Source organism: Egibacteraceae bacterium, assembly GCA_035540635.1.
Taxonomy (GTDB): Bacteria; Actinomycetota; Nitriliruptoria; order Euzebyales; family Egibacteraceae; genus DATLGH01.
In genome coordinates this window covers 1-44,456 of the sequence record DATLGH010000052.1, presented here as the reverse complement: position 1 = coordinate 44,456, position 44,456 = coordinate 1, and the positions used below count along the sequence as shown (strand labels likewise).

At 72.2% G+C, this 44,456-nt stretch carries 39 protein-coding genes and 1 tRNA gene; 9 read left to right on the top strand and 31 right to left on the bottom strand.

All coding sequences use genetic code 11. The features are described from left to right. Both VM324_09215 and VM324_09210 read right to left on the bottom strand, forming a co-directional pair. Window positions 1-380, bottom strand: a 380-nt coding sequence (locus tag VM324_09215) for a hypothetical protein (GenBank protein HVL99454.1), incomplete at its 3' end; no start/stop codon positions are given. Between the two features lie 214 nt (window positions 381-594). Continuing rightward, the gene (locus tag VM324_09210) at window positions 595-1,386 is read right to left on the bottom strand and encodes a hypothetical protein (GenBank protein HVL99453.1); all 792 of its coding nucleotides are present in this window, start codon (window positions 1,384-1,386) and stop codon (window positions 595-597) included. Window positions 1,387-1,518: 132 nt separating this feature from the next. Between VM324_09210 and VM324_09205 the strand changes: the two genes are divergently transcribed. The 4 genes from VM324_09205 to VM324_09190 all read left to right on the top strand — a co-directional run bounded on the left by VM324_09205 (window position 1,519) and on the right by VM324_09190 (window position 6,209). Continuing rightward, window positions 1,519-3,246, top strand: coding sequence for a carbon starvation protein A (locus VM324_09205; protein ID HVL99452.1), 1,728 nt, complete (start codon window positions 1,519-1,521; stop codon window positions 3,244-3,246). A 2-nt stretch (window positions 3,247-3,248) separates the two neighbouring features. Then, on the top strand, window positions 3,249-3,656 hold the full coding sequence (locus VM324_09200; GenBank protein HVL99451.1) for a hypothetical protein: 408 nt from the start codon (window positions 3,249-3,251) through the stop codon (window positions 3,654-3,656). Window positions 3,657-3,875: 219 nt separating this feature from the next. After that, window positions 3,876-5,021, top strand: coding sequence for a response regulator (locus VM324_09195; protein ID HVL99450.1), 1,146 nt, complete (start codon window positions 3,876-3,878; stop codon window positions 5,019-5,021). A gap of 3 nt (window positions 5,022-5,024) precedes the next feature. Further along, window positions 5,025-6,209, top strand: a complete 1,185-nt coding sequence (locus VM324_09190; GenBank protein ID HVL99449.1) for an EAL domain-containing protein — start codon at window positions 5,025-5,027, stop codon at window positions 6,207-6,209. 61 nt (window positions 6,210-6,270) lie between these two features. On the opposite strand, the gene VM324_09185 is transcribed toward VM324_09190, so the two are convergent. The 11 genes from VM324_09185 to polA all read right to left on the bottom strand — a co-directional run bounded on the left by VM324_09185 (window position 6,271) and on the right by polA (window position 23,087). After that, entirely contained in the window at window positions 6,271-8,559 is a 2,289-nt protein-coding gene (locus tag VM324_09185) for an EAL domain-containing protein (GenBank protein HVL99448.1), read from the bottom strand. Continuing rightward, the gene (locus VM324_09180; GenBank protein HVL99447.1) at window positions 8,556-9,617 is read right to left on the bottom strand and encodes a chemotaxis protein CheB; all 1,062 of its coding nucleotides are present in this window, start codon (window positions 9,615-9,617) and stop codon (window positions 8,556-8,558) included. Before VM324_09180 ends, VM324_09185 begins: the two co-directional genes overlap by 4 nt. Continuing rightward, on the bottom strand, window positions 9,614-11,629 hold the full coding sequence (locus tag VM324_09175; protein ID HVL99446.1) for a response regulator: 2,016 nt from the start codon (window positions 11,627-11,629) through the stop codon (window positions 9,614-9,616). Before VM324_09175 ends, VM324_09180 begins: the two co-directional genes overlap by 4 nt. Then, entirely contained in the window at window positions 11,619-13,103 is a 1,485-nt protein-coding gene (locus VM324_09170) for a methyl-accepting chemotaxis protein (GenBank protein HVL99445.1), read from the bottom strand. The genes VM324_09175 and VM324_09170 overlap by 11 nt, the downstream gene beginning before the upstream one ends. A 14-nt stretch (window positions 13,104-13,117) precedes the next feature. Beyond that, window positions 13,118-13,639 carry a chemotaxis protein CheW gene (locus tag VM324_09165; protein ID HVL99444.1) on the bottom strand — a complete coding sequence of 174 codons (522 nt, stop codon included), beginning with the start codon at window positions 13,637-13,639 and terminating at the stop codon, window positions 13,118-13,120. Window positions 13,640-13,666: 27 nt separating this feature from the next. Then, window positions 13,667-14,809 carry a protein-glutamate O-methyltransferase CheR gene (locus VM324_09160; GenBank protein HVL99443.1) on the bottom strand — a complete coding sequence of 381 codons (1,143 nt, stop codon included), beginning with the start codon at window positions 14,807-14,809 and terminating at the stop codon, window positions 13,667-13,669. Then, window positions 14,806-15,270 (bottom strand): chemotaxis protein CheW, encoded by a 465-nt coding sequence (locus tag VM324_09155; GenBank protein ID HVL99442.1) that lies wholly within the window; start codon window positions 15,268-15,270, stop codon window positions 14,806-14,808. The genes VM324_09160 and VM324_09155 overlap by 4 nt, the downstream gene beginning before the upstream one ends. Window positions 15,271-15,804: 534 nt before the next feature. Beyond that, window positions 15,805-17,874 (bottom strand): excinuclease ABC subunit UvrB, encoded by a 2,070-nt coding sequence (uvrB, locus tag VM324_09150; GenBank protein HVL99441.1) that lies wholly within the window; start codon window positions 17,872-17,874, stop codon window positions 15,805-15,807. Window positions 17,875-17,913: 39 nt separating this feature from the next. After that, a complete protein-coding gene (gene coaE / locus VM324_09145; protein HVL99440.1) occupies window positions 17,914-18,552 on the bottom strand; it encodes a dephospho-CoA kinase in 639 nt (212 codons plus the stop codon). A 4-nt stretch (window positions 18,553-18,556) separates the two neighbouring features. Further along, entirely contained in the window at window positions 18,557-20,158 is a 1,602-nt protein-coding gene (rpsA, locus tag VM324_09140; GenBank protein HVL99439.1) for a 30S ribosomal protein S1, read from the bottom strand. 250 nt (window positions 20,159-20,408) lie between these two features. After that, on the bottom strand, window positions 20,409-23,087 hold the full coding sequence (gene polA, locus VM324_09135) for a DNA polymerase I (GenBank protein ID HVL99438.1): 2,679 nt from the start codon (window positions 23,085-23,087) through the stop codon (window positions 20,409-20,411). A gap of 113 nt (window positions 23,088-23,200) precedes the next feature. On the opposite strand from polA, the gene VM324_09130 reads away from it, so the two are divergent. Then, entirely contained in the window at window positions 23,201-24,493 is a 1,293-nt protein-coding gene (locus VM324_09130; GenBank protein HVL99437.1) for an ABC transporter substrate-binding protein, read from the top strand. A gap of 52 nt (window positions 24,494-24,545) precedes the next feature. Here VM324_09130 and VM324_09125 read toward each other — a convergent pair whose 3' ends face one another. The 10 genes from VM324_09125 to VM324_09080 all read right to left on the bottom strand — a co-directional run bounded on the left by VM324_09125 (window position 24,546) and on the right by VM324_09080 (window position 32,746). Further along, window positions 24,546-25,277, bottom strand: coding sequence for an ABC transporter ATP-binding protein (locus VM324_09125; GenBank protein HVL99436.1), 732 nt, complete (start codon window positions 25,275-25,277; stop codon window positions 24,546-24,548). 9 nt (window positions 25,278-25,286) lie between these two features. Next, on the bottom strand, window positions 25,287-26,150 hold the full coding sequence (locus VM324_09120) for an ABC transporter ATP-binding protein (protein ID HVL99435.1): 864 nt from the start codon (window positions 26,148-26,150) through the stop codon (window positions 25,287-25,289). Next, the gene (locus tag VM324_09115) at window positions 26,140-27,702 is read right to left on the bottom strand and encodes a branched-chain amino acid ABC transporter permease (protein ID HVL99434.1); all 1,563 of its coding nucleotides are present in this window, start codon (window positions 27,700-27,702) and stop codon (window positions 26,140-26,142) included. The genes VM324_09120 and VM324_09115 overlap by 11 nt, the downstream gene beginning before the upstream one ends. Window positions 27,703-27,727: 25 nt before the next feature. Continuing rightward, entirely contained in the window at window positions 27,728-28,996 is a 1,269-nt protein-coding gene (locus VM324_09110; protein HVL99433.1) for a branched-chain amino acid ABC transporter permease, read from the bottom strand. 71 nt (window positions 28,997-29,067) lie between these two features. Beyond that, complete coding sequence (locus VM324_09105) at window positions 29,068-29,802, bottom strand: amino acid ABC transporter ATP-binding protein (GenBank protein HVL99432.1); 735 nt, start codon at window positions 29,800-29,802, stop codon at window positions 29,068-29,070. Continuing rightward, complete coding sequence (locus tag VM324_09100; GenBank protein ID HVL99431.1) at window positions 29,803-30,555, bottom strand: amino acid ABC transporter permease; 753 nt, start codon at window positions 30,553-30,555, stop codon at window positions 29,803-29,805. 13 nt (window positions 30,556-30,568) lie between these two features. After that, a complete protein-coding gene (locus VM324_09095; GenBank protein HVL99430.1) occupies window positions 30,569-31,405 on the bottom strand; it encodes a basic amino acid ABC transporter substrate-binding protein in 837 nt (278 codons plus the stop codon). 151 nt (window positions 31,406-31,556) lie between these two features. Then, entirely contained in the window at window positions 31,557-32,189 is a 633-nt protein-coding gene (locus VM324_09090) for a response regulator (protein HVL99429.1), read from the bottom strand. A gap of 27 nt (window positions 32,190-32,216) precedes the next feature. Then, on the bottom strand, window positions 32,217-32,501 hold the full coding sequence (locus VM324_09085; protein ID HVL99428.1) for a hypothetical protein: 285 nt from the start codon (window positions 32,499-32,501) through the stop codon (window positions 32,217-32,219). A gap of 162 nt (window positions 32,502-32,663) precedes the next feature. Then, a tRNA-Leu gene (locus VM324_09080) sits at window positions 32,664-32,746 on the bottom strand. 112 nt (window positions 32,747-32,858) lie between these two features. Between VM324_09080 and VM324_09075 the strand changes: the two genes are divergently transcribed. Further along, window positions 32,859-33,776 carry a TIGR01777 family oxidoreductase gene (locus tag VM324_09075; GenBank protein ID HVL99427.1) on the top strand — a complete coding sequence of 306 codons (918 nt, stop codon included), beginning with the start codon at window positions 32,859-32,861 and terminating at the stop codon, window positions 33,774-33,776. A 17-nt stretch (window positions 33,777-33,793) separates the two neighbouring features. Next, a complete protein-coding gene (locus tag VM324_09070) occupies window positions 33,794-33,949 on the top strand; it encodes a hypothetical protein (protein HVL99426.1) in 156 nt (51 codons plus the stop codon). On the opposite strand, the gene trpA is transcribed toward VM324_09070, so the two are convergent. From trpA to hisI, 7 genes are all read right to left on the bottom strand, one after another. Beyond that, window positions 33,942-34,784 carry a tryptophan synthase subunit alpha gene (trpA, locus tag VM324_09065; protein ID HVL99425.1) on the bottom strand — a complete coding sequence of 281 codons (843 nt, stop codon included), beginning with the start codon at window positions 34,782-34,784 and terminating at the stop codon, window positions 33,942-33,944. The genes VM324_09070 and trpA overlap by 8 nt on opposite strands. Continuing rightward, complete coding sequence (gene trpB / locus VM324_09060) at window positions 34,781-35,980, bottom strand: tryptophan synthase subunit beta (protein ID HVL99424.1); 1,200 nt, start codon at window positions 35,978-35,980, stop codon at window positions 34,781-34,783. Before trpB ends, trpA begins: the two co-directional genes overlap by 4 nt. Further along, a complete protein-coding gene (locus VM324_09055; protein HVL99423.1) occupies window positions 35,977-36,813 on the bottom strand; it encodes an indole-3-glycerol phosphate synthase TrpC in 837 nt (278 codons plus the stop codon). Before VM324_09055 ends, trpB begins: the two co-directional genes overlap by 4 nt. Window positions 36,814-36,868: 55 nt before the next feature. Then, complete coding sequence (locus VM324_09050; protein ID HVL99422.1) at window positions 36,869-39,055, bottom strand: choice-of-anchor P family protein; 2,187 nt, start codon at window positions 39,053-39,055, stop codon at window positions 36,869-36,871. Between the two features lie 303 nt (window positions 39,056-39,358). Then, window positions 39,359-39,847 (bottom strand): Trp biosynthesis-associated membrane protein, encoded by a 489-nt coding sequence (locus VM324_09045; protein ID HVL99421.1) that lies wholly within the window; start codon window positions 39,845-39,847, stop codon window positions 39,359-39,361. Next, complete coding sequence (gene trpE / locus VM324_09040) at window positions 39,844-41,421, bottom strand: anthranilate synthase component I (GenBank protein HVL99420.1); 1,578 nt, start codon at window positions 41,419-41,421, stop codon at window positions 39,844-39,846. The genes VM324_09045 and trpE overlap by 4 nt, the downstream gene beginning before the upstream one ends. Then, the gene (gene hisI, locus VM324_09035; GenBank protein ID HVL99419.1) at window positions 41,418-41,750 is read right to left on the bottom strand and encodes a phosphoribosyl-AMP cyclohydrolase; all 333 of its coding nucleotides are present in this window, start codon (window positions 41,748-41,750) and stop codon (window positions 41,418-41,420) included. Before hisI ends, trpE begins: the two co-directional genes overlap by 4 nt. A gap of 86 nt (window positions 41,751-41,836) precedes the next feature. Here hisI and VM324_09030 point away from each other — a divergent pair, with 86 nt between their 5' ends. Together VM324_09030 and VM324_09025 are read left to right on the top strand one after the other, a co-directional pair. Further along, entirely contained in the window at window positions 41,837-42,757 is a 921-nt protein-coding gene (locus VM324_09030; protein ID HVL99418.1) for an ABC transporter ATP-binding protein, read from the top strand. Next, window positions 42,754-43,590, top strand: coding sequence for an ABC transporter permease subunit (locus tag VM324_09025; protein ID HVL99417.1), 837 nt, complete (start codon window positions 42,754-42,756; stop codon window positions 43,588-43,590). The genes VM324_09030 and VM324_09025 overlap by 4 nt, the downstream gene beginning before the upstream one ends. A gap of 63 nt (window positions 43,591-43,653) precedes the next feature. Here the strand turns inward: VM324_09025 and VM324_09020 are convergent. Then, the coding region (locus VM324_09020) for an S-layer homology domain-containing protein (protein ID HVL99416.1) at window positions 43,654-44,456 on the bottom strand (803 nt) is incomplete at its 5' end.

The following is a 44,456-nucleotide window of genomic DNA, read 5'->3' as shown; positions in this document are numbered from 1 at the left end:
GGGCTGGGTGACGGGGAGGGGCTGGGCGACGTCGCGGGGGTGTGGCACGACCCGGTCCCGCTGTCGGTGAACGACGGGTTGATGCCGCCGGGGTCGGTGAGGAACTCCCAGTCGTAGGCGTTGGGGCGCAGCAGCAGCTTGAGCACCCCGAAGCTGCGGCTGCGGGCCTCGGCACGCGGGTCGACGGTGTTGAAGTCGTACAGGTACGCCCCACCCGTCCCGACGATGAACTGGCGCACCCCCTTGGCGTCACCCGTCCCCGACGGGTCCAACGCCGGGAACCGCTGGTAGTTGTGGTCATGGGCGGTGACCGCCAGCTCGACCCCATGGTCGTAGAGCGCCTGAATGATCGCCTCGATCCGCGCGTCGTCGCCGTGCACGCTGTCCGTGGTCCACCGCGATGGTGGAAGTACGCCAACGCGCATCCATCTCGGGCGTCCTGCTGCTGTTCCGGCCAGGCCGACCGCGCCCCGGTGCTCATCCACGTCTCCCCGTGTCAGGCGATCCGCACCCTAGCCTCCTACCAGGCGGGCACCGCCGACGACGCCCGGTGTAGGTCGCCTGCTCGTCGGCAGGAGGCCCGTTGTGGAGGCCTCAGACGCGCTCGCGCAGGCCGCGGCGGCAGGCGCGCTCGAGGTCGCGCAGGCGGCGGAGGCGCCCGACGAGGGTCAAGGGCTTCGGCAGCGCCGTGCGCCCGTCCCGCTGCGTCACGTGGAGCACGCCCGCGCGGAGCTCCCCGGTGGCGGAGGCCTCGACCCAGCGGTCGAGGTCGGGCACCGCGAAGTCGTGGGTGAAGAGCACGGCCGAGCCGCGCAGACCTCGCAGGTCGTGCGCGGCCAGAGAGGTGACAACGACGCGGTCGGCGTCCCAGTCTTCGACGCGGACGGTGTCGACGGCGAGCTGGCGCGGCCCCGAGACGGTCACGAGCACGCCCTCCGCCGGGCTGGAGCGGCGCCCCACCGGCCACGCGCGCTGCGGCGCGACCCGCACGATCCAGCGCGGCACGTACCACCAGTGCTCCCGGCGCAGGACGGGCGTGTCGAGCAGCTCCCGTGACGGCGGGTGCTTGCGGAGCTCCTGGGCGAGCGGCCCCCCGAGGAAGCACCGGCCCTCCAGGTCCTCGACGACCTCCGCGGTGCCGCCCGCCGCGCACGGTGCCCAGCCCTTCGTCGCCATCCTCGAGTCGGACACCGACAGGACGACCGTCCCGGAGGCGGCCAGGGCGCGGGCGAGGTTACTGCGCGCATAGGGCAGCGCCACGGCCGGCCCGCCGTCGAGCACGAGGGGAGTCACGGCGGTCGCGCGGGGGCGCCCGTGGCCGTCGACGTAGGCGAGCTCGGCGACCGCGGCGCGGTCCCAGGCGCGGGTGAGGTCGTCGGCGTCCATGCCGCCTCGGACGCTATCGCGGGCGCGCCCCAGCCGTCCCGGGGGCCGTTGACACCGGCGTCACCGCTGATGCACTGTGTGCGGATCGGCTCGGAGGTGGACCCGCCGTCGGCGGAGGAAGCGAGGGGTCGGATGCCCGCCATCGTCGTCGTCGCGGTCGTGCTCAGCGCCTTCGCACTCGGCTACCGCTACTACTCCTCCTACGTCGCCGACAAGGTCTACGCACTCGACCCGGCGTTCGTGACCCCGGCGCACGAGTTCGAGGACGGGGTCGACTACGTGCCGACCAACCGGCACGTGCTGTTCGGTCACCACTTCACGTCGGTGGCGGGGGCGGCGCCGATCGTCGGACCGGCCATCGCGGTGTTCTGGGGCTGGGGTCCGGCGCTCGCGTGGATCACGGTCGGCACGATCTTCGCCGCAGGCGTGCACGACTTCGGTGCCCTCGTCGTCTCGGTGCGCAACAAGGGCCGCAACATCGGCACGCTCACCGCCGAGGTCATCAACCGCCGGGCCCGCGCGCTGTTCCTCGTCGTCATCTTCTTCCTGCTCACGCTCGTGAACGCGGTGTTCGCGGTCGTGATCTCCATCCTGTTCGTGAACAACCCGGCGGCGGTCATCCCCATCTTCGTGGAGATCCCGCTGGCCATCGCCGTGGGACAGCTCATCTACCGCCGCCAGATCGGCATCCTCGTCCCCTCCATCGTGGCCGTCGTCGTCATGTACCTGTTCATCCCCGTCGGCCAGCTCTACCCGGTGGACCTCGCACCGCTGTCCGAGGCGACGGGGGTGCCGGTGCGGGCCCTCTGGGTCGTGATCCTGTTCGTCTACGCCTTCATCGCCTGCCGGCTTCCCGTTTGGGTCCTGCTCCAGCCGAGGGACTTCATCAACGCCCACCAGCTGTTCATCGCGCTCTTCGTGATCTTCGGCGGGCTGGCGCTCGGCGGGTTCGTCATCGAGGCGCCCTTCTACAACGCCAACCTGCCCGCGGACGCCCCGTTCTGGTTCCCGTTCCTGTTCATCACGATCGCCTGCGGAGCCGTGTCGGGATTCCACAGCCTCGTGGCGAGCGGCACGACCGCGAAGCAGCTCGACAAGGAACCCGACGCCCGCTTCGTCGGGGTCATGGGCACGGTCGGGGAGGGTTCCCTCGCGCTCGGGTCGGTCATGGCCGTCAGCGCCGGCATCGGGGGCGCCGCCGTCTACGCGGAGCGCTACGCCGACTTCGGTGCCGCTTCGGCCGGCGGCCTCGGCTACTTCACAGAGGGCGTCGGCCGCTTCGTGACGAGCTTCGGCATCCCGGCCGAGATCGGCGCCATCTTCGCCGCCGTCGTCGTCGTGTCCTTCGCGGCGACGACGCTCGACACGGGCGTCCGCCTCCAGCGCTACGTCATCCAGGAGATGGCCGAGACGGCGGGCTTCCGCCCCCTCGCGCGGAACATCTGGGCAGCCACCGTCCTCGCGGTCCTCGTCCCCCTCGCCCTCGCGCTCGTGCCCGGCGAGGGCGACGCGGGCTTCACGTTCGGCCGCCTGTGGCGGCTTTTCGGCACGACCAACCAGCTCATGGCGGGGCTCGCCCTCGCGGTGGTCGCAACGTGGGTCGTGAAGCGGCGGCGCAACCCCGCGGCACCGCTCGTGCCGCTCATCTTCCTGCTCACCATGACGACGTGGGCGCTGTTCATCCAGCTCGGGGAGTTCTGGGCTGAGCGGGACTACCTGCTCGTCGTCCTCGACGCGGTGATCTTCTTCCTCGCGCTCTGGCTCATCGTCGAGGCGGCGATGGCCATCAACCAGGCCTTCAAGGACCGGCACGGTGCGCCGGCCGCGGAGTCGGACGTGGAGGCAACGGGTAGGCCTTGACGATGCGCCACCGTGTGCTGCTCGTCCGCGAATGGAACGCCGGGATGCCCGGCGGCTGCTGCGGTGGCGCCTCGGCCGGGATCGGCGCCGAGGGTGGCGCCCGGGAGGCGCCCGCCTCGGTGCGTGCCGAGGTGCACGCGATGGCGGCGGTGTACCTCGCGCTGCGCCGGCGCTGGTCCGGCGACGAGGTCGAGATCACCGTCGCCGACCCCCGCAACATGGTCTGGCTCCTGCCCACGGTGTGGCGCGACGGGCGCCGGCGTGGGCTCTCCCGGCGGCAGGCGTGGCACCAGACCCGCCGGGTGGCGAGGAACGCGGTCGTCGTCGACGGGGAGGTCGTCTTCACCGGCACGCCGCCCCATCCCGCCGAGGCGGTCGCCATCGTCGGAGCCGCCCTCGCGCGCGGGTAGCGACCGCTGTACCCCCCAACCTCGTGGCCGACGCGCATCTCGCCGCGCTGGCCACCGAGCACGGTGCCGGGTGGCCACGTTCGACCGCGACTTCGCCCGTTTCCGCGGCGTGACCTGCCTCACGCCCCCATAGCCGGCGACCGCCCCTTAAGTTCTGAACCGGACAAGCCGAAAGGGATCAGGACTGCGGGTACCGCATAGACAAGGGCTGGTCCAAAGATGGCCACTATCCTCGTTGTTGACGACAGCGCCGTGAGCCGCTTGCGGCTGTCCACGTCTCTGGTCGAGTGCGGGCACCAGGTGCTGGAGGCCACCAACGGCGCTGAAGGGCTCGGTGTCGCGCGGGTGGAGCACCCAGACGTCGTCATCACCGACCTGCTCATGCCCAAGGTGGACGGCTACGCGTTCGTGCGGGAGTTACGCGGTGACCCGGCGACCGCCCAGATCCCCGTGGTCATCTACACCGCCGCATACGCCGAGGATGAGGTGCGCAACGTCGCCGAGGCCTACGGCATCACCGAGGTGCTCACGAAGTCGGCCGAACCGACCGCCGTCTGCGGCACGGTGCGCAGGGCGCTGCGGCGACCCGCTGCCTCCCAGGAGCCGCCGCCGTCCGGAACTGCCTCCGAACGCGAGCACTTGGCGGTGCTCAACGGCAAGCTGCTGGAGAAGGTGCGTGAGCTCGAACTCGCCGACCGGGAGCGCCAGCGCCTCGTGGGACACCTCGCGCAAGCGCAGGAGGAGGAGCGGTGGCGTATCGCCACCGACATCCACGACGACTCCATGCAGGTCATGACGGCGGTGGCGATGCGCCTGGAGATGCTCGGCGAGTCAGTGTCCGACCCGGACCTTCGAGCCCAGCAGGCCAAGCTGGAGCAAGCCGTGCGGCTGGCGATCGCCCGCCTGCGCCAGCTGACGTTCGCGCTGTCGCCGGAGGGCCTGGAGGGCGACGGGCTCGCGGCCACCCTGGAAACGTACCTGGAGCGCTCCTCGTCCGAGGCGGGTTATGCGTTCGTGCTGGAGGACCGCACGGTGAGCCAGCCGGCCCCCGGCCTTCGCGCGCTGCTGTACCGCACCGCGCAGGAGGCGCTCGTCAACGTCGCCAAGCACGCCCGGGCCAGCAAGGTGAAGGTCGTCCTGGACGAGCTCGAAGGCGGGTACCTTGTCCGCGTCGAGGACGACGGGGTCGGGTTCTCCCTGGAGACGGTCGAAGATCTCAGACCCGGCCATCTCGGGCTGACGTCCATGCGCCAGCGCGCCCAGCTCGCCCACGGCTGGTGGCGCATCGACAGCGCGCCCGGCCATGGCACGGTGGTGGAGTCCTGGCTTCCGGCTACCCCGCCGGCCGCCGACCTGGGTGTGTGAGCGTTGGACCGCCTGCGCATCCTCGTGGCCGACTCCGACGCGTCGGTGCGCGACGTGCTCGCCGAGCTGCTCACCCCTCAGCGGGGATTCGAGCTCGTCGCGATGGTCGCCGACGGCTATGAGGCCGTCGACGAGGCTTGCAGGCACCGGCCCGACGTCGCCCTGCTGGCTACGAAGATGCCCGGCGGCGGCCAGCAGACAGCCCGGCGCATCCGCGCGGCCTCGCCGCCCACCCAGGTGGTGGCGTTTTCGACCTACGCCGACCGGGGTGCGGTCGTCGAGATGTTCAGGGCGGGCGCGGTGGGTTATCTCACGAAGGGCACAGCGACCAACCGCGAGATCGTCGAGACGCTCCGCAGATCCGCCGCCGGGGAGGTCGTGCTGCCGCCACCGGTCGCCGCCCATGTGCTCGACGAGTTGCGCGCGAAGCTGGAGCATCGCAACGTCACGAGCAGGGACCGCCAGGAGGTCGGCTCCCGTGTCCGAGCGGCGCTGGCGTCCCGGCGGATGGGACTGGTGTTCCAGCCGATCATCGACGTCCGCAACCGGGCGGTGATCGGTGTCGAAGCCCTGGCACGCTTCCCTCAGGAGCCCCGCCGGGGGCCCGACGTGTGGTTCGACGCCGCCCGATCGGCAGGCCTGCACGTGGAGCTGGAGCTGCTCGCCGTCGATCTCGCCCTCGCCGAGCTCCCCCGCGTGCCCACCCGGGCCCATGTTGCGCTCAACGTCTCCCCCGAGGTCGCCACCAACGGAGCGCTGCAGGCCGCGGTCTTGGCGGCGGCCCCGGCCCGCACGGTGCTGGAGATCACCGAGCACGCCCAGATCGACGACTACGACGCGTTCAACCGCGGCTTGGAGCCGCTGCGGGCGGCGGGCGTCCACCTCGCGGTGGACGACGCGGGCGCGGGCTTCGCGAGCTTGCGGCACATCCTGCTCCTGGCCCCTGACCTCATCAAGCTCGACGTCTCCCTGATCCGCGACATCCATGTGGACCGCGCGCGTCGGGCGATGGCCCGCGCGCTCATCACGTTTGCGAGCGAGACCGGAGCGGAGGTCGTGGCCGAAGGCATCGAGGACCCGGCAGAGCTGGCGGCGCTGCGTGACCTCGGCGTGGTCTACGGTCAGGGCTACCTGCTCGGGCGTCCGGGACCGCTCAGCGTCCTCGAGGGTTCGGCGGCTGACTTGTGAATCGCTGGAGCGGTGAGCGCCGGCGAGCGCCATGGGATGCTAACGCGGAAGCCGGGGACGGCTATGCGAGGCGCTGGACGGAGGCGGCTTCCGTTTTCCGGAGCCACCATCGCTCGAGGTCGGCGGGAGGAAGCGGGCGTGACCACAGGTAGCCCTGCGCGAGCTGGCATCCCAGCCCGCACAACTGTGCCAGCTGCTCCGGGGTCTCGACGCCCTCGGCGACGCTTTCCAGCCCCAGAGTGTGGGCGAGGCCGACGCTCGCCGCCACGATGGCGGCGTCCTCGGCATCGCTTGTCATGCCCGCGATGAATCCGCGGTCGATCTTCAGGCTGTGGAAGGGGAAGCGCCGCAGCTGCAGCAGCGACGCATAACCGGTGCCGAAGTCGTCGACGGCGATGCGCACACCGAGCGCGGACAGCGCCTCCAACCGCTCCGTGGCCGTGCGCGCGTCCGCGACCACACCGCTCTCCGTCACCTCGAGGGTGAGGGCCCCGGGAGGCAGGCCGGTCGCCTCGAGTACGCCGGCGACCCGCTGGGGCGCATCGGCGACGTCGAGCTGGGATGGGCTCAGGTTCACCGACACGTATAAAGTCCCGGCTCCCGGCAGCTCGCGGCGCCAGGCAGCCGCCTGGCGGCACGCCTCCCGCAGCACCCACCAGCCGAGGGGCACGACGAGCCCGGTCTCTTCCGCCAGCGGAATGAACTCTGTCGGGGGCACGAGCCCGTGCTCGGGGTGGTGCCACCGCACGAGCGCCTCCACGCCCACCGGTGTCTCGCGCCCGACGTCCACCTGCGGCTGGTAGTGCACCCGCAGGTCACCGGCGTCGATCGCCTCACGCAGCTCGGCCTCGCGGCGCAGCGTGTCGCCCGCGCGCACGCTCACGGCGGGGTCGACCACTTCCACGCCGCCGCCGCCGCTCTGGCTGGCCCGGCGTGCGGCGGTCACCGCTGCGGCGACGAGCTGGACGGGGTCGGGCGTTGCGGTGCGGCCGAACACCGCGGCGACCGTCGTGGTCACCTCGACCGGCACGCCGTCGGCGACCAGCGATCCGCTCAGCCGCTCGGCCACGAGGTGCGCGAGCCGCACGCCGTGGATCTCGTGCTCGAGATCCGGCAGCACCACTCCGAACATCTCATGGCCGAAGTAGGCCGCGGACGCAAGGATGGTGCGTCGTTGGACGTCCGGGCGTGCGAGCAGCCCGCGGAGGCGGGACGCCAGCTCGGCCAGGATGCGGTCGAGGCCCGCGGGTGACAGGCTCTCCCGCAGGCGGGCGAAGCGGTCGGCGGTCACCGCCAGGACGGCGTACGGCCGCCTCCTCTCGGCGGACAGGGTGGCGGCGCGGGCCACCCGGTCGACGAAGAGGCTCTGGTTGGGCAGCTTCGTGAGGGCGTCGTGGGCGGCAAGCGCACCGATCTCGTGCAGGGCCTCGACCGCGGCGACCGTGCGGCCGGACCGGTCGTGCACCGGCGCTGCCCGTGCGATCACCGGGACGGCCCCGTCGGGGGTATCCACGAGCAGGTCGAAGCTGGCGCCCATCTCGACGATCCCTTCGGTCAAGGTGCGGGGGATCGGCCGCTGCTCCTGGGGGATCTCCTGGCCTGACGAGTCGCGGAAGCGCACCTCCTCGAAGAGGGACCGGCCGACGAGCCGGTCCCGGGTGGTGCCGAGGAGGGTGACGAGCCGGTCGCTCGCGCCGGTGATGACGCCGTGCTCGTCGGTGATGACCATGGCGTCGGGGACCGCTTTGAGCACGGCGTCGAGGCGCCGCCGCTCCCCCTCGGTTGCCTCGAGCTGGCGGTGCAGGTCGTTGCGGGCCGCGCTCAGCGCCTCCCCGCGTCGGAGCAGCTCGCCGTTGGTGTGCACGAGGTCCTCGAAGCTGGAGACGAGCAGGTCGAGGATCTGCTGGCGCTCGGCGGTGACCGCGTAGCGCTGCTCGCCGAGGATGGCCTCCAGGCCCGCGGGGGCGTCTGCCGTGGACCGGCGCTCGCGACGCTGCAGGAGCGTGCGCAAGCGCGCGACGAGCTGGTCGGCGTCGTAGGGCTTGCGCAGGAAGTTGTCCGCGCCCGCCTCGAGACCCCGGACGATCTCGACGGGGTCGGTCAGGGAGGTCAGCAGCACGACCGGCAGCTGCGGGTCCGTTGCCTTGATCTGCCGGCACAGTTCGTACCCGTCCATCCGGGGCATGACGACGTCGCTGACGACGAGGTCGTATGGCCGGGAGTCCAGGCGCTGCAGCGCCTCACGCCCGTCTGCCGCGAGGTCCAGCGCGAAGCCGGCCGCGGACACGACCGTGCGCAACCGCTCCGCCTGCGCGGGGCTGTCCTCCACCCCCAGGATCCGGTGACTCATCGCTGCTCCTTCTGTCGTTGCTCGCGCTGGCACGCTGGTGCCAGCCACGCGGCGAGGTCCTCCACCGGGCCCACCACGTCGGCCAGGCCCGCGTCGGCGACCGCGCGGGGCATGCCGAACACCGTCGACGTCCCCTCGTCCTGCGCGAGCACCAGCCCGCCCCGGCCGCGCAGGGCCCGGGCGCCCTCCAGCCCGTCGCTGCCCATGCCGGTGAGGACGACCCCTGCCGCCGAGGACCCGTACGACGCCGCCAGCGACTCGAGCAGGACCGACCCGGAGGGCCGGAAGCCCCGGAAGGCGCTGCCGCCGTCGAGGAGCACCCGCCGCCCGTCGACGCGCAGATGCGCTCCGTCGGGCGCCACGTACACCGTCGCCGCGTCGAGGTCCTCGCCGTCCACGGCGACCTTCACCGCCATGAGGGAGGCGGCGTTCAGCCAACGCACGAGGCCGTGCACGAAGCCCTCGGCGATGTGCTGGACGACGAGGACGGGAATGCTGAGATCGTCCGGCAGGGCGGCGATGAACCGGTAGAGCGCGGCGGGCCCGCCCGTGGAGGCCGCCACGCCCACGACACGCAGCGGGCGTCCCCGCGGTGGTCGCGGCGGCATCGGCGGCTCGGCGAGCTGGCCCGGCCGGCGGCGCACGACCCTGACGTCGGCCAGCGCCTTCACCAGCGACACGAGGCGGTCGGCCTCACGGCGGAAGGCCGGGGTGCCGGGCGCGGGCGGCTTGGGCTGGACCGTCAGGGCGCCGAGCTGGGTGGCCTGCAGGCTCGTGGCCACATCGCCCGGGTTCCGGTTGGCGGTGACGATCACGATCGGCGTGGGCCTCTCGGCCATGATCCGCTTGGTCGCCTCGAAGCCGTCGAGGACCGGCATCTCGATGTCCATCACCACCACGGAGGGGCGCAGGGTCCGAACGGCCTCGAGTGCGTCCGCGCCGGTCGCGGCCTCGCCGACGATCTCGATGCCGGGATCGGCCCCGAGGATCGCGACGAGGAGGGTGCGGGCGGTCGTCGAGTCGTCGACGACGATGGCGCGGACGGGCTCACGGCTCACAGCAGGCGCTCCACCGTGGCGACCAGCAGATCGGCCGCGAACTCCGCCTTGACGATGTAGGCGTCGGCGCCTGCCTCGACCCCGCGGCGGCGGTCCTCCTCGCTGCCGAGCGAGGTGACGAGCACCACCGGGATGCCCGCCAGCTGCTCGGACCGGCGGATGGCCTGGCAGAGCTCGATGCCGTCCATGCGCGGCATGTTGACGTCGCTGACGACCACGTCCGCACCGTGGCGCTCCAGCAGCGCCCAGGCTTCCGCGCCGTCCTCGGCGGTCACCACCTCGTAGCCGGCGGACTCCAGGATGTGCTGCTGGAGGACCCGGGTGGTCACGGTGTCCTCCGCGATGAGCACCCGCCGACGTCCTTCGACCTCGGGGGCGCGGCCCGCGGCCTGGGCGAGCGGCGGGGTCATGCCCTCCCGGAGGCATGCGGCGGGGTTGAGCACGAGGGCGACACCCCCCTCGGCGAGGACGGTGACCCCGAGCAGCTCCGGGATGCCGGCGAGCCTTGCGGGCACCGGCCTGACGACGGCCTCGCGCTCGTCGAGGAGCGCGTCGGCGGCGAGAGCGGCTGCGCTCGGTCCCGCCTCGACCAGCGCGAGGGGCAGTCGGTGACCGCTGCGGACAGTCTCTCCGAACAGGCCCGGGAGCGACCGCACCGGCCAGATCCGGTCACCGGCCGACACGACCGCGCGCCCGCTGACCGATTGCATCTCGTCGGGGCTCACGGTGACGAGGCACTCGACCGCGGCCGTCGGCAGGGCGACCGTCTCGCCGGCGACCTCCAGCAGCAGCACGCGCATGAGCGCGAGGTTCACCGGCGACGTCAGCGTGACGGTGGTGCCCTCGCCGGGTGTGCTGTCCATTCTGACGGCGCCCCCCACCGCTTCGATCCGTGCCCGGACCGCGTCGAGCCCGACTCCACGCCCGGACACGTCGCTGACGGTCGCCCTGGTGCTCACGCCTGGAGCGAACGCCAAGGCCAGCTCGTCCGTGCCGGGCTCGGCACCCCGGCGGTCTTCGGCCGCCCGTCGCAGCCCGGCGCGGTCCACGCCCCGCCCGTCGTCGCGCACGACGACCTCCAGCCTGCCCTGTCGCAGGCTTGCCTCGATCGTCACCGTCCCGGTCTCCGGCTTCCCGGCGGTGCGGCGCTGACCGAGGGGTTCGATGCCGTGGTCGACGGCGTTGCGCACGAGGTGCAGCAGCGGTTCGCGCAGCATGGCCGCGACCGACCGGTCGACTTCGACGTCGGCCCCCTCCACCACCAGGCGCGCCTTCTTGCCCCCGGCATGCGCGAGGTCGCGCACCGTGCGGTCCAGGCCCGAGCAGGCGTCGGCGAAGGGTTGGAGGGTGAGACGCTCGACGCCCGCGGTGATGGCGGCGCTGACACGGGCGACGTCGCGGGCCAGCCCCGCGGCGGTGCGCCCGAGCGGTGCGCCTGCCGCCACGCGCCCGGAGGCCGTCGTATCGTGCCGCTCGCCGTCGGTGGCCAGGGCCCGGGCGAGGACATCGGCTCGGCTCGCCGCGGCGACCAGCTCGCCCGCCTGCCCGACGAGGGCGTCCACGGCGCTGGCTGCCACCCGCACCGTCCGCGGCGCGGTTCGCGGTGGTTGCTGTTCCGCGGGAACCGATGGCGGCGCGTCGTTGTGCGCGATCGGCTCGCGCACGCCGGAGTCCCCGCCGAGCTGCGTGGCGACGGCGGCCAGCGCGTCGACCTCCACGAGGAACGAGGGGACCATGTCCGGGCGGACCGCCTCGGGCTTGTCGCGCAGGCGGGCAAGGCCCCCCTCGAGCCGCCTGGCGGCGCCGACGGCGTCGTCCACGCCGGCCGACAGCGCCGCCCCCTTCACGCTGTGGGCTGTCCGGAACAATTCGGTCACCAGGTCGGCGGCGTCGGCGGCCGCGACCTCCTCCTCCAGGCGCATGAGCCCGGCGTTGAGCACCCCGACCGCCTCCTCGAGCTCGGCGTGGAACAGCCGGCGAAGGCGCTGCTGCAAGTCGTCGTCAGCGGCCAACGGAGTCCGCTCCCACGAGCGCCTTGAGGCGGTCGGCGATGCCGTCCAGCGCTCGGGCGGCCTGCTCCATCTGGCGCGCCGACGCCACGTTCTGCTCCATCACCTGGTCGATGTTGCGCATCCCCTCGTCGATCTGGCTGGTGGCCACCGCCTGCTGGCTCGAGGAAGCGGCGATCTGCTCGGCGGCGAGCGTGGCGGCGCGGACGGTCTCGGCGAGCTCGGCGATGGTCTGGCCGGCCTCCTCGACGCGCCGCACGCCCTCGGCCACGCTCTTCATGCCATCTTCGGTGGCCATCACCGCCGTGGTGGCGCCCTGCTGGATCTCACCGAGCAACGCCCCGACGCGGGCGGTGGCCTGCCGGCCCTCGTCGGCCAGGGCCCGCACCTCGCCGGCGACGACGCCGAAGCCGCGGCCCTGCTCGCCCGCGCGGGCCGCCTCGATGGAGGCGTTGAGCGCCAGCAGGTGCGTGCGCTCGGCGATGTCGTCGACCGCGTCGACGATGTCGGAGATCGCCTTCGTGTGTTCGGTCAGCCCGAGCACCGTGCACGCGATCGAGTCCACCTGGGCGCGGATCTCCTCCATCCCCCTCGCTGTGGCGTCAACCGACCGGGTGCCGGCTTCGGCGACCTCAGCCGAGCGCTGCGCCCTGGCCGCCACCGACCGCGCCCGCTCGGCGCTCTGGTCGGCGGTCTGCGTCAGCTCCTCCACCGTCGTGACCGTCTCCTGGACCGCGGCGGCCTGCTCGGCGGCCCCGGTCACCTGCTGCGACGTGCCGGCGAGGATCTCCGTGGCGGCGGCGTCGATGTCGAGCGCGACGGATTGCAGCCGCTTGTTCGTGCCCCGCGTGACCCAGCCGCCGACGGCGACGGCGATCGCGAGCGCGGCCATCCCCAGGCCGACGACCAGCGCGATCGCCAGGCGCGAACGGGAAGCCGCGGTGGCCTGCGCCTCGTCGATGAGCCGGTTCTGCCAGCTGATCACCTGGTGCAGCGCGTTCGCCAGGGCGTCCCGCGTCGGGAACAGCCGCTGTGCGGCGAGGGCTGCGACCTCTGCGGGTGCCAGCCCCTCCGCGCTTTCCAGCGCACTCGCCACCGCCGCGTCCCAGTCCGTCTTGGCCTCGCGGACGTCGGCCATCAGCTGCCGGCCGGTCTGGGTGCGCGCGCGCGCCTCCATGTCCTCGAGAACCTGCTCGAACCGGGCGTCATGGCCCGCCAGCCGGTCGAGATGGGCCCGATCGCCGGTGAGCAGGTAGGCGCGGTTGTCGGCGGCCTTCTGCGCGGCGACGTAGTCGAGCTGGTACGCGCCGATGACCTGCGGGACCTCGCGGCGGAGGACGGCGTCGTAGGTGGCCCTGAGCTGCAGGACGGCGGTGAGCGCGACGACGATGAGCGCGAGCAGCACGACCATGGTCGCCAGGTGACCCAGGAGGATCTGGCGGCCAATGGTCGCGCCCTGTGCGGTAGGGGAAGTCACGGCGTTCCTTGTCGTCAGGGCAGGGGTTCGCTGGCCAGCCGCGGGTCGGCCAGGACCGCATCCACGTCGAGTACGAGAGCACCGTCGGCGGTGATGCCCGCCAGCAGAGGGTCGTCGGGAGCCGGTCGTATACCCCCGAAGGTGATGAGCACTCCGTCGACGCGGTCGGTCAGGACGCCTACCGGTGCGACGGGGTGGTCGAGGACGACAGCGAAACGCTCGCCGGAGGGAGGTGCGTCGCCGCCCACCCCCAGCAGGATCGACGGGTCGGCGAGGACCACGACCGCGCCGCGCGCGGCGCGCAGCCCCACCAGCGCCTGCCCACTCGTCGGAAGACGGGCGGTGGCGCCGGGGGTGAGGATTTCCCGCACCCGATCGGCCGGCGCGGCGAGGCGGGCGTCGCCCACGGAGAAGACGAGCAGCTCGACGGCCTTCGCGCGGGTGTGGGGGGTGGGTTCGGCAAGCCGGCGGGCGCGAATCTTGAGCGCCTCCATCACCGCCTCAGGTGGCGGTTCAGGTGGCGGTTCAGCCGCCATAGAACCGTCCTCTCCGCAGGAGGTGCGTCACCGGGGTCCCGCCAGGGCGCGCCGGGCGTGGTGCAGGAGGGCCGCAGCGCCGCTGAGCCCCGGATGGAGGAAAAGGGCCGCGCGCGCCGCCGCGACCGCGTCGGCTGGGCGGCCGGCCTCGAGGTGGACCGCGGCGGTGACATACCACCCCAGGGCGTCGAGCGGGTCGTGCCCGTTCGCTCTTTCGGCGCCGGCCGGCGCTTCCTCGCCGCGCGCGCCCTCCTCCACTGACGGGATGCGAGCTGGAGATCGCGGTGGATGCGGCACGGGCATCGGGGCCCGCGCCCCCTCGGGGATCGCCCTGCGCGGGAGGGCAGTGGAGCGGTTGGCCCCCGCCTGCGCGACGGGTGGTCCGGCGGGGGCGTCGGCGGCCCGCCGGTAGGCGACGCCATGAGGGGTCGCGACACGGTCCAGACCGGGCACCGTCAGCAGGGGGTCCGACGCCCCGGTAAACAGCCAGCCGCCGGGGCGCAGCGCAGCATGCAGCACCGCGGCCGCGCGCTGCACGGCCTCCGCGGTGAAGTAGATCAGCATGTTGCGGCACAGCACGATCTCGAACCGGCCAGGGGGACCCGCAAGGAGGTTCATCACGCGGAACCGGACCTGGCCGCGGATGGATTCGCTGACCCGGTAGCGGGGACCGTCAGCCACGAACAAGCGGCGGCGATCCTCGTCGACCCCCCGCAGCGACCAGCGCCCGTACACCGCTCTTTCCGCTTTGGCGAGCGCCCGCGGCGACACGTCCGTGCCAAGGATCCGTACCTGGTCGCCGAGTTCGACTTCGCTTGCGGCCATGGCGACGGTGTAGGCCTCTTCCCCGCTGGCGCAGCCGACGCACCACACCCCGATCCCCCCGGCCGGCCGCCCCTGAGCGACCGCCGGCAGCGCAACCTCCTGCAGGAGCGCAACCGCGGACGCCTCCCGGAAGAAGTGCGTCTCGGGGACAGTGAGCGCATCCATGAGCTCGTCGAAGGCCGTCTCGTCCTGCTCGAGCACGGCCTGGTAGGCGGCGTCGGCTACCTGGCCCCTCCGCGCGGCGGACTCTTCCAGGGCCTCGGTCATTCGCGGCAGCTGGACGCCGGCAAACGCGAGCCCCGACCGCTCCTCCACGTAGCCGACGAGCGCTGCCCGGCCTTTCATTGCGCCTTGCTCAAGGGACGTCCCGACTCGGCCAGCGCGGCGTCGAGCGCCAGCCCCTCGTCGGCCCACAGGAACGCTCCCAAGTCGTGCACGAGGAGCAGGTCGTTGGCGAGCCGGGCCACCCCGGCGGCGTAGTCGACCTCCGGCAACGCCGCGGAGTCGATGTCCTCCGCCGGCACGGTCTCCAGGCCGACGGCGCGGTCGACGTGGAGTGCGAGCTTCCGGCCGGCGACCTTCACGACGACAAGGTGTTCGTTCAGCACCGGAGGAGAGGACGGCCGGCCAAAGCGCGCACGGAGATCGAGTACGGGCACGACCTTGCCCCGGAAGTCGATGACCCCCTCCACCACGGGGGGGGCTTTCGGCAACGGACTGACCCACACGATCGGCAGGACCTCAATGACTGCCTCGGCGACAAGCGCCACTCGCCGGCCAATGACCTCCAGGATCACAAGAGGCACGAGCCCTTCGCTGCCGTGAGTGTCGAGGGAACCGGGATGGGGGATCACCAAATCAGGATAATACGTCTAAAGGGCATTGTCCGCCAGCGCACTTCTGGTCGAGCCTCGTGCCGTACGGCCTGCGTGACGGCGACGTCTGCTGCCCAGAGGTGGCTCCTGTCTTCCCGCTCAGGTAGCGCGACAGCGACCTGCGGGCGTGCCCCGCGCAGCGTTACATCCACGTGGTTCTGGCGCGCGAAGCGACGCGGGACAGGCCGAACTGCAAGGGGGATCTCCTTGGCGATGTGAAACGGGTTGCAGCGAGGCGGTGCCGCGATTCGGTGTGGGGGCTGCCAGGCGATCCGTGGGGGCTGTTGCATCGCCAGCCCGGCAACCTGTTCCCCGACGAGCTCCTCGCTAACCTCTGTAGCCCCCGATGAGCTGTGGCAGGGTGCCGCCTCCGCAGCGCGGACACATTACCTTCAGAAGGCGCCGACACGCCCCCCTATGGGCTTTTGTGCCAGGCCAAAGTGCGGTCGAGTGTCGCGCTGCCGTTCAGAGCATGCCCTCACGCATGGCGCGGAGCTCGCGCTTCAGGTCCGCGATCTCGTCGCGGAGGCGGGCGGCGTACTCGAACCGCAGGTCGGCGGAGGCGTCGTGCATCTCGTCGGTGAGCGACTGGATGAGCTTGGCGAGATCCTCCTGCGGCAGCTCGCTGACGTCGGGCGTGTCCGCGCCGCCGCGCCGGCGACGGCGCTTGAGGTCGGGAACCGCGGCCTTGTAGGGCATGCCCGCCTCGGCGGCCCGGGCCATCTGGATGATGTCGCCGACCTTCTTGCGGATCGTCTGGGGGTCGATGCCGTTGGCGGCGTTGAAGTCCATCTGGAGCTTGCGGCGGCGGTTCGTCTCGTCGATCGCGCGGCGCATCGACTCGGTGACGTCGTCGGCGTACATGATGACCTGTCCGGCGACGTTGCGGGCGGCGCGGCCGATGGTCTGGATGAGCGACGTCTCGCTGCGCAGGAACCCCTCCTTGTCCGCGTCGAGGATCGCCACGAGCGACACCTCCGGCAGGTCGAGGCCCTCGCGCAGGAGGTTGATGCCGACGAGCGCGTCGAACTCGCCGAGGCGCAGCTCGCGGAGGATCTCGATGCGCTGCACGGTGTCGATCTCCGAGTGGAGGTAGCGCACCCGGACACCCGACTCGAGGAGGTAGTCGGTGAGGTCCTCGGCCATCTTCTTCGTGAGCGTCGTGACGAGCACCCGCTGGTCGACCTCCGCGCGCCCGCGGATCTCGGCGATGAGGTCGTCGATCTGGCCCTTCGTGGGGCGCACGACCACCTCCGGGTCGACGAGACCCGTCGGGCGGATGACCTGCTCGACGACGGTCGTCGCGACGCGCCGTTCGAACGGGCCGGGGGTCGCGGAGACGTGGAGCGTCCGGGGGACGCGCGCGCGGAACTCCTCGAAGCGCAGCGGCCGGTTGTCGAGCGCGCTCGGCAGCCGGAAGCCGTGCTCGACGAGCGTCTCCTTGCGTGAGCGGTCGCCTTCGTACATGCCACCGATCTGGGGGATCGTCACATGCGACTCGTCGACGATGAGCAGGAAGTCGTCGGGGAAGTAGTCGAGGAGGGTGTGCGGCGCCTCACCGCGCGCCCGCCCGTCGATGTGGCGCGAGTAGTTCTCGATACCCGAGCAGAACCCGATCTCCCGCATCATCTCGAGGTCGTAGTTCGTGCGCATGCGCAGCCGCTGAGCCTCGAGCAGCTTGTTCGCCCGCTCGAGCTCCGCGAGCCGCTCCCGCAGCTCCTCCTCGATGGTCGTGATGGCCCGCTGCATCCGCTCGGGGCTCGCGACGTAGTGGGAGTTCGGGAAGATCCACGCCTCGGGCACCTGGCTGACGATCTCGCCGGTCAGGGGGTCGAGCCGGGTGATGCGGTCGACGGTGTCGCCGAAGAACTCCACGCGGTAGGCGAGCTCGGAGTCGGCCGGCTGCACCTCGAGCGTGTCGCCGCGCACCCGGAACTTGCCCCGCACGAAGTTGAGCTCGTTACGTTCGTAGAGGAGGTCGACGAGCTTGCGCAGGACGCCGTCGAAGTCGCTGTCCTCCCCCTCGACGAGTCGCAGGACGTGCTTGCCGTACTCCTGGGGCGAGCCGAGGCCGTAGATGCACGACACGCTCGCGACGATGAGCACGTCGGAGCGCGTGAGCAGCGCCATGGTCGCGCGGTGGCGCAACCGCTCCACCTCGTCGTTGATGGAGCTGTCCTTCTCGATGTAGGTGTCGGTCGAGGGGATGTACGCCTCGGGCTGGTAGTAGTCGTAGTAGCTGACGAAGTACTCGACGGCGTTTCGGGGGAAGAACTCCCGGAACTCCCCGGCGAGCTGGGCCGCGAGCGTCTTGTTCGGGGCGATCACGAGGGTCGGCTTCTGGACGGCCTCGACGATCTTGCTCGCCGTGAACGTCTTGCCGGACCCGGTGACGCCCAGCAGGACGATGTCGGTCTCGCCGCGGGCGACCGCCTCTGCGACGCCCTCGACGGCCCGGGGCTGGTCGCCGGCGGGCGCGAACTCGCTCACGACGTCGAAGGGGCGGGCGCCCGTGCGGGCGGGTGCGGCGGCCATCCACCCATGATAGGGACGTCCGAGGCCAGCTCGGCCGCATCAGTCGTTCGGGACGCCCTTGCTCTCCGCGACCGCCTTCTCCCGCGCCTTGCCCGCCAGGTCGGCGGCGACCTCGTCGGCGCGCGCGTGGAGCTCGTCGAGGGTGCCGTCGTTCCAGATGACGTGCGTGGCGACGCTGAGCTTGGCCTCGAGGGGCGCCTGGGAGGCCAGCCGTGCCCGGGCCTCCCCCTCGCTCAGGCCCCGATGCTCGACGAGTCGCTGGATCTGGGTCTCCGGGTCGCAGGCGACCACGACGACGGCCTCGGACCCGCGCTCCATGCCGGTCTCGACGAGCAGCGGCACGTCGAGGACCACGACGCCGTCGTAGGCGGTCAGGACCTCGAGCGCGTCGGCGATGCGCGCGATGACGGGGGGGTGGGTCAGCTCGTTCAGGACGGCACGCTTCGACGGGTCGTGGAAGACGATGTCGCCGAGCGCCGCCCGGTCGATGAACCCCTCGTCGTCGAGGATGTCGGAGCCGAAGTGGTCGACGACCTTGCGGTAGGCCTCCTCGCCGGGCAGCAGAATCTCGCGCGCGATCGCGTCGGCGTCGACGAGCTCGGCGCCCGCCATCACGAACCGCTCGCTGACCTCGGTCTTGCCGGAGGCGATGCCGCCGGTCAACCCGACGAGGAACACGGCCCTAGCCCGGCTCGCCAGCCCCCGGCCGAGCGTCGGGCTCTGGCTCCGCCGGCTGGTCGGCACCTGCCTGCTCGGGCGACCCCGCCTGCGCGTCCTCGGCGGTCGCGTCCTCGGCGGTCGCGTCCTCGGCGGTCCCGTCCTCGGCTGTCGCGCCCTCGGCAGCGGGCTCGCCCTCGGCAGCGGGCTCGCCCTCGTCAGTCCCCGCGTCGCCGGTGGGGGCTCCCTCGACGTCACCACGGAGGTCCGCGACGACGTCCTCGAGCGTCAGCCCGGAGGCCGAGGACTGTTCGGCTTCGGCGTCGGAGCGCTGCTGCAGCGCCGCGGAGAGCGCCGCACCGACGGCGCCGCTCGGCGCGTCGCCGGAGGCGGGCTCCGCAGCGGCGGCGTAGGACGGCTCCTGCTCGATCTCGGGCTCCGTCCCGAAGCCGGCCTTCACCGCCTGCTTGAGCGACAGGGAGATGCGCCGGCGCGCGTCGTCGATGTCGATGATCTTCACGGTCACCGGGTCGTTGACCTTGGCGACCTGCTCGGGCAGCTCGACGTGCGCCTCGGCGAGCTCGGAGATGTGCACGAGCCCCTCGATGCCCTCCTCGACCTTGACGAACGCCCCGAACGGCACGAGCTTCGTGACCCGCCCCTCGATGAACTCCCCGACGTAGTGCTGGCGGGCGAACTGCCGCCAGGGGTCCTCCTGGGTGGCCTTGAGGCTGAGCGAGACCCGCTCCCGCGACAGGTCGACGTCAAGGACCTCGACCTCGACCTCCTGGCCGACCTCGACGACCTCGCCGGGGTGGTCGATGTGCTTCCAGGACAGCTCGGAGACGTGCACGAGGCCGTCGACGCCGCCGAGGTCCACGAACGCGCCGAAGTTCACGATCGACGACACGGTGCCCTTGCGCACCTCGCCCTTCTGCAACGTCTCGAGGAACTCCTTGCGGAACTCGCTCTGCGTCTCCTCGAGGAACTTGCGGCGGGACAGGACGACGTTGTTGCGGTTCTTGTCGAGCTCGATGACCTTGCACTCGAGCTCGCGGCCGACGAAGGGGTGGAGGTCGCGGACCCTGCGCATCTCCACGAGCGAGGCGGGCAGGAAGCCCCGCAGCCCGATGTCGAGGATGAGGCCGCCCTTCACAACCTCGATGACGGTGCCGGTGACCGTCGAGTCGTTCTGGTAGATCTCCTCGATCTTGCCCCAGGCCCGCTCGTACTGGGCGCGCTTCTTCGACAGGATGAGGCGGCCGTCCTTGTCCTCCTTCTGAAGGACGAGCGCCTCGATGACGTCCCCGACGGCGACGACCTCGTGGGGGTCGATGTCGTGCTTGATCGACAGCTCACGCGAGGGGATGACGCCCTCGGACTTGTAGCCGATGTCGAGCAGGCACTCCTCGGGGTCGACCTTGACGATGACCCCCTCGACGATGCTGCCGTCGTCGAACTCCTTGATCGTGGCCTCGAGGGCTTTCTCGAACTCCTCACGGGAACCGAACTCCTCGAGGATGATCTGCTCACCGCGCTCCCGTTCTGCTCGTGGGGCGGTGGCGAGGGAGGTACTGGTGGACGCTTGGGCGGCAGCGTCCGGGGAAGTCGTGTCGTCGGTGGTCATGTCGGTTGCTGGTCTCCTGGAATGACGAGGCGGTGGTGGGCGCCGTCCGGGGTGCAAAGAAAAGCACCCGGCCACGGGACGGGCGTCCTACGAAGTGTCGCCCTTGCCGTGCAGGGTGTCAACGTGCACCTCGGGCGGCCGCCGCCTTCCCCTGGGTGGCGTCGACGCTCACGCGCGACCTGTTGGCGATCGGGGGCCTGACGGCCGCAACCACCCTCCCGTGGCTGCTGTTCAGCCTGCACGCCGGCTCTCAGTGCTTCTCGGCTTCGGCCCACGAGGGGCCGAGGGCGGTGTCCACCTCGAGGGGGACGGCGAGGTCGGCCACACCGCCCATCGCGTCGACGAGCAGCTCGCGCAGCTCCTCCTCCTCGCCGGGGGCGGTCTCGCAGACGAGCTCGTCGTGGACCTGCAGGAGCAGCTGCGACCCCATGCCGCGCGCGGCCATGCGCTCGTGGACGACGACCATCGCCTTCTTGATGATGTCCGCCGCGGTGCCCTGGATCGGCGCGTTCAGGGCCATGCGCTCGGCCATATCGCGGCGTTGGCGGTTGTCGCTCATGAGGTCGGGCAGGTAGCGGCGACGCCCGAAGAGCGTCGAGGTCCACCCGTCCTTGCGCGCCTGGTCGACGCCTCCGTAGAGGTAGTCCCGCACGCCGGGGAAGCGCGCGAAGTACGCCTCCATGAGCTCGCGGGCCTCGTCGGGGGGGATCCGCAGCTGCTGGGACAGCCCGTACGCCGACAGGCCGTAGGCCAGCCCGTACGTCATGCCCTTGATGCGGCTGCGCAGCGTGTTGTCGACGGCGTCGATCGGCAGCTCCCACACCATGGCAGCCGTCGTCGCATGGATGTCCTCGTTGCTCGTGAACGCCGCGACGAGGCCCTCGTCACCCGACAGGTGGGCCATGACCCGCAGCTCGATCTGGGAGTAGTCGGCGACGAGCAGCGCGGTGTGTCCCTCCCCCGGCACGAACGCGCGGCGGATCTCGCGGCCCGTGGCCGAGCGGATAGGGATGTTCTGGATGTTCGGGTGCTGCGAGCTCAGCCGTCCGGTCACCGCCACGGTCTGGCGGAACTCCGCGTGGATGCGCCCGGTGGCGGGGTCGACGAGCGGCGGGAGCGCGTCGACGTAGGTGCCCTTGAGCTTGCTCACCTCCCGGTACTCGAGCAGGGGGGCGACGATCGGGTGGGTGTCGACGATCGCGGTGAGGGCCGCGGCGTCCGTGGAGTAGCCGGTCTTGATGCGCTTCGTCTTCGGCAGGCCGAGGCGGTCGAAAAGGATCGCCTGCAGCTGCTTAGGCGAGTCGAGGTTGAACTCCTCGTCGGCCCAGCCGTAGATCTCCTCACGGAGGTGGCGCATCCGGTCGCCGAGGGCCTCGCCGATCTCGGTCAGCACCTCGAGGTCCACGGCGATGCCGCAGCGCTCCATCGCGACGAGCACCGGCACGAGCGGCAGCTCGAGCCCCGACAGGAGGTCGGCCTGGTCCCGTGCCGCCAGCTCGTCGTCGAGCGCCCCGGCGACGTCGAGCAGCGCCTGTGCGCGCAGGCAGCGCTCCTGCCAGTCCTCGCCGACTGCCATCGCGAGCTGCCCGCCCCCGTCCTCCGACGAGGCGCCGACCGTGAGCTGCTTGTTGAGGTACTGCAGCGCGAGCGCCTCGAGGTCGTAGTCGCGCTGCTGCGGCTGGACGAGATAGGCGGCGAGCTCCGTGTCGAGGCGCACGCCGTCGACGGCCCAGCCCCGCGACCCGGCCGCGTGGCACAGGGCCTTGAGGTCGTGCACGAGCAGCGGCCGCCCAGGATCGGCGAGAAGCCCGCCGAGCGCATCGAGGTCCTCGCGCGCGAGCGGGGCAAGCGTCGCGGTGGCCGGCCGCGCACCCGCAGCCGCGAGCGCCACGCCCTCCAAGCGCACCGACGGCGGGCGCCCCTGGGAGAAGGGCAGCACCGCCACCGGGCGCCCTGCGGGTAGCGCGTCGATCCAGCGGGCGAGCTGCCCGGCGCCGAGCTGCTGCGGGTCGGCAGTGAACGCCTCGGCCTCGGCGGCCTGCTCGCCGGTGTCGAGCGCCTCGGCCAGCCGTTCCCACAGCGCCCGGAACTCAAGGGTCGCGAAGAGGCGCCGGACCGCGTCGGGGTCGGCGTCACCGCGCCGCAGCGCCTCCACCGGCAACGGCACCACGATGTCCCGCCGCAGCCGGGCGACCGCGTAGCCGTCGAAGACCGCCTGACGGTGCTCGGCGAGCATGGCGGGAAGCTTCTTGCCCGGGACCCTTTCGAGGTTGGCGAAGATGCCCTCGAGGTCACCGTGCTCGGCGAGCAGCTTGGCGGCGGTCTTCTCCCCCACCCCGGGCACCCCCGGGATGTTGTCGCTCGGGTCGCCGCGCAGGGCGGCGAGATGCGCGTAGCGGTCCGGGCCGACACCGTACTTCGCCTCGATCGCCGCGGCGTCCATCACCACGGTGTCGCTGATCCCCCTCCGGGTGTAGAGCACCGACGTGTGCGCGTCGACGAGCTGGAACACGTCGCGGTCGCCGGTGACGACGAGGGTGTCCATGCCGGCGTTCCGGGCGAGCGTCGCGTACGTCGCGATGAGGTCGTCGGCCTCCACGCCCTCCATGGCCACCTGGGGGACGGCGAGGGCGTCGAGCACCTCGCTGATGAGCGGCAGCTGGGAGCGGAAGGCATCGGGTGTCTCCCGCCGGGTGCCCTTGTAGTCGGGCATCAGCGCGAGCCGCTCGACCGGCCGGCCCTTGTCGAACATCACCGCGATGCCGTCGGGGCGGTGCTCGGTGAGCAGCTTGATGAGCATGCTGGTGAACCCGTAGACCGCGTTGGTCTGCTGGCCCGTCGTCGTGCGCAGCTCCTCCGGAAGGGCGAAGAACGCCCGGTAGGCGAGGCTGTGTCCGTCGAGCAACGCGAGAACCGGGCGTTCGGGCATGGGGCGATGATAGTGGCGGCCGCGGCCCGGACGCCTGCCTGCAACTACCACATTCGTAGGTTACGATTCGCCGCACCAGCAGCGTCACCCCCGCACCCGCGAAGGAGACCACGATGTTGAGGACGAGATGGCTGCGCCTTCTGGCGATCACCGCCGTACCCGCACTCTTGCTCACCGCATGCCCCGCCCAGGAGGAGGAACCCGCGCCCACCGACGAGCCCGAGGACACCGAGACCCCCGAGGAGGACGACGTCACCCGCGGCGACGGTGTGCTGCGGCTCGGCTACGTCCTGCCGGAGTCCGGCGACCTCGCCTTCCTCGGGCCCCCGATGATCCGCGGTGTCGAGTACGCCGTCCAGCAGATCAACGACGCCGGCGGTGTCCTCGGCGCCGACATCGAGCTCGAGGGCGCCGACGAGGCCGGCGACACGACCGTCGCCTCCGAGTCCGCCGACCGCCTGCTGCAGGCGGGCGTCGACGCCATCATCGGCGCGGCTGCCAGCGGGATGTCGCTTGCCATCATCGACCAGGTGACCGGCGCCGGCGTCGTGCAGTGCTCCGGCTCGAACACCGGCCCGGTGTTCACCGACTACGACGACGGCGGCTACTACTTCCGTACCGCGCCGACCGACGCGCTCCAGGGGCCGATCCTCGCGGAGACGATCGTCGCCGACGGCCACCAGCGCATCGCCCTCGTCGCCCGCTCCGACCCCTACGGTGAGGGCCTGCTCGAGGCCACGAGCGAGGCGCTCGAGGAAGCGGGAGCCGAGGTCGTCGAGGAGGTGCTCTACAACCCCGACACCGAGACCTTCGACGCCGAGGTCGAGCAGCTCACCGCCGCTGACCCCGACGCGGTCGTGGTGATCTCCTTCGAGGAGGGCGCCACCCTGCTCGCGGCCATGGTCGAAGCAGGTCTCGGGCCGGCCGACATCGGCGTCTACGGCGCCGACGGCCTCGCCTCTGAGACCCTGAACGAGACCGTCCAGGCCGGCAACCCGAACGTGCTCGACGGCATGACGGGCACCCGGCCCGCCCCGGGCCTCGACGAGGACTTCGAGTCGGCGTTCCGGGAGTTCGCCCCGGACGTTGAGGACATGACCTTCGCCCCGCAGGTCTTCGACTGCGTCACGATCATCGCGCTCGCCGCGATCGCGGCCGACAGCGACGACCCGACCGTGTTCGTCGACGAGATGATCAACGTCACCCGCGACGGGCAGGAGTGCACGACCTTCACCGACTGCGTCGAGCTCCTCGAGCAGGGTGAGGACATCGACTACCAGGGGCCGAGCGGCGCGACGACGTTCACCGACGCCGGCGAGCCTGAGTTCGGCACCTACGACGTCTGGGGCTTCCGCGACGGCGCGTTCACCGTGCTGGAGAGCGGTATCGAGTCACGGCTCGAGTAGCCCGTCCCGCGTCACGAGGGGGCCCGGTTCGCCGGGCCTCCTCGCTGTGCGCCTACCTCGCCCTCGCGAGGGTCCCGAGGTACAGCTCGATCACCTTCGGGTCGGCGAGCAGCGCACGGCCGGTGCCGGTGTAGGCGTTGCGCCCCTGGTCCAGGACGTAGCCCCGATGGCAGATCTGCAGGCACCGGCGCGCGTTCTGCTCCACCATGACGATGGAGATGCCGGCCTCGTTGATCTGGCGGATCCTGCGGAACACCTCGTCCTGGATGGCCGGGGAGAGGCCCGCGGAGGGCTCGTCGAGGAGCAGGACCGCAGGCTCCATCATGAGCGCCCGGCCCATCGCGACCATCTGGCGCTCACCCCCGGACAGCGAGCCGGCGCGCTGCCTGCGACGGTCGGCGAGGAGCGGGAACAGCTCCGACACGAACGCGAAGCGCGGCTCCCACTCGCTGGGGCGCAGGTAGAGCCCCATCTCGAGGTTCTCCTCGACCGTGAGGCTCGGGAACACGTTGGCGACCTGCGGGACGTAGCCGACGCCCTTCGACACGAGGTCGTGGGCGGGCAGGTTGGTGATGTCCTCGCCGCGCAGACGCACCGACCCCTCGGTGATGGGCAGGAGTCCGAACATCGCCTTCACGAGGGTCGACTTGCCGGCGCCGTTCGGTCCGATGATCCCGACGAGCTCGCCCCCCGTGAGCTCGAGGTCACAGCCGTTCAGGATGTTCACCCCCGGCACGTAGCCGGCGACGACGGAGTCCGCCACGAGGATCGGGTCGCTGCTCATCGGGGCTCCTTACGGGACCTGCGGCGGATCGTCGTGTTGGCCGCCGAGATAGGCGTCGATGACCGCGCGGTTCGTGCCGATGGACGCGGGCGGCCCCTCCGCGATGATCCGGCCCTGGGCCATGCACACGACCCAGTCGCTGATGTCCATGACGACGTCCATGTCGTGCTCGACGAACAGCACGGTCATGCCCTCGTCGCGCAGCGCCTTGACATGACCGAGCAGCGACTGGGTGAGCGCCGGGTTCACGCCGGCCATCGGCTCGTCGAGCAGCACCATCTTCGGCTGGACCATGAGCGCGCGCGCCATCTCCAACAGCTTCTTCTGACCGCCTGACAGCGTGCCGGCGTACTCCTCGCGCATCCGGTCGAGCCGGAAGCGGGCGAGCAGCTCCTCGGCGCGCCTGCGGTTCGCTTCCTCCTCACCGCGCCACAGGCCGGGCACGAGGGACGTGAGGAACCGCTCGCCCCGCTGGCCGATCGCCGCGAGCATCATGTTCTCGAGCACGCTCATGCGTCCGAGCGCCTTGGTGAGCTGGAACGTGCGGACCATGCCCCGTCGCGCGACCCGGTGCGCGGGCACCTTCGCGAGCGGCTGACCGTCGAAGGTCCAGGTGCCCTGGTCGGCGGCCTCGAACCCGCTGATGACGTTGAAGAACGTCGTCTTGCCCGCGCCGTTCGGACCGATGAGCCCGGTGATGAGGCCGCGGGGGACCTCGAGGTGGGCAACGTCCACGGCCCGCAGGCCCCCGAACGACTTCACCACGCCGTCGACGACGAGAATGGGGTCGGGCTTCGCGACCCCCGGCTCGGGGGGGACCGCCGCGAGCGGGTGGGCCGCGGTGCCGGGGCCCACCGTCGGGTCACTGGACATCGAGCTGCATCTCCCGTCGGTCCCCGAGCAGACCCTGGGGCCGGTAGATCATGAGGAGCATGAGGCCGACACCGACGAAGGCGAACCGTACGGCCCCGATCGAGCCGGCGTGGAAGTACTGCTCGGGCAGGGCGCCGACCGCCGCGGCCCGGCGCAGGAAGCCGTCGACGCCGGCGACGATGAACCAGAACACCACCGACCCCACCACCGGGCCGAGGATGCGGGCGGCCCCGCCGAGGATGAGCACGGTGTAGGCGAAGAAGGTGAGCTGCGGCAGGAAGGTGTCCGGCTGGACGGTCTGGATCGTGAGTGCGAGCAGCGCACCCCCGATCGCTCCCATCACCCCACCGATGACCAGGCTCTGCATCTTGTAGGAGAAGACGTTCTTGCCGAGGCTGCGGGCCGCGTCCTCGTCCTCGCGGATCGACTTCACGACCCGGCCCCACGGGCTGCGCATGAGCGCCCACACGAACAGGCAGGCGAGCGCCACGAGCGACCACCCAACGAGCACCACCCACAGCCGCCGCTCGCTGAACCGCAACAGCGCGAAGAGGTAGTCGTCGGGGAACGGGTTCACCGCGTAGAACGCGGGAGCGAGCACCGCCGCTGCCGCGACACCCACCGCGGCTGCACCGGCCAGGGACTGTCGCCGCTCCGTGAGGCCGCGACGCCCGTGGCCCCTCGCGAGCGCCGCGAGCGCGCCGGCGATCAGCGCGGCGACGACCAGGCCCCATATCCGCGCGTGGGTCGTCGTCACGAGCAGCCGGTAACGCCCCGCCGGAATGGGGTTGAGCACGGTGAGGCCGGCGCCGAGCCACAGGCCGACGAGCGTCCCGGCGAGCGCCCCCCACGCGCGCTGCGGCTGCACGGCCCGTGCCCACCAGGCGCCGGCCATCCTGCTCGCCAGAACGAGGACGGCCGCCGCCAGGGCGGCGAGAAGCAGCACCCAGAGCGTTCGCTGCGTCAGGGCGACGGCGTACTCGCCGGTGGGGATCGGGTTCACACGGTAGAAGTCGCCGGTGAACCCGAAGAGTCCCCGGACGCCACCGGTCACGGGGCGGGCCTGGCGAACACGGAACACGAACCGCAGGATCTCCGCCGCGGCGATGGTCGTGATGGCGAGGTAGTCCGCCCGCAGCCGCAGGGTGGGGATGCCGAGCAGCAGGGCGAGCGCGACCGCGAAGAGCACCGAGAGCAGGAGCGCGGGCCACAGGCTCCAACCGAGGATCGCCACGCCGATGGCGATGCCGTAGGCGCCGACGAGCATGAAGCCCACCTGGCCGAAGTTGAGCAGGCCGGTGTAGCCGAAGTGCATGTTGAGGCCGATGGCGACGAGCGCGTAGACGGCCGCCGACGGCCCCGTGGCGACGCGCAGGGCCTCGACGAAGATGGCCTGGGACCTCACACCGATCATCTCGGCGGCCACCATCACGACGAGCAGGAGCGCCACGAGGACGGCGACGAGGCCCCAGGGGCTGTCCGTCCGTCTGCCGCGCGGCGCGCCCGCGCCGACCGTCGCCTGCTGGTCGCTGCGCTGCGTCGTCGAGGTCATCGGCCCTATCCCGTCCGCCGGGTCATCAGCCGACCCGCTCGCGGCGCCCGAGGATGCCCTGCGGGCGGATGAGGAGGATGACGATGAGCACGAGCAGGGCCCACATGTACTTCAGCTCCGCGGGAAACCACAGCGTGGACAGCTCGGTCACGATGCCGACGACGAGGCTGCCCACGATGGCCCCGTAGGCGGTGCCGAGGCCACCGAGGATGACGCCCGCGAACATCAGGAGCAGCAGGCGGAAGCCCATGAGGTAGTTCACGTTGACGACGACGCCCTGGAAGATCCCGCCGAGCGCGGCGAGGGCGGCGCCGAGCATCCACACGACGAGGATGATCCGTTCGACGTTGATCCCCGAGGACTCGGCGAGGTCGCGGTTGTCCGACACCGCCCGCATCGCCTTGCCGAGACGCGTCTTCGTGAGCAGGAGCCCGACGCCGATGAGCACGACCAGCGAGAGCGCCATGACGACGATCTCTCGCGGGGTGAGGCGCACGGGGCCGATCTCGACCGCCGACTGGAGCGCGTAGTTGAGGTACGTGCGGCGGCTTCCCCCGAAGAAGAACAGGATCACATGGCGGAGCAGGAACGCGAGCCCGACAGTGATCACGAGCAGCTGGATCAGGCCGGTCCGGCGCCGCCGCAGGGGCCGGAACAGGCCCGCCTCGAGCGCGCCGCCGAAGCCCGCGCAGACGGCGACGGCGAGGAACGTCGCCGGTATGAGGTGGACGCCCGGAACGGCCGTGTTGATGACGAATGCGGTGACCGCGCCCATGGTGACAAGATCGCCGTGGGCGAAGTTGATGAGCCCAGTGGTGCCGAAGATGAGCGAGAGCCCGATGGCGGTCATCGCGATGATGAGGCCGAACTTGATCCCGTTGACGCCGCTTTGGGCCACACGCCCGAACATCTGCGCCGCGGCCGTCTCCCGCTCGCCGAGCTGGAAGATGAGCGTGCGGTTCTGGCCGGTGCGGATCGTGAAGGACAGCGTCTGGCGCTCAGGGTCGGTGAGGCCCAGCTCACCCGGCAGCGTGTCGGTGTCGAGGGTGGCCTCGTAGCTGCCCGGGCCGGGCACCGGGACCGACCAGGCGCCCTCCTCGTCGCTCGTGGCGGTGTCGACGACGTCGCCTTCGGCGTCGCGAACGGTGATGTCCACGCCCTCGACCGGCTCGCCCGCCTGGTTGGTCAGCGTTCCGCGGACGCCTTCGGCGTTTTCCTGGGCACCGGCCGGCACGGCGAGCAACGCGATGAGCAGGAGCAGCGCGCCGACACCGACCCTCATGGGGATGCGCACTCGTGCCTCCTTCCTCCTTCCGAGGATCCCGCCCATAGGCACGGATTGTAGTGCGGACCTCGACGGGCGGCTCACAGGACCTGCTCCAAAAAGGCCCTGAAACGGTCCGTGTGCTGGTGCCGAAAGAGCTCGCGCGGGTCGCCGTCCTCCACGACCAGGCCCTTGTCCAAAAAGACGAGCCGATCGGCGACCTCGCGTGCGAAGCCCATCTCGTGGGTTACGACGACCATGGTCATCCCCCGCTCCGCCAGGCCCTGCATCACGTCCAGGACGCCCTTCACGAGCTCGGGGTCGAGCGCCGAGGTCACCTCGTCGAACAGCATGACGTCCGGGTCCATGGCGAGCGCCCGGGCTATGGCGACGCGCTGCTGCTGGCCACCCGACAGCTGCGCCGGTCGCACGTCGGCCTTGTGGGCGAGGCCGACCTCGGCGAGCCGCTCACGAGCGATGCGCTCCGCTTCCTCCTTGCGCAGCCCCTTGACCTTGCGCAGGGCGACGCTGACGTTCCTCAACGCCGACATGTGGGGGAAGAGGTTGAACTGCTGGAACACCATCCCGACGCGGGCGCGGACCTTGTCGATGTCGGTCGTGCGGTCGGTGATGTCGACCCCGTCGATCTCCACGGTGCCGGACGTCGGCTCCTCGAGGCGGTTGATGCAGCGCAGCATGGTGGACTTGCCCGAGCCCGAGGGGCCAACGACGCACACGACCTGGCCTGCGGGGATCTCCAGGGTGATGCCGCGGAGCACCGCGAGCTTGCCGAAGCGCTTGTGCAGGTCCCGCAAGGCGACCCGAGGCGTGTCCATTCAGGCGCGCCTCGGTGCGGGGTTCGCACTCGCCGGCAGCTCCTCGTCGGTGGCGACCCCTCCGCCGTCCCGCAGGTGCCGGTCGAGGAGGTTGACGAGATGGGTGAGGGGGATCGTGATGAACAGGTAGAAGACGCCGGCCATGACGAGCGGCGAGTAGTTGGCCTCGATGTTCACGATGGACTGCCCGACACGGAAGAGCTCGCGGTCGCCGATCGACAGGCCGAGCACGAAGACGAGGCTCGAGTCCTTGATGAGGGCGATGAACTCGTTCGTGAGGGGCGGGAGCACCCGCCGCACGCCCTGCGGGATCACGACGACCCACATCGCCATGAGGTAGGGCATGCCGACGCTGCGCGCGGCCTCCATCTGCCCCGGGTCGACGCTCTCGATGCCCGCGCGGTAGATCTCGGCGATGTAGGCGGTGGCGATCATGCCGAGCGCGAGGATCGCGTAGGCGAAGGTGTTCCGGCCGAAGGGGCGGAAGCCGGCTGTCGGCAGGCCGAGGCCGACGAGGACGATGGTGAGGATGGCCGGCAGGCCGCGGAAGATGTCGATGTAGATTTTGGCCGGCAGCCGGACCCACCAGCGCCGCGATATGGCCATGAGGGCGAGCGCCATCCCGGCGGCGAGCCCGAGGGCCATGGCGGCGAACGAAAGGATGACGGTGTTCGCCAGGCCTTCCCGGAGGAGGTCCGGGAACGCCCGCGCCATGAGCTCGACGTCGAAGTAGCCCTCTCGCAGGCGTTCCACGGTCGGAGGGGCGCTACGACTCGGCCGCCCCGTCGGCGCGGAACCGCTCGGGCACCTCTGCCTCCGGGAACCACTCGGTGAAGATGCGCTCGTAGGTGCCGTCCGCGATGATCTCGGCGAGCGCTTCGTTGATCGCGTCGAGCAGCGCGTCGTTGTCCTGCTGGACGCCGATGCCGTACTGCTCGTCGGTGTCGATCTCCTCGATGATCTCGAGGGCGTCGCTGTCGGCCACCGCCTCGACCGCAGCAGGCAGGTCGGCGAGCACCGCGTCGATCCCGCCGGTCTCGAGGCTCGCGAACGCCGCCGGGTAGTCGGGGAACTCGGTGATCGTGGACTCCGTGAAGTTCTCCCGGGCGTAGTCGAGGCCGGTCGTGCCGGCCTGGGCGCCGACCTCTTGACCGGCGAGGTCCTCGGTGCTCGCGATGGCGGAGTCCTCGGGCACGACGAGGGCCTGGGTGGCCTCGAAGTAGGGATCGGTGAAGGCGACGGTCCGCGCGCGTTCCTCGGTGATGGTGATGGCCGAGATGATCGCGTCGAAGTCGCCGCCGGCCAGCTGCTGGAAGATTGTGTCGAAGTTCGCGTCGACGTAGGTGACCTCGACACCGAGACGGGCGCCGATCTCGTTCATGAGCTCGATGTCGAAGCCCCGCTCCTCCCCTCCTTCGACGAACTCGAAGGGGGGGAAGTTGAGGTCGGAGCCGACGAGCAGGACACCCGGTTCGGCGAGCCCGAGGTCGTCGGGATTCTCCGTCGGGTCACCGGCCGGCGCGCCCGGCTCCGTACCGCCGTCCCCGCAGGCCGCGGCGAGGAGGACCAGCAGCGCGACCAGTGCGCGAAATCGGGTGGTCACCGTATCGCTCCTTGAGGTCTCGACGACGCCCATAGTAACGAAGGGCAGGCACGGCGATGACGCGTTCGGCGCCGCTGACGGCGCGTGAGCGGTCGGCGGCCCAACCGTGGGAACAGCGGGCGCTCTCGCGCGCGTGGCGGGGCGCAGGAGGTCAGGCCTCGCCGTAGCGCTCGAGGACCTGCTCGGCCACCGCCTTCATCGTGAGGCGGCGCTCCATGGCGGTGCGCTGCAGCCAGCGGAAGGCCGCCGGCTCGGCCATCCCCTCGTGCTCCTGAAGCAACCCCTTCGCCCGCTCGACGGCCTTGCGCGCCTCGAGGCGGTCGGTGAGGTTGCCGACCTGGCTCTCCAGGCCCTGCAGGTCCTTGAACCGCCCCGCGGCGATCTCGATGGCGGGCAGGAGGTCGTGCTTCTGGAAGGGCTTGACGAGGTAGGCCATCGCGCCGGCCCGCCGAGCCTTCTCGATGAGGTCACGCTGGCTGAACGCGGTGAGGATGAGGACCGCCGACAGCCGCTCACGGGTGATCTGCTCGGCCGCCTGGATCCCGTCCATGACCGGCATCTTGAGGTCGAGGATGGCCAGGTCGGGCCGCAGCTCCCGCGCCAGCCGCACCGCGGTCGCCCCGTCGCTCACCTCGGCGACCACGTCGAACCCCTCCTCCATCAGCATCTCTTTGAGGTCGAGGCGGATGAGCGCCTCGTCCTCGGCGATGAGGACCCGGATGGGGCGGTCGGGTCGCTGCGTCAACTCGTCCTCCTCGGGTGCGGCGGCCGCTGCGGCGGTCATGGGCACGGGCTCCCTCCTCGCGTCTGGCTAGCCCAGCCGGTCGAGCAGGGCGTCCTGTTCGGACGTCAGCTCGTCGATCCGCGCGGCGGTCTCGCCGCGCTGACGCTTCAGCCGGCGCAGGTCCTCCACGGCCTCTCGCCGTTCGCGGTCCGCCAGCGGGGTGCCGGCCACCGTCGCCCGGGTCGTGGCGTCGTCGGCGACGCCCTGCTGGTACGCGACCTGCTCGTCGAGCACGCGCAAGGTCTCGCGAAGCCGGAGGATCTCGGCGCGCGCCTCCGCGAGCCGCTTCTGCACGTTGCCGTGAAGTCTCACACCACCTGGTTTCGTCGTCGGGCAGGCCCACCGGGGGCGTAGCAGAAGACCACAGCCGCCCGGGCGGACCCGAAGTCTACGACACGACCGGCCCCGGCCGGAAGGGACCGGGGGGCACCCGCAAGGCGATTAGAAGAGCGACAGCGGTCCGTCGCCTCGCGGTGCCCCGGGAGGGATTCGAACCCTCACATCCGTAGATACAGGGACTTGAAGCCTGCGCGTCTGCCTGATTCCGCCACCGGGGCCGTAGCGACGCCCCATCGTATCGCCCCGTGTAACGTCCTTGCCGCACCAGGTATCGGTCTGCGATGCGGCGAGGGTGCGCTAGCGTTCGGCTCCCCGGCCCGAGGAGCCCCCATGCACATCGCGATCACCGGGGCGACCGGGTTCATCGGCTCGGGTCTCGTGCCGTTCCTCGTGGCCGGTGGACACGAGGTCACGCGGGTCACCCGGCGACCGCCGCGAGCGCCCGACGAGGTCACCTGGGACCCGGCGGCCGGACGGATGGACGAGGACGCCCTGCGCGGCGTCGACGCGGTCGTGCACCTCGCCGGCGAGCCCATCGCCGCAGGCAGATGGACCGAGCAGCGCAAGCGGCGGATACGCGACAGCCGGGTGCAGGGCACCGCGCTGCTCGCGCGGACTATGGCGGGAACGACCGACGGTCCCCGGGTGCTCGTGGGCTCCTCGGGCATCGACTACTACGGTGACCGCGGCGACGAGGTTCTCACCGAGGACAGCGCCCCCGGAGACGGTTTCCTCGCCGAGGTGTGCGTCGCCTGGGAGGCGGCGGCGGACGCCGCCCGCGAGGCGGGGGTGCGCGTCGTGCACCTGCGCACCGGTATCGTCCTGAGCGCTGAAGGGGGGGCGCTGCCGCGCCTCCTGCTGCCGTTCCGGCTGGGCCTCGGGGGCAGGTTCGGCTCGGGCCGGCAGTACTGGAGCTGGATCACCATCGACGACATGATCGGCCTCATCGCTCACGCGCTGGCCAGCGACGGCCTCGCCGGACCGGTCAACGCGGTCGCGCCGAGCCCGGTGACGAACGCCGAGTTCACCCGCACCCTCGCGGGCGTCCTCTCTCGCCCGGCGGCGTTGCCGGTTCCGCGGTTCGCGCCCCGGCTCGTCCTCGGCGAGCTCGCTGACTCGCTGCTCTACGCGAGCCAGCGCGCGTTGCCCGAGCGCGCCGAGGCCGACGGCTACGTGTTCCGCCACGCCAACCTCGAGGAGGCGCTGCGCCACGTCCTCGCCCGCCCCTCGAGGTGCCCGCCGGCCTGAGCGGCTACCGTGCGGGTGTGACCCGCGACCGCTCCCCGCCTCCGCGCGACCATCCGGACCGCAGCGCCCTCGGCGCCGATCTCACGAACCGGCTGCGCCGGATCACCGCGGCGGCACTGCTCGCCGCGACCCTCGTCCTCGTCGTGGCCGTCGCCGTCGGACGGCTCACCTGAGGCGGCAGCCCTCGGCGAGCGCGGCGACGAGCCGGCGGACGGCGTCGGGGCCGCCCTCCCCGGCGGCCCGGACCGCGGCCGACCCGACGATGACGCCGTCTGCGAACCCCGCCACCTCGGCAGCCTGCTCGGGCGCCGACACGCCGATGCCCACGCACACCGGGCGGTCGGTGCAGGCGCGGAGACGCTCCACGAGGGGCGCCGCCGTCGCGGCGAGCGAGGAGCGCTCACCGGTGACGCCGAGCGTCGACGTCGCGTAGACGAATCCCGTCGACGCCCCGGCCACGGCCGCGAGCCGTTCGGCGGTCGACGTGGGCGCGGCGAGGAAGACGGTGGCCAGTCCGTGCGCGGCCGCAGCCGCCGTCCACGGCCCCCCCTCGTCGGCGGGGAGGTCCGGCAGGATCGCTCCCACGAGCCCCGCGGCGGCCGCGTCGGCGGCGAAGGCGTCGAGCCGCCCGGGGCCGCCGTACCGCCAGGCGAGGTTGTAGTAGGTCATCACAAGGGCGGGCGCCTCGACCGCCGCGGTGAGCGCGGCGCACATGGCAAGGTCGTCGGCGGGGGTGTAGCCCCAGTCGAGCGCCGCCTGGCACGCAGCCTGGATGACCGGCCCGTCCATCAGCGGGTCGGAGTAGGGGAACCCGACCTCGAGGAGGTCCGCCCCCGCCTCGGCTGCGGCTTCGAGGCACGTCCGCGAGGTGTCGAGGTCGGGGTAGCCGGCCGGCAGGTACACGACGAGCGCGGCCCGCCCCGCGTCGTTGGCGGCACGCACCGCCCGCGCGACCCGCGAGCCGTCGGCCGTCGCCGCGGCCGCACCGGGGCGCTGCTCGACCGTCATGCCTGCTGCAGGCCGAGCACGCGGGCCACCTCGTCGACGTCCTTGTCGCCCCGGCCCGACAGGTTGAGCACGACGACACCGTCGCTCCCGAGCTCGCGGGCGATACGCAGCGCGGGAAGGACGGCATGGGACGGCTCGAGCGCCGGGATGATCCCCTCGAGCTGGCAGAGCAGGCGGAAGCCCTCGAGCGCCTCCGTGTCGGTCGCCGCTACGTAGCGGGCCCTGCCGGAGTCGGCGAGCCACGCGTGCTCGGGCCCGACACCGGGATAGTCGAGGCCGGCGGACACCGAGTGCGTGGGGCGGACCTGACCGTAGTCGTCCTGGAGGACGAACGAGCGCGCCCCGTGCAGGATGCCCTCGCTGCCCCCGGACAGGGTCGCGGCGTGCCGGTCCCCGCCGATGCCCTCACCGCCCGCCTCGACCCCCACGAGGGCGACCGCGGCGTCGGGCACGAAGGCGTGGAAGGCGCCCATCGCGTTCGAGCCGCCCCCGACGCAGGCGACGACGGCGTCGGGAAGGCGCCCCTCCGCCTCGCGGACCTGCCTGCGGGTCTCCTCACCGATGACCTTCTGGAACTCGCGGACGAGGAGGGGGAACGGATGCGGACCGACCACGGACCCGATGAGGTAGTGCGTCGTGGCGACATTCGTCACCCAGTCGCGGAACGCCTCGTTGATCGCGTCCTTGAGCGTGCGGGTGCCCGCGCGCACGGGCACGACCTCGGCGCCCATGAGCTCCATCCGCACGACGTTGAGTCGCTGGCGGCGGCAGTCCTCCTCGCCCATGTACACCGTGCACGCGAGGCCGAGGAGCGCCGCGGCGGTGGCGGTGGCCACCCCGTGCTGGCCTGCGCCCGTCTCGGCGATAACCCGCTGCTTGCTCATCCGCGCGGCGAGCAGCGCCTGGCCGAGCACGTTGTTGAGCTTGTGGCTGCCCGTGTGCGCGAGGTCCTCCCGCTTGAGGTAGATGCGAGCCCCGCCGCCGTGCGCGGACAGGCGCTCGGCAGGGTAGAGGGGGGTGGGGCGCCCCCCGTAGTCGCGGGCGAGGGCGGCCAACCGCCCGGTGAAGGTCTCGTCGTCCATCGCGTCGGCGAACGCCTCGTCGAGCTCGTCGAGGGCGGCGACGAGCGCCTCGGGCACGAACCGTCCGCCGAAGCGTCCGAAGTGCCCGATGTTGGCCCCCTCGACAGCCGTCACCGGGTCGCCCCCGTCGGCGCGTCGGTCGCCGATCCGGCGAGGGCGAGGGCCCGGACCGCCGCCGCGGGGTCGGGCGCGCGTGCGACGTGCTCGCCGACGAGCACGGCGTCGGCTCCGAGCCCGGCGAGCCGGCGCACGTCGTCGGGTCCCCGCACGCCGCTCTCCGCGACGGCGAGGGCGTGGGACGGCACGGCGTCGCGCACGGCGGCGAAGCGGTCGGGGTCCACGGCGAGGGTGGCGAGGTCGCGGGCGTTGACACCGATCACGAGCCGCGGGCTGCCTCCGCACGCGGTGTGCGCAGCGGCGGCCCGGGCGGCCTCCCCCGCGTCGTGGACCTCGACGAGGGCGTCGAGCTCCGCGTGCGCAGCGGTGGCGAGCAGGCGCTGCAGCGTCGCGTCGTCGAGGGCCGCGACGATGAGGAGCACGGCGCTCGCGCCCGCCGCCCGCGACTCCCAGAGCTGGTAGTCGTCGACGACGAAGTCCTTGCGCAGGGTCGGGACGCCCACCGACGCCGCGATCGCCTCGAGGTCACCGAGCGAACCCTGGAACCACCGTGGCTCCGTGAGGACGCTCACCGCACCCGCGCCACCGTCGGCGTAGGAGCGGGCGAGCGCCGCCGGATCGGGGATCGCGGCGATCGCCCCCCGCGAGGGGCTCGCGCGCTTCACCTCGGCGATGACCGTCACCCCCGGTGCGGCGAGCGCGCCAGCGAAGGAAGGCGGCGGGCTGGTCGCGCCCGCCCGGTCACGCAGCTCGTCGAGGCCGATGCGGCCCGCGGCGGAACGCACGCGTTCCCGCGCGGACGCGCAGGCGCTGTCGAGGAAGCTGGTCACGGACGCTCCTTGCCGGAGCGGCCATCGTAGGCCGCTCCGGCAGAGGGGCGCCACGTCAGGCGGCGCAGACGATCCGCGAGTGCGCCTCGCCGACGATGATCTCGGTCCCGGCAGGTCCGAGGCCGCCGACAGCCTGCAGGAGGGTGACACGCAGTGCGCGAACCGTGAAGCCGTGCCCGGCACCCGTCCCCGCCGGGTCGGGAATGACCTCGCGGACCACGACCCGGGCAACGCCCGGCACCTCGACGACGGTGTTCGGGGCCGTCGTGACGGGGACGACCGTGTCGCCGATCCGCAGGTTGGCGACCATGGTGCCCTCGCTCGCGCGGGCCAGATCGCCGGGTACGGCCGGGCACGTCGAGGTCGACACCGCGCGGACCGCGTCGGCGCTGATCGCGGGACGGCCCGTGGTGTTGAGGAGCTCCACATCGGCCGCCTCGGCATCACCCTGGGCGAAACCGACGTCGAGGTCACCGCGCGCCACCGCCCGCAGCAACCGGGCGTTGGCCAGGGGCGACACGGGGACCGTCACCGTGGAGGTCTCCGCGACGCGCTGCTGCGGCGGTGGCAGGGTGATGGACACCTCCGGCAGCCGCTGGACGACGGCGGATCCGAGCAGGTTCACGTTCAACCCGAACGCCCGCGCGGTCAGCGACGTCGCGGCCGCGGGGACCACCCAGCGCTTCGTGCCGACGGCGTGCGGTTGTGCCCCGACGGTGGGGGTGCCGGTGAACTGCGTCCCGGCGGTCGCGGGCTGCTGGTCGGTGACCTGGCAGGACCCCTGGCGGGGGACACACGCGACGATACGGTCCTCGGCGGTCTGCGCCGGTCCGGTGTAGGTGAACGTCGCGCGCCCCTGGGCGTTCGTCGTGGTGTTGCCCTGGGCGACCGGGCCCGTGAAGACCCCCGCGCCGGTGGACGCGTCGTCCCGGTAGACCTCGAAGCGGATGTTCGCCCCGCTCACCGGCTGGTTGTTCACGTCCCTGGCGGTGACCGTCGCGGTGTGCGCCGTGCCCACCCGGTTGATCGCCAGCACCTGGTCGAAGACCACCCGGGTCACGCGTTCGTCGGGGTGCAGCCAGCGCTTGTTCGCCGTGTCGAAGACCCTGGACGTGACCTGCGGCGTGCCGGTGAACTGCGTCCCGTCGGTGGCGGGCTGCTGGTCGGTGACCCCGCAGGGCTCGTTCGGGCGGGCGGCGCACGCGACGATCACGTCCCTGGCCGAGTTGGCCGGGCCGGTGTAGGTGAAGCGGGCCTGACCCTGGTTGTTCGTGCGCTGCATGCCGCTCGTGACCGGACCGCTGAAGGTGCCGGTGCCGGTCGTGTCGCGGTAGACCTGGAAGTGGACGTTCGCGTCCGGCAGGCGGGCGCCCCGGTCGTCGTGCACCGTCGCCGTCACCGTGTGCGTGCTGGCGACGGGGTTCGTCGCGGTCTCCGGGACGAGGTCGAGCGTGTTCGCGCGGTCCTCGGCGGGGATCAGCGGTCCCTCGCTCAGGGCCGCGAGCAGGCGGATGAGGAACGAGGCCATCTGGTCGCGGCGCGTGCCGACCGTCGGCTGGTAGGTGCCGGCGGTCCTGCCGATGGTGAGGTTGAGCGCGCGCGCGCCGTTGATGTTGCGCGCGTGGACGTTCGTCGGCGGCACGTCGGCGAACGGGCCGCTCTCCCGCTGCAGGCGCTCGAGGGGCACGTCCTCGATGAACGCCGCGGCTCGCAGCACCATGGACCCGATCTGGTCACGCCGCAGGCGTCCGGCCGGGCTGTACCGCCCCGGTGAGGTACCGACCGTGATGCCGGTCTGGGCGATGATGTTGATCGCGTCGCGGTGGACGTTGCCCTGGATGTCGGTGAAGCCCTGGTCGCTCGGGGGCGGCAGCTGCACGTCGGCCGCCTGCATGGTGCGGACCATGAAGGACGCGAACTGGTCGCGGCGCACGATCATGCGCGGCCCGAAGGTCTGGTTGGCGAAGCCGACGGTGATGTTGTTGTTGAACGCGCAGTCGACGTTCAGCCGGTGCACCTCGGGGATCTGCGCGCGGTCGACGAAGGGTGACGGCGGGTTCGTGTCGTCTGGACAGGCGTTGTTCGGGTTCTCCACGGGCTGCGGCTGCGCGAGGGCGACCGCCGGCAGCAGCGTGAGCGCCAGGGCGGCGACGACGAGAAGTGCCACGTCGCGCTGCGAGGGTCGCCGCACGTTCGTCCGTTCCCACATCATGGCCTCCTTGCGCCAGCCGGTGACCGTCACCGGCCTCGCGCCGTGCGGGCGAGGTAGGCGCGGTGTCCACCCTCCCATCAGGCGCATTGTGCCCGCCCGCTCCACCCTGCGATGCAGGCGGGACGGCCGTCGTTCACCGCTCAAGCGACCTGAGCCCTCATCAGCCCTAACGTCCGGTACACCGGTGGCGTTACGGGCCCCGACCCGATCAGGCGTGGAGAAGAAGCGCGCACGCAGCAGGCACTCCTTAACGTGGCCGGATCACCACTCTGCGCACTTTCCCCCGCCGCGGGACGGCCTGCTGGGGCTACTGCACCGGGGCGCCCGCGAGGACTACTGCCCCTCGGCGAGCTCCCACTCGTCGTCGTCCTCCGCGCCCTCGAGCGAGTAGCGCTTCCCGAGCGCCGGAGGGGGCGCAGGTCGCCGCCAGGCCACGACCCCCGCGGCGACGAGCGCCGCGGCGCCCGCCGCCGCGATCCACGGCGCCGCGGTCAGGTCGCCGGGCTCACGCGCGGCCCGGGTGACCCCCGCAGCCAGGACCGCGCCGCCACCGACGCCCACGATGACGAGCAGCGCTCCGACGAGGCGCCGGCCCCGTCCCCGGGCGACGGCGAGCGCGAGCCCCGCGAACGTTCCGAGCACCCCGGCGGCCACCGCCTGGGGCGCCATGGCCACGCCCGGTGTGGCGCGGGGGTCGACGAGCGCCACGCCACCGACCTCGCGCACGCGGTCGGCCACGACCCAGTCCCCGGTCGTCGCCCCCGCGAGCACGAGCCCGCCCACGACGGCGAGGGCGGCCGCGAGAGGGGTCCGGCGGCTCACGGGCCCACGGTTCCGGGTGCCGAGCGGGGCCCCCGGTCGGGGCCCGCACGCGCGGCGGTGAGCCCCTCGGCGGCACGGACGGCGGCGAGGAGGGCCATGGCCTTGTCCTGCGTCTCGGCGTACTCCCTCTCGGCCACGCTGTCGGCGACGACCCCCGCCCCTGCCTGCACGTGGGCCCGCCCACCGGCGAAGACGAGGGTGCGGATCGCGATGCAGAGGTCGAGGTTGCCGGCGAGGTCGAGGTAGCCGATCCCACCGCCGTACACGCCCCGGCGGGTGGTCTCGAGCTCGTCGATGATCTCCATGGCCCGGACCTTCGGCGCGCCCGTCAACGTGCCGGCGGGGAAGGTCGCGCGAAGGACGCCGACGGGCGCGACGTCGGGTCGCACCCGCCCGGTGACCCGCGACGACAGGTGCATCACGTGGCTGTAGCGCACGACCTCCATGAAGGCGGCGACCCTCACCGTGCCGACCTCGCACACGCGGCCGAGGTCGTTGCGGGCGAGGTCGACGAGCATCACGTGCTCGGCGCGCTCCTTCTCGTCGGCGAGCAGCGAGCGCTCGAGGTCCTCGTCCTCCGCGTCGGTCGCCCCCCGCGGCCGTGAGCCCGCGATCGGCCATATGGAGGCCTCGCCGGCCTCCACCTTGACGAGCGCCTCCGGCGACGAGCCGACGATCTGCAGGTCGCCGTAGTCGAACAGGTAGAGGTACGGGGACGGGTTGATCACCCGCAGCACCCGGTAGACGGAGAAGGGGTCGACGTCGGTGTCGAGGGAGAAACGCTGTGACGGCACGACCTGGAAGACGTCGCCGGCCCGGATGTACTCCTTGGCCACCTCGACCGCGGCGAGGTAGGCCTCCCGCGTCATGTTCGCCGCCGCGTCCGTCACCTTCGTCGCCTGCGGCGGAGCCACGGGCGGTGCCCGCACCGGCGCGCTCAGCGCGTCGACGAGATCCTCGGAGGCGGTCAGGGCCTCGTCGTACTGGCGGCCCGGGTCGCGCCCCACGAGCACGTTCGAGACGACGTGCAGCCGCTGGCGGAGGTGGTCGAAGGCGATGAGCTGGCCGGGGAAGACCAGGCGGACGTCGTCGAGGGCGAGGTCGTCGGCCGTCGTGTCCGGCAGCCGCTCGACGAATCGCACGATGTCGTACCCGAGATAGCCGACAGCGCCGGCGAACAGCGGCGGCAGTCCGGGCAGCTGCGGTGCGCGGAGCGCGGCGGCGAGCGCCTCGAGGGTGGCCAGCGGGTCGCCGCCGGCCGCCGCGTCGCGGGCGGCGGCAGGGGCGGCGCCCTCCAGCCGGACCTGCCCGCCCTGCGCGGACATCGTGAGGAACGGGCGCAGCCCGATGAACGAGTAGCGGCCCCACCGCTCCCCCTTCTCGACCGACTCGAGGAGGAAGGTCGGGCCGCCCGCGGTGCGCAGCCGGTCGTACACCGCTAGCGGCGTCTGGAGGTCGGCGAGGACCTCCCGCCATACCGGCACGACCGCGTGGCGGGCCGCGAGCGCGGTGAACTCCTCGCGGGTCGGCCGGTAGGGCGCCGCCCCCCGGACCGCCACGTCCTGGACGGTCACCGGGCCGCGATCCGCTGCTGGAAGCAGCTGCGCGCGCCGGTGTGGCACGCCCCCGCGCCGTGCTGGTCCACCTTGACGAGCAGCACGTCGGCGTCGCAGTCGGCGACGACCTCGACGACGCGCTGGGTGTTGCCGCTCGTCGCGCCCTTGTGCCAGCGCTCGCCGCGGCTGCGGGACCAGAACACCGTCTCTCGGCTGCGGAGCGTCTCCTCGAGAGTGTCCGCGTTCATCCACGCGAGCATGAGCACCTCCCCGGTGTCGTGCTGCTGCACGATGGCCGGGATGAGGCCGCGGTCGTCGAAGCGCAGGCCGGCTGTCTCCGCACCCATGTCGAGGCAGCCTACCGTCCGCCCGGGGACTCGGCTGCGTGCGCAGCAATGGCTCGCGGGGGCGTTTGCGTCTTGAATGCGGAACCATGGGCCACGGGACGGCGGCGATCGCGACGGAGGGTCTGCGCAAGGACTACCGGCGCAGGGCTGCCCTCGCGGACCTGTCGATCACCGTCGAACCCGGTGAGGTGTTCGGCTTCCTCGGGCCCAACGGCGCCGGGAAGACGACCGCGCTGAAGATCCTCGCGGGTCTCGTGCGGCCCACCGCGGGGCAGGCGTGGATCTTCGGGCGCCCCGCCGGCGACCCGGCCAGCAGGCGCGAGCTCGGCTACCTCCCCGAGCACTTCCGGTTCCACGACTGGATGACCGCCGAGCAGCTGCTCGCCTTCCACGCGCGCCTCGCCGGGCTCGACCGCCCGGCGGGCCGGGCGCGGGCGCGTGACGTGCTCGAGCGGGTGGGGCTCGCCGAACGCGCCGGGGAGCGCCTGCGCGGTTTCTCCAAGGGGATGGCGCAGCGCGTCGGGCTCGCGCAGGCGCTGCTCGGGCGTCCACGCCTCGTGCTGCTCGACGAGCCGACCTCGGCGCTCGACCCGGTCGGCCGGCGCCGGGTGCGTGACATCGTCCGCGAGCTGCGCGCCGAGGGTGTCACCGTCTTCCTGAACTCCCACCTGCTCAGCGAGGTCGAGATGGTGTGCGACCGCGTCGCCATCGTCGACCGCGGACGGGTCGTGCGCGCCGGGCGCCTCGACGAGCTCCTCGCCGCGGCCACCGAGCTCCGTCTGACCCTCGACCGGGTCGACGAGGAGGCCCTGCGCCTCCTGCGGGAGCACGGCGAGGTCCTGAGGGCGGACCCCTCCACGGTCGTGCTCGCCGTCGACGACCTCGCCGTCGCTCCCGTCGCCGCCGAGCGCCTCGTGCGCGCCGGCTACCGCCTGCACGCGCTCGTGCCGGTGCGCCAGTCCCTGGAGGACCTCTTCGTCGGGCTCGTCGGGCGGGCGTCGCCGTGAGGGCGCTCACGATCGCGCGCTTCACCGTGGCCGAGGCGGTGAAGCGCCGGCTCGTCGTCACCGGCACGCTCGTAAGCGCCCTCTTCGCCGCACTGTTCATCGCCGGGTTCTCGCTCCTCGACGCCCGGGGCGATGGTCCCGCGGAGACGGCGCTGTCCGCGTTCGGGTCGACGCTGCTGACCGTCTTCGGGCTCTACAGCGTCTACTTCCTCGCCGGGCTCCTCGCGGTCCTGCTCGGCGTCGGGGCGGTCTCCGGAGAGATCGACGCCGGCACGCTGCACGCCGTGCTCGCCCGTCCCCTGCGCCGCAGGGACTACCTCGTCGGCCGCTGGCTCGGCCTGACCGCGATCCTCGCCCTCTACGTGACCTTCATGGCCGGGGGGCTGCTGCTCGCCGCCCACCTCATCGCCGGCTACACCGCCCTCAACCCGTTGATGGCGATCGGCCTCCTCGCCGTCCAGGCCGCCGCCATGCTCAGCCTCGCGCTGCTCGGCAGCACGGTGCTGCCCACCCTCGCCAACGGCGTCGTCGTGCTGTCGCTGTTCGGCCTCGCCTGGCTCGGCGGGATCATCGCCACGGTCGGCCGGGCCCTCGACAACGCCGCCATGACGACGCTCGCGACTGCGGTCGGCGTCGCCGTCCCGTCGGACATGGTGTGGCGCGCCGCGTCGTACTTCGCGCAGTCGCCGCTGCTGCTCGCCGCCGGCGACGTTCCCGGCATCCCCTTCGCCTCGTCCCACCCCCCGTCGGCCGCGCTCGTCGCGTGGGGGGTCGCCTATCCCGCCGTCGTCCTCGGGCTCGCCGCCCTGGCCTTCGCCCGGCGCGACCTGTAGGCCCGGGAGCGGTCCGCTGATCCCTCAGCGCGACGGACCCACGGACGCTCGAGTAGGAACCTGTCAGACGAGCCCGAGGGCACGGGCGAGAAACGAGGCCATCTCGGCGCGCTTGACCGGCTGGTTGGGGCAGTAGCGACCGTCACCGCAGCCGCGCGTGATCCCCGCCGAGGCGATCGTGTTGATGGCTGTCCGGTGCACCGACGAGGCGATGTCGGAGAAGCGGTCGCCGAGCGACAGGGAGAGGGAGAGGCTGCGCAGCTTCCACGCCCGCTGGAGGAACGACGCCATCTGGGCGCGGCTGACCGGCGCGTCGGGGCAGAAGCGGTCCGGCCCGCAGCCCCCGGTGATCCCGGCCGCCGCGAGGGCGTTGATCGCCCCGGCGTGCGGGGAGCCGGCGATGTCGGTGAAGTAGCTCCCCCCCGTGGCGGGCAGCTTGCGCGCACGGGCGATGAGCGACGCCATCTGGGCGCGGGTGATCTGCCGGTCGGGGCAGAAGAGCTCGGCGGTGCACCCGTTCGTGATGTCGCGCAGCGCGAGCGCCTTGATGGCCGGCGCGTGCGGTCCCCCGTTCACGTCGCGGAACTCCCCCGGCTTCAGCGGGGGCAGCGGGACCGGGAGCGGCGCACTCGCGGCGGAGCGGTTGAAGTCGCGGCAGGTGGTCCCGCCGTCGTTGTTGTGCACGATGGGGTCGGCCGGGACGTGGTTGTCGTAGGCGGGGCGGGTGGAGCCGGTGAACCGGCCCATGTTCATGGTGGCCCACATGGTGCCGTCGGCGTCGCAGATGATGCCGATGCCCACGGCGTCGTGGTAGCGGTTGAGCATGTTGCGCCGGTGGCCCTCGGACTGCATCCAGCCGCGGTGGG

Coding starts and splice junctions, on each gene's coding strand:
- rpsA (HVL99439.1), bottom strand. CDS start 20,158: ATGACCACCGACGACACGACTTCCCCGGACGCTGCCGCCCAAGCGTCC.
- hisI (HVL99419.1), bottom strand. CDS start 41,750: ATGGGTGCGGAGACAGCCGGCCTGCGCTTCGACGACCGCGGCCTCATC.
- trpA (HVL99425.1), bottom strand. CDS start 34,784: ATGACGGTCGAGCAGCGCCCCGGTGCGGCCGCGGCGACGGCCGACGGC.
- VM324_09160 (HVL99443.1), bottom strand. CDS start 14,809: ATGAAAGGCCGGGCAGCGCTCGTCGGCTACGTGGAGGAGCGGTCGGGG.
- VM324_09120 (HVL99435.1), bottom strand. CDS start 26,150: ATGTCCAGTGACCCGACGGTGGGCCCCGGCACCGCGGCCCACCCGCTC.
- VM324_09200 (HVL99451.1), top strand. CDS start 3,249: ATGCGCCACCGTGTGCTGCTCGTCCGCGAATGGAACGCCGGGATGCCC.
- VM324_09115 (HVL99434.1), bottom strand. CDS start 27,702: ATGACCTCGACGACGCAGCGCAGCGACCAGCAGGCGACGGTCGGCGCG.
- VM324_09210 (HVL99453.1), bottom strand. CDS start 1,386: ATGGACGCCGACGACCTCACCCGCGCCTGGGACCGCGCCGCGGTCGCC.
- uvrB (HVL99441.1), bottom strand. CDS start 17,874: ATGGCCGCCGCACCCGCCCGCACGGGCGCCCGCCCCTTCGACGTCGTG.
- VM324_09030 (HVL99418.1), top strand. CDS start 41,837: ATGGGCCACGGGACGGCGGCGATCGCGACGGAGGGTCTGCGCAAGGAC.
- VM324_09205 (HVL99452.1), top strand. CDS start 1,519: ATGCCCGCCATCGTCGTCGTCGCGGTCGTGCTCAGCGCCTTCGCACTC.
- VM324_09105 (HVL99432.1), bottom strand. CDS start 29,802: ATGGACACGCCTCGGGTCGCCTTGCGGGACCTGCACAAGCGCTTCGGC.
- VM324_09195 (HVL99450.1), top strand. CDS start 3,876: ATGGCCACTATCCTCGTTGTTGACGACAGCGCCGTGAGCCGCTTGCGG.
- VM324_09130 (HVL99437.1), top strand. CDS start 23,201: ATGTTGAGGACGAGATGGCTGCGCCTTCTGGCGATCACCGCCGTACCC.
- VM324_09165 (HVL99444.1), bottom strand. CDS start 13,639: ATGGCGGCTGAACCGCCACCTGAACCGCCACCTGAGGCGGTGATGGAG.
- VM324_09125 (HVL99436.1), bottom strand. CDS start 25,277: ATGAGCAGCGACCCGATCCTCGTGGCGGACTCCGTCGTCGCCGGCTAC.
- polA (HVL99438.1), bottom strand. CDS start 23,087: ATGCCCGAACGCCCGGTTCTCGCGTTGCTCGACGGACACAGCCTCGCC.
- VM324_09090 (HVL99429.1), bottom strand. CDS start 32,189: ATGACCGCCGCAGCGGCCGCCGCACCCGAGGAGGACGAGTTGACGCAG.
- VM324_09185 (HVL99448.1), bottom strand. CDS start 8,559: ATGAGTCACCGGATCCTGGGGGTGGAGGACAGCCCCGCGCAGGCGGAG.
- VM324_09075 (HVL99427.1), top strand. CDS start 32,859: ATGCACATCGCGATCACCGGGGCGACCGGGTTCATCGGCTCGGGTCTC.